The 55,865-nt window shown below is 58.7% G+C and carries 54 protein-coding genes and 1 tRNA gene (1 of these 55 running past the window's edge); 27 read left to right on the forward strand and 28 right to left on the reverse strand.

All coding sequences use genetic code 11. The annotated features are described in order from the left end of the window. Window positions 1-239: 239 nt before the first annotated feature. On the reverse strand, window positions 240-2,753 hold the full coding sequence (locus KMP13_RS15295) for a hybrid sensor histidine kinase/response regulator (RefSeq protein ID WP_215266849.1): 2,514 nt from the start codon (window positions 2,751-2,753) through the stop codon (window positions 240-242). A gap of 15 nt (window positions 2,754-2,768) precedes the next feature. Further along, complete coding sequence (locus KMP13_RS15300) at window positions 2,769-3,266, reverse strand: molybdopterin-dependent oxidoreductase (RefSeq protein ID WP_215266850.1); 498 nt, start codon at window positions 3,264-3,266, stop codon at window positions 2,769-2,771. 312 nt (window positions 3,267-3,578) lie between these two features. Here KMP13_RS15300 and KMP13_RS15305 point away from each other — a divergent pair, with 312 nt between their 5' ends. Both KMP13_RS15305 and KMP13_RS15310 read left to right on the forward strand, forming a co-directional pair. Continuing rightward, on the forward strand, window positions 3,579-4,193 hold the full coding sequence (locus tag KMP13_RS15305; protein WP_215266913.1) for a response regulator transcription factor: 615 nt from the start codon (window positions 3,579-3,581) through the stop codon (window positions 4,191-4,193). A gap of 124 nt (window positions 4,194-4,317) precedes the next feature. After that, entirely contained in the window at window positions 4,318-4,647 is a 330-nt protein-coding gene (locus KMP13_RS15310; RefSeq protein ID WP_215266851.1) for a TfoX/Sxy family DNA transformation protein, read from the forward strand. A 62-nt stretch (window positions 4,648-4,709) separates the two neighbouring features. On the opposite strand, the gene ndk is transcribed toward KMP13_RS15310, so the two are convergent. Then, window positions 4,710-5,132 carry a nucleoside-diphosphate kinase gene (ndk, locus tag KMP13_RS15315; RefSeq protein WP_215266852.1) on the reverse strand — a complete coding sequence of 141 codons (423 nt, stop codon included), beginning with the start codon at window positions 5,130-5,132 and terminating at the stop codon, window positions 4,710-4,712. A 192-nt stretch (window positions 5,133-5,324) separates the two neighbouring features. Between ndk and KMP13_RS15320 the strand changes: the two genes are divergently transcribed. Genes KMP13_RS15320 through KMP13_RS15330 form a run of 3 tightly spaced genes read left to right on the forward strand, consistent with a single transcriptional unit; the run spans window position 5,325 to window position 8,433 of the window. Further along, window positions 5,325-7,181 (forward strand): ABC-F family ATP-binding cassette domain-containing protein, encoded by a 1,857-nt coding sequence (locus KMP13_RS15320; RefSeq protein ID WP_215266914.1) that lies wholly within the window; start codon window positions 5,325-5,327, stop codon window positions 7,179-7,181. Further along, the gene (locus tag KMP13_RS15325) at window positions 7,178-7,810 is read left to right on the forward strand and encodes a MarC family protein (RefSeq protein WP_215266853.1); all 633 of its coding nucleotides are present in this window, start codon (window positions 7,178-7,180) and stop codon (window positions 7,808-7,810) included. The genes KMP13_RS15320 and KMP13_RS15325 overlap by 4 nt, the downstream gene beginning before the upstream one ends. A 41-nt stretch (window positions 7,811-7,851) precedes the next feature. Continuing rightward, a complete protein-coding gene (locus KMP13_RS15330; RefSeq protein WP_215266854.1) occupies window positions 7,852-8,433 on the forward strand; it encodes a retropepsin-like aspartic protease family protein in 582 nt (193 codons plus the stop codon). 12 nt (window positions 8,434-8,445) lie between these two features. Here the strand turns inward: KMP13_RS15330 and KMP13_RS15335 are convergent, their stop codons facing one another. Next, window positions 8,446-8,904: a DNA polymerase III subunit chi gene (locus KMP13_RS15335; RefSeq protein WP_215266855.1), complete on the reverse strand. Its 459-nt coding sequence runs from the start codon at window positions 8,902-8,904 to the stop codon at window positions 8,446-8,448. A gap of 4 nt (window positions 8,905-8,908) precedes the next feature. Then, window positions 8,909-10,381: a leucyl aminopeptidase gene (locus KMP13_RS15340; RefSeq protein WP_215266856.1), complete on the reverse strand. Its 1,473-nt coding sequence runs from the start codon at window positions 10,379-10,381 to the stop codon at window positions 8,909-8,911. A gap of 226 nt (window positions 10,382-10,607) precedes the next feature. Between KMP13_RS15340 and lptF the strand changes: the two genes are divergently transcribed. The 6 genes from lptF (at window position 10,608) to rsmA (ending at window position 18,162) form a co-directional block, all read left to right on the forward strand. Then, window positions 10,608-11,750, forward strand: a complete 1,143-nt coding sequence (lptF, locus tag KMP13_RS15345; protein ID WP_215266857.1) for an LPS export ABC transporter permease LptF — start codon at window positions 10,608-10,610, stop codon at window positions 11,748-11,750. Then, window positions 11,747-12,850 (forward strand): LPS export ABC transporter permease LptG, encoded by a 1,104-nt coding sequence (lptG, locus tag KMP13_RS15350; protein ID WP_215266858.1) that lies wholly within the window; start codon window positions 11,747-11,749, stop codon window positions 12,848-12,850. Before lptF ends, lptG begins: the two co-directional genes overlap by 4 nt. Window position 12,851: 1 nt before the next feature. Beyond that, complete coding sequence (locus tag KMP13_RS15355) at window positions 12,852-15,017, forward strand: LPS-assembly protein LptD (protein ID WP_215266859.1); 2,166 nt, start codon at window positions 12,852-12,854, stop codon at window positions 15,015-15,017. Next, window positions 15,002-16,264 (forward strand): peptidylprolyl isomerase, encoded by a 1,263-nt coding sequence (locus tag KMP13_RS15360; RefSeq protein ID WP_215266860.1) that lies wholly within the window; start codon window positions 15,002-15,004, stop codon window positions 16,262-16,264. Before KMP13_RS15355 ends, KMP13_RS15360 begins: the two co-directional genes overlap by 16 nt. After that, on the forward strand, window positions 16,261-17,235 hold the full coding sequence (pdxA, locus tag KMP13_RS15365) for a 4-hydroxythreonine-4-phosphate dehydrogenase PdxA (RefSeq protein ID WP_215266861.1): 975 nt from the start codon (window positions 16,261-16,263) through the stop codon (window positions 17,233-17,235). The genes KMP13_RS15360 and pdxA overlap by 4 nt, the downstream gene beginning before the upstream one ends. An 81-nt stretch (window positions 17,236-17,316) precedes the next feature. Continuing rightward, window positions 17,317-18,162, forward strand: coding sequence for a 16S rRNA (adenine(1518)-N(6)/adenine(1519)-N(6))-dimethyltransferase RsmA (gene rsmA / locus KMP13_RS15370; RefSeq protein WP_215266862.1), 846 nt, complete (start codon window positions 17,317-17,319; stop codon window positions 18,160-18,162). Window positions 18,163-18,261: 99 nt separating this feature from the next. Here rsmA and KMP13_RS15375 read toward each other — a convergent pair whose 3' ends face one another. From KMP13_RS15375 to prfA, 3 genes are all read right to left on the reverse strand, one after another. Further along, window positions 18,262-18,969: a DUF4167 domain-containing protein gene (locus KMP13_RS15375; protein ID WP_215266863.1), complete on the reverse strand. Its 708-nt coding sequence runs from the start codon at window positions 18,967-18,969 to the stop codon at window positions 18,262-18,264. A gap of 224 nt (window positions 18,970-19,193) precedes the next feature. Next, a complete protein-coding gene (gene prmC, locus KMP13_RS15380) occupies window positions 19,194-20,036 on the reverse strand; it encodes a peptide chain release factor N(5)-glutamine methyltransferase (protein ID WP_215266864.1) in 843 nt (280 codons plus the stop codon). Then, window positions 20,033-21,088, reverse strand: a complete 1,056-nt coding sequence (prfA, locus tag KMP13_RS15385; RefSeq protein WP_215266865.1) for a peptide chain release factor 1 — start codon at window positions 21,086-21,088, stop codon at window positions 20,033-20,035. The genes prmC and prfA overlap by 4 nt, the downstream gene beginning before the upstream one ends. A 60-nt stretch (window positions 21,089-21,148) precedes the next feature. Here prfA and KMP13_RS15390 point away from each other — a divergent pair, with 60 nt between their 5' ends. Beyond that, window positions 21,149-21,436, forward strand: a complete 288-nt coding sequence (locus tag KMP13_RS15390; RefSeq protein ID WP_215266866.1) for a hypothetical protein — start codon at window positions 21,149-21,151, stop codon at window positions 21,434-21,436. Between the two features lie 24 nt (window positions 21,437-21,460). Here the strand turns inward: KMP13_RS15390 and speB (KMP13_RS15395) are convergent, their stop codons facing one another. The 3 genes from speB (KMP13_RS15395) to KMP13_RS15405 are packed head-to-tail and all read right to left on the reverse strand — an operon-like array spanning window position 21,461 to window position 24,592. Beyond that, a complete protein-coding gene (gene speB, locus KMP13_RS15395) occupies window positions 21,461-22,408 on the reverse strand; it encodes an agmatinase (RefSeq protein WP_215266867.1) in 948 nt (315 codons plus the stop codon). After that, window positions 22,405-23,370 carry an agmatinase gene (gene speB / locus KMP13_RS15400; RefSeq protein WP_215266868.1) on the reverse strand — a complete coding sequence of 322 codons (966 nt, stop codon included), beginning with the start codon at window positions 23,368-23,370 and terminating at the stop codon, window positions 22,405-22,407. Before speB (KMP13_RS15400) ends, speB (KMP13_RS15395) begins: the two co-directional genes overlap by 4 nt. Before the next feature lie 58 nt (window positions 23,371-23,428). Next, entirely contained in the window at window positions 23,429-24,592 is a 1,164-nt protein-coding gene (locus KMP13_RS15405; protein WP_215266869.1) for a M20 aminoacylase family protein, read from the reverse strand. 64 nt (window positions 24,593-24,656) lie between these two features. On the opposite strand from KMP13_RS15405, the gene mazG reads away from it, so the two are divergent. The 3 genes from mazG to KMP13_RS15420 are packed head-to-tail and all read left to right on the forward strand — an operon-like array spanning window position 24,657 to window position 26,904. Further along, entirely contained in the window at window positions 24,657-25,478 is an 822-nt protein-coding gene (gene mazG, locus KMP13_RS15410; protein WP_215266870.1) for a nucleoside triphosphate pyrophosphohydrolase, read from the forward strand. A 23-nt stretch (window positions 25,479-25,501) separates the two neighbouring features. Further along, window positions 25,502-26,443: a nucleoside hydrolase gene (locus KMP13_RS15415; RefSeq protein WP_215266871.1), complete on the forward strand. Its 942-nt coding sequence runs from the start codon at window positions 25,502-25,504 to the stop codon at window positions 26,441-26,443. Beyond that, window positions 26,440-26,904 carry a GNAT family N-acetyltransferase gene (locus tag KMP13_RS15420; RefSeq protein ID WP_215266872.1) on the forward strand — a complete coding sequence of 155 codons (465 nt, stop codon included), beginning with the start codon at window positions 26,440-26,442 and terminating at the stop codon, window positions 26,902-26,904. Before KMP13_RS15415 ends, KMP13_RS15420 begins: the two co-directional genes overlap by 4 nt. Before the next feature lie 5 nt (window positions 26,905-26,909). On the opposite strand, the gene KMP13_RS15425 is transcribed toward KMP13_RS15420, so the two are convergent. The 6 genes from KMP13_RS15425 to KMP13_RS15450 all read right to left on the reverse strand — a co-directional run bounded on the left by KMP13_RS15425 (window position 26,910) and on the right by KMP13_RS15450 (window position 31,665). After that, window positions 26,910-27,479: a hypothetical protein gene (locus KMP13_RS15425; protein WP_215266873.1), complete on the reverse strand. Its 570-nt coding sequence runs from the start codon at window positions 27,477-27,479 to the stop codon at window positions 26,910-26,912. A gap of 143 nt (window positions 27,480-27,622) precedes the next feature. Then, window positions 27,623-28,216, reverse strand: a complete 594-nt coding sequence (locus tag KMP13_RS15430; protein WP_215266874.1) for a GNAT family N-acetyltransferase — start codon at window positions 28,214-28,216, stop codon at window positions 27,623-27,625. Window positions 28,217-28,249: 33 nt separating this feature from the next. Further along, complete coding sequence (locus KMP13_RS15435; RefSeq protein WP_215266875.1) at window positions 28,250-28,702, reverse strand: MEKHLA domain-containing protein; 453 nt, start codon at window positions 28,700-28,702, stop codon at window positions 28,250-28,252. Between the two features lie 69 nt (window positions 28,703-28,771). Continuing rightward, window positions 28,772-30,049 carry a phosphopyruvate hydratase gene (gene eno, locus KMP13_RS15440; protein WP_215266876.1) on the reverse strand — a complete coding sequence of 426 codons (1,278 nt, stop codon included), beginning with the start codon at window positions 30,047-30,049 and terminating at the stop codon, window positions 28,772-28,774. A gap of 161 nt (window positions 30,050-30,210) precedes the next feature. Continuing rightward, the gene (locus tag KMP13_RS15445; RefSeq protein ID WP_215266877.1) at window positions 30,211-31,095 is read right to left on the reverse strand and encodes a DMT family transporter; all 885 of its coding nucleotides are present in this window, start codon (window positions 31,093-31,095) and stop codon (window positions 30,211-30,213) included. A 147-nt stretch (window positions 31,096-31,242) separates the two neighbouring features. Beyond that, on the reverse strand, window positions 31,243-31,665 hold the full coding sequence (locus tag KMP13_RS15450; protein WP_215266878.1) for a Fur family transcriptional regulator: 423 nt from the start codon (window positions 31,663-31,665) through the stop codon (window positions 31,243-31,245). 205 nt (window positions 31,666-31,870) lie between these two features. On the opposite strand from KMP13_RS15450, the gene KMP13_RS15455 reads away from it, so the two are divergent. After that, complete coding sequence (locus KMP13_RS15455) at window positions 31,871-33,232, forward strand: DEAD/DEAH box helicase (RefSeq protein ID WP_251363889.1); 1,362 nt, start codon at window positions 31,871-31,873, stop codon at window positions 33,230-33,232. A gap of 54 nt (window positions 33,233-33,286) precedes the next feature. Here KMP13_RS15455 and KMP13_RS15460 read toward each other — a convergent pair whose 3' ends face one another. After that, window positions 33,287-34,705, reverse strand: a complete 1,419-nt coding sequence (locus KMP13_RS15460) for a protein adenylyltransferase SelO (protein WP_215266879.1) — start codon at window positions 34,703-34,705, stop codon at window positions 33,287-33,289. Between the two features lie 53 nt (window positions 34,706-34,758). On the opposite strand from KMP13_RS15460, the gene KMP13_RS15465 reads away from it, so the two are divergent. Beyond that, the gene (locus KMP13_RS15465) at window positions 34,759-35,175 is read left to right on the forward strand and encodes a cupin domain-containing protein (RefSeq protein WP_215266880.1); all 417 of its coding nucleotides are present in this window, start codon (window positions 34,759-34,761) and stop codon (window positions 35,173-35,175) included. A 154-nt stretch (window positions 35,176-35,329) separates the two neighbouring features. Here KMP13_RS15465 and KMP13_RS15470 read toward each other — a convergent pair whose 3' ends face one another. Beyond that, window positions 35,330-36,442 carry an anhydro-N-acetylmuramic acid kinase gene (locus tag KMP13_RS15470; RefSeq protein WP_215266881.1) on the reverse strand — a complete coding sequence of 371 codons (1,113 nt, stop codon included), beginning with the start codon at window positions 36,440-36,442 and terminating at the stop codon, window positions 35,330-35,332. A 161-nt stretch (window positions 36,443-36,603) separates the two neighbouring features. Here KMP13_RS15470 and tyrS point away from each other — a divergent pair, with 161 nt between their 5' ends. Together tyrS and KMP13_RS15480 are read left to right on the forward strand one after the other, a co-directional pair. Continuing rightward, window positions 36,604-37,860 carry a tyrosine--tRNA ligase gene (gene tyrS / locus KMP13_RS15475; RefSeq protein WP_215266882.1) on the forward strand — a complete coding sequence of 419 codons (1,257 nt, stop codon included), beginning with the start codon at window positions 36,604-36,606 and terminating at the stop codon, window positions 37,858-37,860. A 254-nt stretch (window positions 37,861-38,114) separates the two neighbouring features. Beyond that, complete coding sequence (locus KMP13_RS15480; RefSeq protein ID WP_215266883.1) at window positions 38,115-39,041, forward strand: GNAT family N-acetyltransferase; 927 nt, start codon at window positions 38,115-38,117, stop codon at window positions 39,039-39,041. A gap of 126 nt (window positions 39,042-39,167) precedes the next feature. On the opposite strand, the gene KMP13_RS15485 is transcribed toward KMP13_RS15480, so the two are convergent. The 3 genes from KMP13_RS15485 to KMP13_RS15495 form a co-directional block, all read right to left on the reverse strand. Further along, the gene (locus tag KMP13_RS15485; protein WP_251363890.1) at window positions 39,168-40,976 is read right to left on the reverse strand and encodes an ABC-F family ATP-binding cassette domain-containing protein; all 1,809 of its coding nucleotides are present in this window, start codon (window positions 40,974-40,976) and stop codon (window positions 39,168-39,170) included. 70 nt (window positions 40,977-41,046) lie between these two features. After that, window positions 41,047-41,787, reverse strand: coding sequence for a GNAT family N-acetyltransferase (locus tag KMP13_RS15490; protein WP_215266884.1), 741 nt, complete (start codon window positions 41,785-41,787; stop codon window positions 41,047-41,049). A 104-nt stretch (window positions 41,788-41,891) separates the two neighbouring features. Continuing rightward, on the reverse strand, window positions 41,892-42,380 hold the full coding sequence (locus tag KMP13_RS15495; RefSeq protein ID WP_215266885.1) for an outer membrane protein assembly factor BamE domain-containing protein: 489 nt from the start codon (window positions 42,378-42,380) through the stop codon (window positions 41,892-41,894). A gap of 87 nt (window positions 42,381-42,467) precedes the next feature. Between KMP13_RS15495 and KMP13_RS15500 the strand changes: the two genes are divergently transcribed. From KMP13_RS15500 to KMP13_RS15535, 8 genes are all read left to right on the forward strand, one after another. Next, complete coding sequence (locus KMP13_RS15500) at window positions 42,468-43,004, forward strand: YceD family protein (RefSeq protein ID WP_215266886.1); 537 nt, start codon at window positions 42,468-42,470, stop codon at window positions 43,002-43,004. Window positions 43,005-43,220: 216 nt separating this feature from the next. Further along, the gene (rpmF, locus tag KMP13_RS15505) at window positions 43,221-43,427 is read left to right on the forward strand and encodes a 50S ribosomal protein L32 (RefSeq protein ID WP_215266887.1); all 207 of its coding nucleotides are present in this window, start codon (window positions 43,221-43,223) and stop codon (window positions 43,425-43,427) included. 34 nt (window positions 43,428-43,461) lie between these two features. Next, window positions 43,462-44,565, forward strand: coding sequence for a phosphate acyltransferase PlsX (plsX, locus tag KMP13_RS15510; RefSeq protein ID WP_215266888.1), 1,104 nt, complete (start codon window positions 43,462-43,464; stop codon window positions 44,563-44,565). A gap of 23 nt (window positions 44,566-44,588) precedes the next feature. Then, window positions 44,589-45,560, forward strand: a complete 972-nt coding sequence (locus KMP13_RS15515; protein ID WP_215266889.1) for a beta-ketoacyl-ACP synthase III — start codon at window positions 44,589-44,591, stop codon at window positions 45,558-45,560. Between the two features lie 93 nt (window positions 45,561-45,653). Beyond that, window positions 45,654-45,956, forward strand: a complete 303-nt coding sequence (ihfA, locus tag KMP13_RS15520; protein ID WP_215266890.1) for an integration host factor subunit alpha — start codon at window positions 45,654-45,656, stop codon at window positions 45,954-45,956. A 17-nt stretch (window positions 45,957-45,973) separates the two neighbouring features. After that, the gene (locus tag KMP13_RS15525) at window positions 45,974-48,781 is read left to right on the forward strand and encodes a MerR family transcriptional regulator (RefSeq protein WP_215266891.1); all 2,808 of its coding nucleotides are present in this window, start codon (window positions 45,974-45,976) and stop codon (window positions 48,779-48,781) included. A 74-nt stretch (window positions 48,782-48,855) separates the two neighbouring features. Next, window positions 48,856-48,932, forward strand: a tRNA-Pro gene (locus KMP13_RS15530). A gap of 136 nt (window positions 48,933-49,068) precedes the next feature. Further along, the gene (locus tag KMP13_RS15535) at window positions 49,069-50,160 is read left to right on the forward strand and encodes a 2'-deoxycytidine 5'-triphosphate deaminase (RefSeq protein WP_215266892.1); all 1,092 of its coding nucleotides are present in this window, start codon (window positions 49,069-49,071) and stop codon (window positions 50,158-50,160) included. Between the two features lie 20 nt (window positions 50,161-50,180). On the opposite strand, the gene KMP13_RS15540 is transcribed toward KMP13_RS15535, so the two are convergent. From KMP13_RS15540 to argS, 6 genes are all read right to left on the reverse strand, one after another. Then, complete coding sequence (locus KMP13_RS15540; RefSeq protein WP_215266893.1) at window positions 50,181-50,387, reverse strand: hypothetical protein; 207 nt, start codon at window positions 50,385-50,387, stop codon at window positions 50,181-50,183. A gap of 51 nt (window positions 50,388-50,438) precedes the next feature. Then, window positions 50,439-51,158 (reverse strand): SMC-Scp complex subunit ScpB, encoded by a 720-nt coding sequence (gene scpB, locus KMP13_RS15545; RefSeq protein ID WP_251363892.1) that lies wholly within the window; start codon window positions 51,156-51,158, stop codon window positions 50,439-50,441. Next, complete coding sequence (locus KMP13_RS15550) at window positions 51,155-51,949, reverse strand: segregation and condensation protein A (RefSeq protein ID WP_215266894.1); 795 nt, start codon at window positions 51,947-51,949, stop codon at window positions 51,155-51,157. The genes scpB and KMP13_RS15550 overlap by 4 nt, the downstream gene beginning before the upstream one ends. Continuing rightward, window positions 51,942-52,949: a beta-N-acetylhexosaminidase gene (gene nagZ / locus KMP13_RS15555; RefSeq protein ID WP_215266895.1), complete on the reverse strand. Its 1,008-nt coding sequence runs from the start codon at window positions 52,947-52,949 to the stop codon at window positions 51,942-51,944. Before nagZ ends, KMP13_RS15550 begins: the two co-directional genes overlap by 8 nt. Continuing rightward, on the reverse strand, window positions 52,946-54,136 hold the full coding sequence (locus KMP13_RS15560) for an SPOR domain-containing protein (RefSeq protein WP_215266896.1): 1,191 nt from the start codon (window positions 54,134-54,136) through the stop codon (window positions 52,946-52,948). The genes nagZ and KMP13_RS15560 overlap by 4 nt, the downstream gene beginning before the upstream one ends. A 110-nt stretch (window positions 54,137-54,246) precedes the next feature. Beyond that, a protein-coding gene (gene argS, locus KMP13_RS15565) for an arginine--tRNA ligase (protein WP_215266897.1) crosses the window boundary here: on the reverse strand, window positions 54,247-55,865 show its 3' portion. It continues 127 nt past the right edge of the window; the window shows 1,619 of its 1,746 coding nt (coding positions 128-1,746); the start codon falls outside the window, past its right edge; its stop codon occupies window positions 54,247-54,249.

Raw genomic sequence — 55,865 nt, forward strand, 5'->3', positions numbered from 1 at the left:
GCTATCATGCTGGTTTCACAACTTGAATCCCCTCAACCGATTTGTGCGACAAAGCCCCTTCAAACAGAGGGCGAACTCTACCCTTTGGCCCGGGTCTGTGATCCTGCTCTTCTCTCATTAGACAAGTTCGGCCTGAAGCGAACGAGCCGAGGTCGGTGTTCTCCCCTTATCTGCCAACTTGCGTAGCTGGTCACACAGGGGGCACTAGGACACAGCGAAAAAGGACGATTTGGTGGTGGCTATTCCGCAGCGATTTGGTTGAGTTCCGCCATCAAGATGGCATCCGCTTCTTGCCAGACCTCACCGAATTGATCGCAAGCAGGTGGGCGGTCTTCGGCTCCGACCTCGATGTCCTGCAAACACTTCCTGAGGCTCGCAAGGCCAAGAACGGCTGCCGATCCGGCAAGGCGATGTGATTCCGCGCGCAAATCGCGCGAGATCCCGGTTCCTTTGGCCAATTCGCCCGCAAATGTTGCGATTTCATCTAGGAACCGCATCAGGAATTCATTTGCCTTCTCAGGTCCCAAGGCCTCGAAGAATTGGGCGATATCGGATCCGTTCTCTTCGTCCTCACCATCGGCTTCGTGGCGCAGGGCGCGTCGACCGATGACTTCGATCAGCTGGCGTTTGTTCACCGGTTTGGTCAGGATTTCTGCGAACCCCGCAGCCAAGACCCGTTTATGATCCTCGGCCGCCGCATGGGCAGTGAGCGCGACGATATCGGTATGTGGCGCCAGTTTTCGGGCGCGAATACGGCGGATGGCTTCGATGCCGTCCACTTCGGGCATGCTGATATCCATCAACACGAGGTCGAAGTGGTTCTTGGCCACCAAGGCAACAGCCTCGGCCCCGCCCGCAGCAGCGATAACGTTGTGGCCCATCAATTCCAGCATTTTCAGCAGAAGCTCGCGGTTCACGTCATTGTCTTCGACGATCAACAAACGGGCTGAGCGGCGGTCGACCTCGGACCGGCTCATGACGCCGGGCGCTGTATTGTCGACAACGGGAAGTGGTGCGTGGATGTAGAAGGTACTGCCCTCGCCCAGCACGCTTTCGCAGGTGATTTCACCGCCCATGCTGGCGACCATACGGCTGGTGATTGCTAGGCCAAGCCCGGTGCCTTCGCTCATCCGGCCATAGCTGGAATCCAAGGTTACAAAATCCTCGAAAATGCGTTCCAGATGTTCAGGTGCGATTCCTTTGCCGGTGTCGGCCACTTGGAAGTCAACAATGTCGCTGTTCTCCCGGCGGCTGATTTCCACCATCACGGCTCCGTTGCGGGTGAATTTCAACGCGTTGCCCACAAGGTTCAGCAATGTCTGTTGCACTGCGCGTGGGCTGCCATCGACGAAACGAGATCCACCGAGATTGCAATAGACTGAAAGGTCATTGCCGGTGGATTGCGCGGTCGCTTGCTGGCTTGCAACCAGTCCTTCGACCAAATCCACCAAGTCAAAATGGGTGGTTTCTTCTGGTAGGGCGTCCGCTTCGAGGCGGGACAGTTCCAGAACGTCGTTGACGTGTTGCAGCAACAATTCACCCGACACCCGCATGGCGCGTAGGTATTTGCGTTGTGTCTCGGTGGGTTGTTCGCTTTCCATAATTTCGATCGCGCCGAGCACGCCGGTCAGCGGCGTGCGCATCTCGTGGCTCATGACGGTCAGCAGATTGGCTTTGGCCCGTTCGCCTGCCAGCGCGTCATCGCGAGCGGCGCGCAGTTCGGCCTCGGCCTCATAACGGTCAGAGATGTCGCGCAGAAAACTGACAAAGACCGTGTCATCGCCAGAAGCGGTCGGCGTGATGGAGAGTTCAACCGGGAAAACCTCACCCGATTTGCGCATGGCTTCCAGCTCGATCCGGCCTTTGCCGGCTACTGTTGAAATCCCTGTCTTAAGGAAGCGTGCGAGCCCGCGTTTGTGCGCCTCTCGGTGGTGGGTTGGGACAATCAACTGGGCCATGTCAGACCCCAAAGCTTCCTCGCGGGAATAGCCAAATACGGTTTCTGCCGCACCGTTGTATTCGATCAACTGTCCGTCGCTGTTGACCACCAGGATCGCATCCAGGGAAGAGGCCACCATGGCCTGCATCCGGGCGGCGGTGCGCACACTGTTCGCCGCCATCGACCGCACGCGGCGATAGAGGACCGCCAGCAACAATGCGGTCAGACCCAGCGCCGTGACCAACACAAAGACAACTGCCGCCAGCTGGGACAGCAATCGGTGGAGGTCGAGGCGTTTGGCCTCATTCTGAGCGGCGTAAACCGAAAGGCCTGCGATGGCCAGCGCGCGCATATCGGCGCGGTTTTCTACCACCTGCTTTTTGAAGACCTCCATATTGGCCATGAATTGGCCGTCGGGCGCATCCACAAAGGACGCCAGCTCATCCAATCGGTCCTGAACATGCAGCAGATGTCGGTTGGCTTCGACATCATTGCGCAGAGGCGCAAAGACCGAGCTTTCGCGCACGGTAGTAATGCGGCTGTAGAACACGTCAAATGCGCGGCGTAGCGCGCGCAGGTCAGCCTCACTCTCAACCGCGAGGGCGCGGTTTTCGACCCTAAGGTATTCGACCTCAATCTGGGTGAGGTTCCATTGCAGATTGTCCGTCTGGGCGGTTGAGAGCCCCTCGAGACGCTGCAAGATTTTGCTGCCGAGCCAAATCGACTCGCCAGACAGCAAGAGCAGAATGATAAATCCGAAACCAGCGATGGCGCGACGGAAGCGTCGCAGTTTCCGCTCTTGCTTTTCATTCATGATCGTTACCCGAAATTATTGATTGATGACCAGTTTTTCCAACTGCCAAATGCTGCGGGAATAGACCGCTTCGGTGCGATAGGCGGGATCGCTGTCGTAAGGATAGACCACCCACAGCGGACCTTTGTCGCGGATGCTCATCTCGTCGCCATTGCGTTCAAAGGCGATGATCGGCCCGTTTGCCACGGCATCCGACACCGGGATTTGGACGGAATAGGCGTTGATGGCAACAGCCTCAATCTCACCGCCGTCCACACCCAGCGCCGCCACGATGGAGGCCAGGGTCACGCCGGTGAAGGTTTGCTCACCTTCGGTCCAGATCGTCTCGGTCTCGAAGGAGGCGGTCTGCATGGAGCGCAGATCCTCAAGTGAGTAGCTTTCGCTGCTGGTGACGTCCCCATTGGCGGCGACATGTTCAACTGTAAGAATAGTCTCCCCAGCGGCCAGCGCTGCGGTGCTCAGTGCAAATACGGTTAGAAGCGTTGTTGTAACCGTCTTGATTATACCCTTCATCAAAATACTCCTTCTCAGACAAAATCCATGAGTTGACCGAACTATCGCATAGGAAAACCCATACTGCATTGGCCCGTCAGGATACCGGAGTAGTCTTTCGTATATAACTTTCCATCTTCTGAATAAGAGACCTGACCAGAGTTGTTTCACCGTAAAAAGACAATTGAATCTAATCTAAAGTGCATAAATTTGAATATTTTGGAGGGCATGATGGATCAGCACGCAGTACAAGCATGGGATGAAGTTCAGGATTTAGAAACCAATTCAGCTTTATGCTTGGATACCCGGACAATGAGTAAGGTGTCGCCAGTTATGCGAATTTTGATTGCTGATGATCACGACATGGTGCGTGAGACGATTTCTGCCTACCTCTCATCCGAGGGTGGTGCGGATGTCACAACCGCGATCGATTTGCAGTCCGCCTTGCAAGAGGTGGAGACCAGCGGTCCGTTTGATCTGGTGCTCTTGGACTATAACATGCCCGGCATGATGGGGCTGGATGGCCTGACCCGCACATTGGCCGCCAATGGTGGCAAAGGGGTGGGCATTCTGTCAGGCACCGCCCCTGCCCGCACCGCGCAGGACGCGTTGGCGGCGGGTGCGATTGGGTTCATTCCTAAAACGATGGGTGCCAAGTCGCTGTTGAACGCGGTGCGGTTCATGAGCGCGGGTGAAATTTATATGCCGGTGGAGCTGATGCGCGAACAGGCCGCGGCCGAGACGCATCCATTGGCGCAAAAGCTCAGCCCGCGTGAGTTGGAAGTCCTCGGCGGGCTCAGCCGGGGTCTGTCGAACAAGGAAATCGCCCGCGAGCTGGACCTGCAGGAAGTGACGATCAAACTGCACGTGCGCACCCTGTGTCGCAAGCTGAAGGCCAAGAACCGCACTCAGGCGGCCCTGATTGCCAAGGAAGCCGGGCTGTTCTGATCACCTTCCTAAGGCGTTAGCGGCACGTTCAAAGGGGGATCAACGGTCCACCCGAAAGCTCTGAAAACGCGAGATCGGGAAATTACGTGGTGACAGGAGATGCGGCTGGGCTTATGTTCCCGTTATGTCCAGCCCTATTACATCTATCCGCAATCTTGGCCCCGCGTTTGAAGAAGCCTGCCATAAGGTGGGAATTCTGACGGCCGAAGAGCTGCGCGAAATTGGGGCGGATGCGGCCTATGCTATGATGCTGCGCGCGGGCACCAAACCCCATTTCATTGGCTATTATGTTCTTGTGATGGGGCTGCAGGGACGTCCCTGGAACGACTGCAAGGGCGAAGAGAAGAAAGCCCTGCGGGTAAAGTTTGACGCGATCAAGGCCGAAGCCTTTGACAAGGGGCTGTCCGAATTTGAACGGATCCTGGATACCATCGGCGTGATCGAGAAGCGTTAGACACAAAAAAGCCGCCCTGACTGAACAGAGCGGCCCTTTAAAATCAGTGCAGTCCCAGCGGCTTAGCCGACCAGTTCAAGACCTGCAAAGAAGTATGCGATCTCAACCGCTGCGGTTTCCGGTGCGTCGGAACCGTGTACGGAGTTTTCGCCGATGGATTCTGCGAATTCTGCGCGGATGGTGCCTGCGTCTGCTTCGGCAGGGTTGGTGGCGCCCATGACTTCGCGGTTTTTCGCGATGGCGTTTTCGCCTTCCAGAACCTGAACGATGACCGGCTCGGAGCACATGAAATCACACAGTTCGCCGTAGAAAGGACGCTCGGCGTGGACTTCGTAGAATTTGCCCGCTTGTGCCTTGGTCATGTGGATACGCTTTTGCGCAACGATACGCAGACCAGCTTCTTCGAACTTGGCGTTGATTTTGCCGGTCAGGTTGCGGCGGGTTGCATCGGGCTTGATGATCGAGAAGGTGCGTTCCAGTGCCATTGTGGCTCTCCTTGACTGTCGGGTGAGGCCATCCCCCACACCGTAAAACTTTGCGCGCCGGGTAACATGCCTGTGCTGTCTTGGGAAGAGGATTGTGTGCGCCTTGTGCGGGAAGTCGCAAGCCGGATGCAATTTGCACAGAATGGCGTGCATACAATTGACAGTTCCACCTGCCTGCGCCACACCGCAAACATGTTAAAGATCCAAGATATCACCTTCTCCATCGACGGGCGCACTTTGATTGAAGGCGCAACGGCGAATATTCCAACCGGCCACAAAGTGGGCGTTGTCGGCCGCAATGGCACCGGCAAATCCACCCTGTTTAAACTGATCCGGGGGGAGCTGTCGTTGGAAGGCGGCGAGATCGAATTGCCCAACCGGGCAAAGATCGGCGGCGTCGCACAAGAGGTGCCCTCAAACGAGGTGTCGCTGATCAACACGGTTTTGGCCGCCGACAAAGAACGCGCGGCTTTGCTGGCCGAAGAGACCGAGGATCCGGACCGGATTGCGGAAATCCAGACACGGCTTGCCGATATTGACGCCTGGTCTGCCGAGGGGCGCGCTGCATCGATCCTCAAAGGGTTGGGGTTTGACGACGCGGAGCAAAAACGCCCCTGTTCGGACTTCTCCGGTGGTTGGCGGATGCGGGTGGCGTTGGCGGCGGTGCTGTTTGCCGAGCCGGATCTGCTGCTGCTCGATGAACCGACCAACTATCTCGATTTGGAAGGCGCGCTGTGGCTTGAGGCTTACCTCGCGAAATACCCCCATACGGTGCTGATCGTCAGCCACGACCGCGGTCTGTTGAACCGCTCGGTGAATGCGATCCTGCATCTGGAAGACAAGAAGCTGACGCTCTATCAGGGCTCATACGATACATTTGCCGAAACCCGTGCGGCGCGCATTGCGGTGGCCCAATCCGAGTCCAAAAAGCAGGAAGCGCGACGCGCCCACCTGCAGAAATTTGTCGACCGGTTCCAGGCCAAGGCGTCCAAAGCCAAACAAGCCCAGGCACGGGTCAAGATGATCGCCAAGATGACGCCGATCAGCACCCCACAAGAAGCCGCGATGCGGGCGTTTTCCTTCCCCGAACCCGAAGAGCTGTCGCCGCCTATCATCAATATGGAAGGCGGTATTACCGGATATGGGGACACCGAAGTCCTGCGCAAAATGGACCTGCGTATCGACCAGGACGACCGGATCGCGCTGTTGGGTAAAAACGGTCAGGGTAAATCGACACTGTCGAAGCTTTTGGCGGATCGCCTGCCGCTGATGGCCGGAAAGATGACCAAATCCAACAAGCTGCGGGTTGGGTTCTTTGCCCAGCACCAGGTGGACGAGCTGTATGTGGACGAAACACCGGTGGAACACCTGCGCCGTCTGCGCCCCTCGGAAGGGCCTGCGAGATGGCGCACTCGTTTGGCCGGTTTTGGTCTGGGCGCGGAACAGGCCGAGGTTGTTGTTGGGCGGCTGTCCGGTGGGCAAAAGGCGCGGCTGTCGCTGTTGCTGGCCACTTTGGATGCGCCCCATATGCTGATCCTCGATGAGCCGACAAACCACTTGGACATCGAAAGCCGCGAGGCGCTGGTCGAGGCGCTGACCGCCTATTCCGGTGCGGTCATTCTGGTCAGCCACGACATGCATTTGTTGTCGCTGGTCGCGGACCGTCTGTGGCTGGTGTCGGATGGCACGGTAAAACCCTATGATGGCGATCTGGACAGCTATCGTGAATTTTTGCTGACGCAGAACAAGTCGGGGTCCAAGGCCGCTTCGTCCAAACCGGCCAAGCCGAAACCCAAACGCCCCAGCCGCGATGCTATGTTGACCCTGCGCGCCGAAGTGCGCAAATGTGAAGAACGTGTCGAAAAGCTGACGGCGATGCAAGATAAGCTGGACGCGAAACTGGCGGATCCTTCGATCTATGAGCCGGAACGTGCGGATGATCTGGGTGTCTGGCAGAAGAAACACGGCGAATGTATCGACGCGCTGGACCGGGCTGAGGCCATGTGGGAAAAAGCGCAGGAAAAACTGGAACGCGCGGAGGCGTTATGATCGAAAGCGGATTTCTGATTACATCTTTTGTATCGTTATTCGTGATTATCGACCCGATTGGGCTTGCTCCGATTTTCATTGCCCTAACCCAGGGTTTGGATGCCCGGCGGCGGCGCAAAATTGCGGTGCGGGCCATTCTGGTGGCCAGTGGCATTCTGGCGCTCTTTGCGGTTCTGGGCGAAGCGGTGTTGGAATTTGTCGGCATCTCTATGTCGGCCTTTCGGGTTGCCGGTGGCATTTTGCTGTTTCTGACCGCGCTGGACATGTTGTTTGAACGGCGCACCAAGCGGCGCGAAAACACCAGCCAGCCCGATGAAGAAGACGATTTCGACGACCCTTCGGTCTTTCCGCTGGCGATCCCGCTGATTGCGGGTCCCGGATCGATTGCGACCATGATCCTATTGACCGGGGAACATCCGGGCGCGTTGGGGTTTGTGTCTGTTATGGGCGTTGCGGCCTCTGTCCTATTGATCTTGTTTGCCTTTTTCCTGTCAGCGGGCCTGTTGGGACGCGCCTTGGGCAAGACCGGCATCACCGTGGTGACCCGCCTACTCGGCATGTTGCTGGCGGCATTGGCGGTGCAATTTGTGTTGGATGGTTTGCGCGACTTTGGCTTTGTGGGATCGTAATTGGCCCCGCGCCTTCCTATCTTAAACGACAGGAGGACCCGATGCCGTCGTTTGAAATTGCCCATGTGATCTATCTTGTCATCCTGCTGCTGGCCGTTGTGTCGTGGTTTGTCGCGCAAAATCGGCAGCCCCTGAACAAGACGCTGCAACAGGTTGTAATCTGGGTGTTTATCTTCATGGGCGCGGTGGCGGGTTATGGTCTGTGGGATGACATCCGTGGCGATCTGGTCCCGCAGCAAAGCCTGCATGCCGATGGGCACAGCATCACCGTGCCACGGGCGCGGGATGGGCATTACTACCTAACGGTTGAGATCGACGGCACGCCGGTGCAGTTTCTGGTCGATACCGGTGCGTCACAGGTCGTGCTGTCGATAAAGGACGCAGCCCGGATTGGGTTTGAGCCGGATGAGCTGGCTTTTCTCGGGCGCGCCATGACCGCCAATGGCGAGGTGCGCACAGCGATGGTGGAATTGGATGACGTCGATCTGGGCGGATTTCGCGACACCCAGGTGCGGGCCTGGGTCAATGAGGCCGAGCTGGAGAATTCCCTGTTGGGGATGAGCTATCTGCAGCGGTGGTCCAGCATCGAAATTCGCGACAATGCGCTGGTGCTGACGCGGTAAGTCTCCGCGCGATCAGGCCTCGGCCTTCTTCTCCCAACGACCGCTTTCTTCGGACCAATATTGCGCGCTACAGCCCTCATTCGTAAGTGTTTTCCATTGAATGCGGGCGCGTTGCACGGCTTCGGGGTCTGTGCCGTCAAACAGGATGCAGACCCGCTCCAACGTGTTGACCTCATCTGCGCTGATGTCGGCGCCGTGCACAGCCATCACGCAGACCGGATCATTGGCAGCCGCAGCCGATGTTGTCAAAAGGATCGGTTGCAAAGCATCATGGGGGCCGCCCGCCAGACCGTGCGCCAGAAAGCTGTCGTCCGCTCCCTGCCACAGGCGATCATCGAGCCACGCCATGCGGTCGGGCTCTGCCCCCCGCACGGCAATACGCCAGCCTGCCCCGCGGGCCTTGTCCAGAAGAACCGGCAAGGTCTGTTCCAGCGGGCGGCGGGTCAGATGATAGAAATAGGCGGCCCCCATTTTATCATTCAGCCTCGTATTGGTCCTGGACCAGACGGCTGAGGGCAAGCACGCCCCATCCGGTGGACCCTTTGGGGGCAAAGGGCGTGCCAGAGGCAACCGAGGCGACGCCGGCGATGTCCAGATGGATCCACGGCACGCCGTCCTTGATAAAGCGCTGCAGGAACTGCGCCGCAGTAATGGACCCCGCCGGACGGCCACCGATGTTTTTCATATCAGCAATCGGCGACTTCAGCTTTTTGTCATAGGCCGCGCCGAGGGGCATGCGCCATGCGCCCTCCCCTTCGGCAGCGGCCGCCGCCAGGAAGTGGTTGCAGATCGTGTCATCATTGGAGAAGACGCCTGCGTTTTCATGGCCAAGACCAATGATGATCGCACCGGTCAGGGTCGCAAGGTCAATAACGCCTGCGGGTTCAAACCGTTCCTGCGCGTACCACAGCACGTCACACAGAACCAAACGCCCCTCGGCGTCGGTATTGATGATCTCAACTGTATCGCCCTTCATGGATTTCACCACGTCACCGGGGCGGATTGCATTGCCCGATGGCATGTTTTCCACAATGCCCACCAGACCCACGACATTTGCCTTGGCCTTGCGCAGCGCAAGCGTGCGCATGGTGCCCGCAACGGTGCCGGCGCCGCCCATGTCCATGGTCATGTCTTCCATGCCACCTGCCGGTTTCAAAGAGATACCGCCGGTGTCAAACACCACGCCCTTGCCGACCAGCGCCAGTGGTGCGTCACCTTTGGTGCCGCCGTTCCACTGCATCACAACCACTTTGGAAGGGCTGTCAGAGCCTTGTCCAACCGACAGAAGCGTGCGCATGCCCAGCTCTTCCAGCTGATCTTCGTCCAGAACTTCGACCTCAAGCCCGAGGTCCTGCATCTCAACCAGACGGTTGGCAAATTCGGTGGTGGTCAAAACATTTGCAGGCTCGCTCACCAGATCGCGGGTCATATGGACCCCTTCGGCGAGGGCGAGCGTGGTGGCAATCGCAGCCTCCAGCGTTTCGGGTTTCTTATGGGCAATCACCAAATCCGGCAGCGTGGCTGCGTCGGCGGATTTGTGGTCGTCAAAAGAATAAGAGCGCAGCGCAAAGCCAAGCGCCAGATCTTCGACGTTGGGCAGAGAGCCGGCCATAAAGGTCACGGTCTCTTCACCCGCACACGCTGCCAGTCTAGCACCAGCGCTGCGCAGCTGTTCCTGGGTCGCTTTCTTGGGCAGAACCACTACATCTAGCGCTTTGGCCGCCAGACCGGCTGGCCAAGACAAGGACACAACGTCGCCGGCTTTGGCTTTTTTCAGCCCCTCACCTTCGACCATCCGCGCTAGCGCGCCTTTGCACAAACGGTTGGCAGAGCGCGCGCCGGGGTCCAGATCGCCCTCGGGACTAACGATGACCGCCAGGCGACCGGTTACGTCGCCCATGGTTTTGACGTCAAATTCAACGACGCTGACTTTGGGTGATTGGCTCATGAAACTCCCCTTTTTGTTCAATTCTTTCTCCACTGGTACCTTGGACGGCCAGCGGTGACTAGGTAAAACGCAACCGACATAATTTCGGATGGGCTGACAAGGGAAATTTGGGCAAACTCGACCAAGGCAGCGGCAATTTTCCGACGAATGGAAATTGCAGTTTTCACCACGCATTGAATGCACTAAGGTCGCCGCAATAAGACAAAAGCCGATCTGGGGGGATTGCTTGTCACGTTTCGACAGATATGTCCTGTCTCAATATCTGCTGTTCTTTGGCTTTTTCGCCCTAGTTCTGGTAGCAGTGTTTTGGGTAAACCGCGCGGTTGTGCTGTTTGATCGCCTTATTGGCGACGGACAATCGGTGCTGGTTTTCCTTGAATTTTCAGCGCTGACGCTGCCGAACTTGATCCGGATGATCCTGCCGATTGCGGCCTTTGCGGCGACCGTTTGGGTGACCAATCGGCTGAACAGCGAAAGCGAGCTGACGGTGCTGCGGTCCACCGGGTCAAGCCCCTGGCAATTGGCGCGCCCTGCACTGACATTCGGCCTGCTCTGTGCGGCGATGATGTTGGTGCTGACCCATTTCCTGTTGCCGCTGTCGATCAGCAAGTTGGATCAACGCCAATCCGAAGTGGCCCGCAATGTCACCGCCCGCATCCTGAACGAGGGTGATTTCCTGCACCCTGCGCGGGGTGTGACATTCTACATTCGCAAGATTGAGGACGACGGGACATTGAACGACGTCTTCCTGTCAGACCGCCGCGATCCCGATGTGACCGTGACCTATACCGGTGCGCGGGCGTTTCTTGTGCGCGACGAAGATCGCACCCATCTGATCATGGTCGACGGGATGGCACAACGGCTGCACCGCGAAAGTCGGCGTCTGTCGTCCACCGCGTTTGAAGATTTTTCCTATGATATCAGCCTGCTCACCAACAAGGTAGAGAACCCAACCCGCAATATTCGTGCCGTGCCAAGTGTTGAGTTGATGTATAATCGCGACGCAGTGAAAGCTCAGGAAGGCCACAGCATTGGCGTTCAAACCGAAGAGCTGCACCTGCGATTTGCCCGTGCGCTGGTCTGTATCGCCGTGACGTTGATTGGGTTTTCGGCACTGATGCTGGGCAGCTTTTCACGCTTTGGGGTATGGCGGCAGGCGCTGTTGGCCTTTGTCCTGTTGATCATCGTCGAAGGGCTGCGCGGTGTGGTCTCGGAACCGGTTTTGGAAAACCCGCAGATGTGGCCGTTGATCTATGTGCCAACCGTGTTTGGCATCGGGGTTGCGCTGCTGTTCTTACAATTGTCCGCCCGCCCTGTTGGGGTGCGGCTGAAACAGCTGCGTCATGCGCGTCAGGAGGCGGCGTCGTGAAGCTGGATCTTTATTATGCGCGCCGGTTCTTCCAATGGTTCTGTGTGATCAGCGGTGTTTTGATGACATTGGTAGCGCTGATTGACCTCAATGAGCAAATCCGCAAATTTGAAAGCGTGGATCTGAATTTTGCGGAATTGCTGAACCTCACCCTGCTGAACACGCCGGCTGCGTTGAATGAGTTTCTGCCGTTGATCATGATTCTGACCACAATTGTTCTGTTTGTAGGGCTGGCGCGCAGCAGTGAATTGGTGGTGACACGGGCAGCCGGGCGATCAGGGATTCGCGCGCTCTTGCCGCCTTTGTTGGTGGCGCTGCTGATCGGCCTGGTCGCGTTAAGCACGTTGAACCCGATCGCGGCGGCCACGGCAAACCGGTACAAAGAGCTGGCGGATGAATATCGCAACGGCAGCAATGCCACCCTGTCGCTGAGCGGCGAAGGTCTGTGGCTGCGCCAAGGCACGCCAGAGGGGCAATCGGTGATCCATGCGCAGGGGTATCTGGGTCTGGGCGATGAAATTGCCCTGCGCGGCGTGAGCATTTTGGAATACACAGGAAGCTCGGGGCCAAAGACGCGCATTCTGGCCGATAGTGCGGTTTTGGTCGGGGACGCCTGGGTGCTCACAAACGCCAAGGTTTGGCCATTGACCGTGGGCTTTGTGCCGGAAAGCGCGTCCAAAACGCATGAAAGCCTGCGGATTGCCACAACGCTGACCTCGGAACGTATTCGCGACACGATCGGCGCAACCGAAGGCATCTCGATTTACGACCTGCCGCAAACGATCCGTGATCTGGCCAACGCCGGATTTTCCACCAAACGCTATGAAGTGCTGTTGCAGATTGAACTGGCACGGCCGGTGTTTTTGATGTCGATGGTGCTGGTCGGCGCGGCTTTTACCATGCGTCATGCGCGGTTTGGTGGCACGGGGATTGCGGTTCTGGCGGCGGTGCTGCTCGGATTTGGCCTTTACTTCATTCGAAATTTTGCACAGATCCTGGGCGAGAACGGACAGATCCCGATCGCACTGTCTGCCTGGGCGCCGCCGGTGGCGTCCATAATGTTGACCCTGGGGCTCTTGCTCCATGCCGAGGACGGATAATATGCGCCGCGCTCTCTTAATGACCGTCTTCCTGCCCTGGGTCAGCATTGCCACGCCGGGCATGACGCAGCAATTGACGGATACCGCACCGGTGTCGCAGCAGGCGATTCTGGTTGCGGACAGCGTGTTTATCACCCCGGAACGCCAGCTGGTGGCCACGGGTGGGGTGGAAGTGTTTCAGGGCAGCGTGCGTCTGCAGGCCGAAAAGATCACCTTTGACGATGCCAATGGCACCCTGAGGATCGAAGGTCCGATCCGCATCGATCAGGATGGCGATGTCTCCATTTTGGCCGATGCTGCAGAGCTGGACAGCGATTTGCAAAACGGCATCCTGTCATCGGCGCGGTTGGTGTTTGATCAGCAGGTTCAACTGGCGTCCTTGCAGATGACGCGCGTCAACGGGCGCTACACGCAGCTGTATAAAACTGCCGTAACCTCTTGTGATGTTTGCAATGATGGGCGTCCGCCGCTGTGGCAGATTCGGGCGGAACGGGTCACACACGACCAGCAGGAACAACAGCTGTATCTCGAAAACGCTCAGCTGCGTGTGCGCAATGTGCCGATCTTTTACTTTCCTGCCTTGCGTCTGCCGGATCCGACGTTGGACAGGGCCACAGGGTTTTTGGTGCCCACGATCCGCTCCACCTCGAGCCTCGCAACCGGAATCAAGGTTCCGTATTTCTTTAAGATCGGTGATCACAAGGACCTGACGCTGGCGCCGTATATCTCTTCCAAGACACGCACGTTGGATTGGAGATACCGCCAAGCCTTCCGTCGGGGGAGCATCACCTTTGAGGGCGCGTTTACCCGTGATGATCTGCAAAGCGGGGATGACCGAGGATATGGATCGCTTCAGGGCCAATTTGCGCTGAAACAGGGCTATAAGCTGGCCTTTGACCTCAACGTTGTCTCGGACGATGCTTATTTCGCGGACTACGGCCTGGCCGATGTGGACCGTCTGCGATCGGACATCACTGTCAGCCGCATCAAGAGAGACGAGTTTCTGCGCGGCAGCATCCTGCACTACAAATCGCTGCGCGACAGTGAGGAGCAAGACGAAGTTCCGTCGATCATTGCGGATGTTGGCTATGAAAAACGCATCCATCCCGCGTGGTCGCAGAACGGCGAGCTTCGCCTTGGTCTTGAGGCGCACAACCACCGCCGCACATCCAATGAATTGGCAACAGCCACGGATGCCGCCGGACGTGATGTCGCGCGCGTGTCGACAGATTTCAGCTGGCATCAGGATTGGCGGTTTTCCAGTGGCCTTGTCACTGAATGGGAAGTTGGTGCGACATTTGACCAGTTTTCGATCAATGACGATGCCGTCTTTGCAAACAGCAGTTCTCGTGCTGTGCCGCGTAGCGCATTGACCTTCCGTCTGCCGATGACGCGGGTCACCGTTGGTGGCGCGTCGCAGTATCTGGAGCCCATTGCCCAGCTCGGCTGGTCCAATGTGACCGGCGACGACGTGCCCAATGACGAGAGTAACTTTGTAGAATTTGACGAGGGCAATCTGTTGTCCCTGTCGCGGTTCCCGGCCTCGGACCAACGTGAAGATGGGCTACAGCTGGCGTACGGTGTGAACTGGGCGCATTTTGATCCCAGTGGCTGGCAAGCCACCGCGACCATTGGTCAGGTCTTCCGGCAAGACGCTGAGGACAGTTTCACCAAGACCTCGGGCCTGAGCGACACCTCGTCTGACCTGTTGTTGGCAGGCCAGTTGAAACTGAACCAAGGCGTTGCCCTGACCGCGCGGGGGCTGTTGAACGGCTCGCTCAATGTCTCAAAGGCTGAGTTCCGCGGCGATGTGAGATACAAGAAAGCCAACGTGCGCGGCAGCTATCTGTGGCTTGGCAGCGATGCCGAAGAAAACCGCGATGATCCGACCTCGGAACTGTGGTTTGACGGAAATTACGAGGTCAACGCTAATTGGCTGGCCAGCGCCAACCTGCGTTATGACGTCTCGGACGGGCGGGCAACACGCGCGGGCCTTGGCGTGGCCTACCAAAACGAATGTGTAACGGTCGACCTCTCGGTAAATCGGCGCTATACCTCCACAACAAGTGTTGAGCCGTCGACCGATTTCGGCTTTACCATTTCGCTAAACGGGTTTTCCGTGAACAGCGGCACCAATAAGTACAGGCGATCATGCAGCAATACTTGATTTCTCCGCATTTCCTTTCCGCAAAAGCGGGTCAATTCGCACGGCGTGCATTGGCCACGTTGGCGGTTGCAGCCCTTGTGGGCACAACGGTTCCCGCAGCCTCGGCGCAGGGGTTGTTTTCACCGGTCATCCGGGTGAACGATCAGGCGATCACCGAATATGAGCTGCAACAGCGCGCGCGTTTCCTGACGGTCACCGGCACCCCTGGCAATCCGCTGGAGCAGGCCCGCGAGGTGTTGATCGAAGACAAGCTGAAATTGCAACTGATGAACGAGGTTGGTCTTCTTCCTACCGAAGAAGAGGTGATCGAGGGCATGACAACGCTGGCGCAGCGCACCAATCTGTCGCTGGACGAATTCCTCGCGACGCTGGGCCAAGCCGGTGTTGACCCGCAGACCCTGCGCGATTTCACCCGTGTCGGCATCGGCTGGCGCGAATATATCGGGGCGCGCTTCCTGGGGCGGGCTCGCCCGTCGGATGCGGAAATTGACCAGGCCATGGGCAGCGCAGGCACCGGTGGCGTTCAGGTTCTGTTGTCCGAGATCATCATCCCGCTGACCCGTGAAAATGCCCCTCAGGTCGAGGATTTCATTGAGGAGGTTCGCGCGCGCGGCGGTGTGGATACCTTCTCAGCCGCGGCCTCGCAGGTCTCTGCCGCGGACAGTCGCGAAAATGGCGGTCGTTTGCCGTGGATGGATCTGACCAACCTGCCGCCGCAGTTGCGTGATGTGGTGTTAAACCTGAAGAACGGCGAAATTTCCGAACCGATCAGCTTGCAAGGTGCCGTTGCCCTGTTCCAAATGCGCGGTATTCGTGAGATCGAGGGGAGCGCGCCTCGGTTTGCAGCAATTGAATATGCGACCTATTTGATCCCCGGTGGTCGCAGCCCCGAAGGCCTGGCGACCGCACAGGATGTGATCAACCGCGTCGACACCTGCGATGATTTCTACGGCGTGGCCCAGGATCAAGCCCCCGAAGTTCTGACCATCGATAGCCTGCCCCCGACCGATATCCCCCGCGATATCGCGCTGGAGCTGGCCAAACTGGATCCGGGCGAGACCTCGACCGCTGTTACCCGCAACAACGGCCAGACCCTGGCGCTTGTTATGTTGTGTGGCCGCACCAGTGAATTGGCCGGTGAAGCGGACCGTCAGTCGATTGCCAATGCGTTGACACAACAACGGCTCGAGACTTTCTCTAACAGCCTGTTGTCGCAGCTGAAATCCGAAGCGCGCATTATCGAATGACCCCCTCTGCGCGCCCGATTGCATTAAGCTGTGGAGAGCCCGCAGGCATCGGGCCAGAGATCGCTGTCAAAGCCTGGACAGAGCTGCGTGGGCGCTGTCCCTTTGTCTGGCTGGGCGATCCGCGTCATCTGCCCGCGGGCACGCCGATCTCTGTCGTTCGTGATCTGGATGCGGTTGGCGATGTGGTGGACACCGCCCTGCCCGTCTGGAAAATCCCGTTTCACGGGCGCGCCACCAAAGGCACCGCAGATCCGCGCAATGCATCGGGTGTGATCCAAGCGATTGAGACCGGGGTTGAGCTGGTGCAATCCGGTCAGGCCTCGGCGCTGTGCACCGCGCCCATTCACAAGAAGGCGCTGATTGACGGTGCCCAGTTCGCCTATCCCGGCCATACCGAGTTTTTGGCCCATCTGGGCGGGCGCAGCCGTGTGGTGATGATGCTGGCAAGTCCCGCCCTGCGCGTGGTGCCGGCAACCATTCATATCGCCCTGTCCAAGGTGCCAAAGGTTCTGACACAGGATCTGTTGGAAGAGGTAATCGCCATTACCGCCGCGGGCCTGCGGGATCAATTTGGCATCGCACATCCGCGTATTGCAGTCGCCGGGTTGAACCCCCATGCGGGCGAAGGTGGCGCGATGGGACGCGAGGAGCTGGATTGGATCGCGGATTGTCTGACGCAGCTTGATCTGGGGGCGACAACGATCACTGGCCCCCATCCGGCAGACACGTTGTTTCACGCAACCGCGCGCAAGACCTATGATGCCGCCGTCTGCATGTATCATGATCAGGCCCTGATCCCGATCAAGACGCTGGACTTTGACCGGGGTGTGAATGTGACGCTGGGGCTGCCATTTATCCGCACCTCGCCCGATCATGGCACCGCGTTTGACATTGCAGGACAAGGCATTGCCACGCCCACCAGCCTGATCGAAGCGCTGCTACTGGCACAGCGGATGGCGGCCAGCACTTGACGCCTGCCGGGCACGCTCCTAAGCACGCAGAACAATTTGGCGCAGCCTCGCGCCCCAGTATTCGGTCAGAACAGAGATAGTATGAGCGCCATTGATTCCCTGCCCCCTCTGCGTGAGGTCATCGCCGAACATCAGCTGTCGGCGCGCAAGTCCCTTGGGCAGAACTTCTTGTTGGATCTGAACCTGACAGCCAAAATCGCCCGCCAGGCTGGTGATCTAAGTGAGTGTGACGTGCTGGAAATCGGCCCCGGTCCGGGTGGTTTGACCCGTGGGTTGCTGTCCGAAGGCGCGCGCCGGGTGCTGGCAATTGAAAAGGACCAACGCTGCTTGCCCGCCCTTGCAGAAATTGCGCAGGCCTATCCTGGCCAGTTGGAAGTGATCAACGGCGACGCGCTGGAGATTGATCCGCTGTCGCATCTGACACCGCCGATCCGCGTGGCGGCCAACCTGCCCTATAACGTGGGCACCGAATTATTGGTGCGCTGGCTCACCCCCAAGGAATGGCCGCCGTTCTGGCAAAGCTTGACGTTGATGTTCCAGCGCGAAGTGGCCGAGCGGATTGTGGCGCAGCCCGGCAGCAAGGTCTATGGCCGTTTGGCGATCCTGGCCCAGTGGCGTGCTGAGGCCAAGATCGTGCTGTCGCTGCCACCCGGTGCCTTTACCCCGCCGCCCAAAGTCAGCAGCGCCGTGGTGCATCTGAACGCCCTGCCCGAACCGCGCTTCCCAGCGGATGCCAAGACCCTGTCCCATGTTGTGGCTGCTGCGTTCAACCAACGGCGCAAAATGCTGCGCGCTGCGTTGAAATCTGTGAGCCCCGATATCGAAGATCATCTGAAGGCCGCAGGCATCCCGCCCACCGAACGGGCTGAACAGGTCAGCCTGGAGGCGTTCTGCGCCCTCGCGCGTAGTCTGAAGCCGCTAGACTAACGCCGCAGGCTCTCCTGCGCATACACAGCCCCATCAATACAAAAAAGCCCCGCGTACCAGAACGGCCGCAGGGCTTTTTCATGTCATGTCGAAAGATGCTTATTCCGCAGCTTCTGCGGGACCGCCCGTGTCAGCGGGGGTCTCGGCCTTGGGCGCGTCTGCGGATGCAGTGTCGCCTTCGGGCTTTGGCTTGGGCTTGCGCGCGCGGCTTTTGGGCTTGGGCGCATCGTCGCCATCGGCGGCAGGCTTGCGTCCACGTGGTTTGCGGGCCGGTTTGCGTGGCTTGTCGGCGACGGGTGCCTCTTCGGACGCCACAGGTGCGCCTGGGACAGCGGCGCTGTCCTCGGGTGTTTCCACCAGACCGCTGCTGTCCTCGGACGCAGGCTGGGCCTCGCGGGGGTCGATCACCTCGGGACTGCTGTCAGGAATGGCCGCCGCCGCTTCGGCCTTGGCCGCAGCTTCGCGTTCCTGACGTTCAAGACGCTCGATGCGTTCACGATCGCGCTCGGCTTGGCGTTCGCGGTTTTGACGCTCCTGCTCTTCCCGGCGCGCGTCGATCTCACGCTGAGCTTCGTTGAGCAGGCGCAGGTAATGCTCGGCGTGTTGCTGAAAGTTTTCAGCCGCCACGCGGTCATTCCCCAACTGCGCATCACGAGCCAGTTGATTGTATTTGTCGATGATTTGCTGCGGCGTACCGCGCACTTTGCCCTCGGGACCAGAGCTGTCAAACACGCGGTTGACAACATTTGCACCGTTGGGACGGTTCCGGTTCGATTTCGACCGGGAACGGGATTTAGACGATCTCATAAGCCTAACGTCAGCCTTAGTTCATTATGTCTGAGACCCAAAAGATGCGCGCCTCTGCGCAGGGTCGTCGACGATTTTGGGCTTGATGTCCCCGCAGAGGAAATTTGATCCTCACTCTCTGGCGACAACCCTGAGTAACCATGTAATGGGTCGTGACACAAGGGGTCGCAGCCAAATTTATACAATTTTCCGAGCCTAAACGCGATTTTTTGAAGTTGTGTGGGTCAATTCGGCTCGAAACCGCAGATCACCCGGTCGCGCCCGTCCAGATCCTGGATCGTGCGCACATTGTCCAATCCGGCAGACAGAAAGAGATCGGTCACCGCCAAAGCCTGTGTTGGCCCGATCTCAACCATCACCCGCCCGTTTGGGGCCAGATGTTTGCGCAAACCCTTGCTGATCGCGCGGTAAGCCTCCAACCCGTCGGCCCCATCGGTCAGGGCCATTTCGGGTTCGTACTTACGTACCTCAGTGCTGAGGTCATCCATCTCGGACTTTGCGATGTAAGGCGGGTTTGAGACGATCAGATCGAATTCTCCCTCAACATGTGCAAACCAGTCAGAGGCTCTGATCTCAACCCGGTCCTGAACCCGGTGCATGATCGCATTGGCGCTGGCCTGCAAACAGGCGGCCTCGCTCAGATCCACGCCAAGGCCACGGGCGCCAACCTGTTCCGCCAACAAGGTCACCAGAATACAGCCCGACCCAACTCCAAGGTCCAAAACCCGCTCAAACCGTTGACCGAGCGCGGTTTCGACCAGGATCTCAGTCTCGGGACGTGGGTCCAACACATCGCCGGAGACCTTAAAACGCCGGCCATAGAACGCACGCTCTCCGACCAGATGTGAGACAGGCACCCGAATGGCCCGCAGGGAGATCAGCTGTTCATAGCGGTCCGCGACCTCATCCGACAATTCTTCGGGCGCGATCAGGGTCACGCGACTGGCCTCGATCCGAGCGGCATGGGCCAACAGGACACGGGCGTCGCGTGCGGGATCTGTTACGCCTGCCGCGCGCAAGCGGTGGGTAGCGTCCACCATGGCTTGCGCTGCGGTTCCCGCGCTCATTGATCCATCTCAGCCATCATGCGGGATTGGGCATCCGCAGTCAGTGCGTCGATGGTTTCATCCAGATCGCCCTGCAAAATCTGATCCAGCTTATAAAGCGTCAGGTTGATGCGGTGATCGGTCATCCGCCCTTGGGGGAAGTTATAGGTGCGGATGCGTTCGGAACGGTCGCCAGAGCCCACTTGGCTCGCACGATCTGCCGAGCGTTCATTGTCGATACGCTGGCGTTCCAGATCATAGAGCCGGGTTTTCAGAACCTGCATCGCGATCTCGCGGTTGCGGTGCTGGGATTTTTCGGAACTGGTGACGATGATGCCAGTGGGCAAGTGGGTGATCCGCACCGCCGAATCCGTGGTGTTCACGTGCTGCCCACCTGCGCCAGAGGCGCGCATCGTATCAATCCGCAGATCGCCGGGGTTGATGTCGATGTCCACGTCTTCGGCTTCGGGCAGAACAGCGACGGTAGCGGCCGAGGTATGAATGCGCCCGCCGCTTTCGGTTGACGGCACCCGCTGGACCCGGTGCACGCCGCTTTCGTATTTCATCCGGGCAAAGACGTTTTCACCTTTGATATGGGCGACGACTTCTTTGATCCCGCCCAGCTCGGTCGCCTGTTCCTCGATAATCTCAACCCGCCAACCGCGTGCCTCAGCAAAACGCATATACATGCGCAGCAGGTCACCTGCGAACAACGCCGCCTCATCGCCGCCGGTGCCGGGGCGGATTTCCAGGATTGCGGGGCGCGCATCGGCGGCGTCCTTGGGCAAAAGCGCCAGTTGCAGCGCGTGTTCTGCCGCGGGCAAAGCCTCTTTGAGAGCCGGAATTTCCTCCTCGGCCAGGGCCCGCATGTCGGGGTCGCTCATCATCTCTTCGGCGTCGGCCAGATCGGCGACAAGCTGCTGGTAGCTGGTGATTTGCCCCGCTACGGGACGCAGATCCGAGTATTCTTTGGCCAGGGTCGCAATATCCTCACCGCTACTGCCGTCAGCCATCGCGGCTTCAAGATATTGAAACCGTTGCAAGATTTGATGCAGGCGTTCTTCGGGGATCATTGGCGTTCATCCGTAGTCATGCGCATGGGCGAAGTCTGGCTTATGTGATATGCTAGACCCATGCAACATACCAGTCTTCTTGTTTCTTTGGCCCTTTTGGTCGGTGGTCTTCCCGCTCTTGCCGATGTGACCCGACCGGGCGGCAAGGTTATTGAGTGCTTTTGCACCGATACCTCGGGGGCGCGCGTGGAATTGGGCCAGACCATCTGCCTGTTTGTGGATGGCAATATGTTCATGGCCCAATGTCAGATGTCGTTGAATGTGCCCATGTGGCGCAAGGTCGAGGATGGCTGCCTCTCGGCGCAGGTTATACAGTCCCCTGCGCCAAGCGAGTTGCCCCGGCTTTAGCCGCATGATTTGCCTTTAGTCGCGTTATTTGCGCGCAACCCCTGGCAGGATGCACAGCATCTCATACATCAGGTTCGCCGCCGTCAGCGCGGTGTTGCCATTGGTGTCATAAGGCGGTGAGACTTCAACCATATCTGCCCCAACAACGCTGACCCCTGTGAGGGAGCGGATCAGCTCCAAGGCTTGCATCGTGGTTAGACCGCCGATTTCCGGCGTGCCGGTGCCCGGTGCAAAGGAAGGATCCAACCCGTCGATATCAAAGGAAATATAGGTCGGCCGGGTGCCAATATCGCGCCGGATCTCAGCGCCCATACCAGACAATGACCGCCCCCAGAGTTCCGCCGCAGGGAAATGTTGGAACCCCCAGCCGGTGGCCTCGGCAAAGTCTTCTGCGGAATAGCCCGTGCCGCGCAGACCAATCTGATAGGTCTTGTCGGGGACAATCAACCCTTCCTCATAGGCACGACGAAAGACGGTGCCGTGGGTCTCTTTCTCACCGAACATCTCATTATTGGTGTCGGCGTGGGCGTCGATGTGGATCAGTGCAAGCGGGCCATATTTGCGCGCCATTGCTCGCAAGATCGGCAAAGTGATCGAGTGATCGCCCCCCATCGCAATCGGTGTGCAGCCGGTTGAGACAATGGCATCGTAGCTGTCTTCGACAATGCGCATCGAGTCTTTGAGCGAGAAGGTATTGATCGCCAGATCCCCGATATCCGCGACATTGAGGTAATCAAACGGCGCGGCCTTGGTGGTCATATTATAGGGGCGCAGCATTGCGCTTTCGGCGCGGATCTCTTTGGGACCAAACCGTGTGCCCGACCGCCAAGAGGTGCCAATATCCATCGGAACACCCAGAAAGGCCACATCGAGCCCATCCAGAGACGTGGCCTGTGGCAGACGCATAAAGGTGTTCGGACCCGAGAAACGTGCGAGATCGTTGCCGCTGATCGGTTGGTTGAGTTGTGTCATTTGTTCAAGATGTTCCAGCCCAGTAGGCAGATGATTTCAGTTGCGACATGGGCGCCAGCGATCGCCGTGGCCCCCGAGGTGTCATACGGAGGAGAGACTTCTACAATATCGCCGCCCTTGATGTTGATACCAGCAATTTCGCGCAAAATGCGCGCCGCCTGTGCCGAAGAAAGCCCACCCCACACAGGGGTTCCGGTTCCGGGGGCAAATGCGGGGTCTAGACAGTCGATATCAAAGGTCAAATAGGCCGGGCGATCGCCGAGAATGGCCTTGATCCGGCGCGCGGTTTCGGCCGCGCCAATTTCATGAACGGTTGCGGCGTCAATGATATTGACCCCCAAAGTATCCGCATTGGTGGTGCGGATCCCCACCTGGACCGAGGTTTTCGGATCAATCAGCCCCAGTTTGACCGCCTTGTAGAACATGGTGCCGTGATCGACCCGGTCGAAATCATCATCCGGCCAAGTGTCGCTGTGGGCATCAAACTGCAGCAAAGAGATCGGCCCGTAGCGTTCCGCATAGGCCTTGAGGATCGGGAAAGAGATATAGTGATCGCCGCCAATGGCCACCGATGCGGTGTCACTGTCCAGAATACCCCGGATATGATCAGTCAGCGCCTTTGGGAAGGCGGCGACATTGGCATAGTCAAAAGCCAGATCGCCGTAATCGACAATCGCCAGCTCGCTCAGGGCGTCAAAGGACCAGCCATAGGGGGCGTCCGGGCTTTGCAGGGCGCTGGCCTCACGCACCGCGCGCGGGCCAAGGCGCGTGCCGGGTCGGTTGGTCACCGCTTGATCAAAAGGCACGCCTGTGACGGCAATATCCGCCTTTCGCAGATCCTTGGTGTAACGGCGTCGCAGGAAGGATGTCGCCCCCGCAAAGGTGTTCTCAAAGCTTGCACCCTTGAGGTCTTCGCGGGTGAATGCCTCATCCACCTGATTTTTTGCATCTTCCAACGCCATAACGTGATCCTTTTCTCACCCTGGACATTTGATCAAATAACCGAGTGAGACGTTCATGTCATCCCACAGGCTGCAGACGTTCGACGAGCCGCGCAAAGAAGGAGGCGCCAACGGGGGAAATCTCATCGTTGAAATTGAACTTGGGGTGGTGAACGCTGGGCCCTTCGCCCTGCCCCACAAAGAGATAGCAGCCGGGGCGTTTTTCAAGGAAGAAGCTGAAATCCTCGCCGCCCATCTGACGCTCGTAATCATCGATGACCATCGCATCCCCCACAACTTCGCGCGCAACATCCGCCGCAAAGGCGGCTTTGTCGTGGTTGTTGATGGTGGGCGGGTAGCCGACCTCGTAATTCAGAACCGCGTCCACGTTGTATGAGACCGAGTGGCCTTTGACGATCTCTTCCAGACGGCGGATCACCATGGCCTGCACTTCTTTGTCAAAGGTGCGCACGGTGCCGTTGATATAGGCGGTGTCGGGGATCACATTGTCAGCGCTGCCGGTGTGTATCTGGGTGACCGAAACCACCAGATCATCCAGCGCGAAATGGTTGCGGCTGACGATGGTTTGGATGGCCTGGGCGATGCCACAGGCAGCGACAACGGGATCTTGGGTCTCATGCGGCAATGCGCCATGACCGCCGAGCCCTTGGATATTGATATGAAACTCATCCACCGCCGCCATGATCGGGCCGGGCGTCGTCACGATCTGGCCTTCGGGAAAGCCGGGCGCGGTATGCAAGGCATAGACCTGCGAGATGTCGAACGTCTCCAGCACGCCTTCGTTGATCATGATTTCTGCGCCGCCAATCGCCTCTTCGGCGGGCTGAAAGATCAGGGCCACGCGGCCTTTGAAATTGCGGGTCTCAGTCAGGTATTTGGCCGCCCCCAGCAGCATCGTGGTGTGCCCGTCGTGCCCGCAGGCGTGCATATTGCCCGCATGGGTCGAGGAGTAATCGACGCCGGTTTCCTCAGGAATGGGCAGCGCATCCATATCAGCGCGCAGGCCGATCGTCTCCCCTGCGCCCTGGCCGTTGATGATCGCAATCATGCCGCAGGTGGCAAAGCCCTCGTGCAGCTCATCCACGCCGATGGCTTGCAGCTGTTCCTTCACATAGGCCGATGTTTTGGGCAAATCGAGCGCAAGTTCCGGGATCGTGTGCAAATGCTGTCGCCACGTGCGCATCTCACCGGCATAATCCGCGATACGGTTCACAATTGGCATGGGGTGGACTCCTGCATTCGACTCGGTGATTGATGCATGTGACACTGGAACAAGGGCGACTGCAATGTCAGATAATTCAATCATCTACGATGAAAGCGCGGGAATTGAACGGCTGCTCGAAATCATGCGCCACTTGCGTAACCCCGAGACAGGTTGCCCCTGGGATATCGAACAGAATTTCGCCAGCATCGCGCCCTATACCATTGAAGAAGCCTATGAAGTTGCCGATGCGATCGAGCGTGAGGCCTTTGATGAATTAAAGGGCGAGCTGGGCGATTTGCTGTTCCAATCGGTCTTTCACGCGCAGATGGCGGCCGAGGCCGGGCATTTCACCTTTCAGGATGTGGTGACCGCCATGTCCAACAAGATGGTAAGCCGCCACCCGCATGTGTTTGGCGATGAGAGCCGCGAGAAATCCGCAGAACAGCAAACCGCCGATTGGGAAGCGATCAAGGCGGCGGAACGTGCCGGACAAAACCAACAAGGCACGCTGGATGGTGTGGCCGTTGGCCTGCCGGCCCTGTTGCGGGCCTATAAGCTGCAAAAACGTGCAGCGCGGGTTGGGTTTGACTGGCCATCCGCAAGCAATGTGATCGAAAAAATCGCCGAAGAATCCGCAGAACTGGTCGAGGCCCGCGATGAGCTGACCCAGGATGAGGTGGAAGAAGAGTTCGGCGATCTGATGTTTGTCATGGCCAATCTGGGCCGTCATCTGGGGGTCGAACCCGAGGCGGCACTGCGCAAGGCCAATGCAAAATTCACCCGCCGCTTTCACGGGGTCGAGGCAAAGCTGGCCGAACGTGGCAAAACCCCAAGCAACAGTGATCTGGCCGAGATGGACGCCCTGTGGGACGCGGTGAAGGTTGACGAGCGGGCAAAGAGTTAAGGGTTTCAGGATAAAAGCAGCACATGAGCCGACGTAAGATCATAATCGACACTGACCCTGGCCAGGATGATGCGGTGGCCATCCTTCTGGCGCTGGCCTCACCGGATGAACTGGACATTATAGGGATCACCTGTGTTGCCGGCAATGTCCCCCTGCCCCTGACACAAAAGAACGCGCGGATTGTCTGCGACGTTGCGCAGAAGACCGATGTGGCGATCCATGCGGGTTGCGACGCGCCGATGCGGCGCCCGCTGGGGACGGCGGAACATGTTCATGGAAAGACGGGCCTGGATGGGCCGGACCTGTTTGAGCCGACGATGCCCCTGGCCGAACTCCATGCGGTGGATTTCATTATTGAGACCCTGCGCCGTGAACCCGCAGGCAGTGTGACCTTGTGCACACTGGGGCCGTTGACCAATGTCGCCACCGCCTTTGAGCGCGCGCCGGATATCATTCCCAAACTGCGCGAACTGGTGATGATGGGTGGGGCGTATTTTGAAGTGGGCAACATCACGCCAGCTGCCGAATTCAACATCTACGTCGACCCGGAAGCCGCTGAGATTGTGTTTAAATCCAACGTCCCACTGGTTGTCATGCCCCTGGATGTCACCCACAAAGTTCTGGCCACCAAAGAGCGCGTAAACGCATTGCGCGCGCTTGGCAGCCGGGTCGGTATTTTCACCGCCGAGATGCTCGATTTCTTTGAACGGTTTGACGTGGCAAAATATGGCTCTGATGGCGGTCCGCTTCATGATCCTTGTGTGATCGCTTACCTGCTTAAACCCGAGTTGTTTCAGGGCCGCCATATCAATGTGGAAATCGAGACAGAGTCCAAATTGACACTTGGCATGACCGTTGCGGATTGGTGGCGGGTGACAGATCGCGCGCCCAATGCCATGTTCATGGGAGACGTGGACACTGATGGGTTCTTCACCCTTCTCACCGAAAGGATCGCGCGACTATGAGCGCTCAATTGCACCTCGCCAAACCCGCGAACCTGGAGAAAATCGTTGAATTGGTTGAGGCCTTCCATACCGAGACAGGAATACCCAGCGATGACGCCCATCGCCGCGCCGCTGTTGAACCCTTGCTGCACGGTCACCCTTATGGCGCGGTATATCTGATTGGCCCGCCGCGCGCGCCGGTTGGCTATATTGTTTTGACCTTTGGCTGGTCGATCGAATTGGGCGGCATGGATGGATTCGTAGATGAGCTTTACATCCGCCCGCCCGTACGTGGCCGAGGGATCGCCACAGAAGTGTTGCAAACCCTGCCCAAGACATTGGCAGGTGTGGGTCTAAAAGCGCTGCATCTTGAGGTGGATTACGAGAATGAAACCGCACTGCGCCTTTATGGGCGGGCCCGATTTGAACCGCGCGAGCGGTATTTTCTGATGACCAAAGTGCTGAGCAAACCGGGCGGTTAGTGGCGTTAGCGCAGGCGGCGGGTGAACTGAGGGAAATCTGTCGCCAGCTCGGTCCCAGACAGGGCCTGACGATCCGCGTCCTGCGAGAGCACAGCGGCTGCAAACTGGGCGTCCGCCTCCGCCAGGATCGACACCAGCGGTCCGGTCATCAATTCGGGATTTTCCTTGAGCTGGGCGGCAAGATCGATGCGAATGCGCGCGCCGTCCTCCACATAGCGTTCCTGCCCCAGGGCAAAGATCACCAGACAGGGCAGATCACAATGGCCATTGCCCGCAACCAAAGTCGCAATGCGGGTCCCGTCGGCCTGAAGGTCGCGAATGACCTGACCGACGCGCAAGGCCTCGTCCAATGTGCCACCCGAACTGTTGAGCCAGATACCAATGGGTTGCCCGCGTTTTTCGCTAAGGGCCGCAGACCAGAAGGAATGGAGGAAGGCGCCGTGAAAAGCCTCATCCAGGGGTCCGTCCAGCCTGAGCCCGCCTTGAACCCTGCGCCAATCTGCAGCCGCCGGATCCCCCAGCACAACCAAAAAGCCCAACATCCCAAGCCCGAACACGCGGCGCAACAAAACCATGACCAATCGCAATCCTCATCCGTTCACATAACGTCAAGGAATAGAATGTCATAAAAGGTTTACAAAACAACCCTGAGGACCAGCTGAAAGCACGAATTCATGATGTCTTGTCTATTTTGACGTCACGCTTTCAACAAATCGGCTTAGATCAGCGGGATTTGCGGCGCTTTGTCCGTGCCAATTGTACCGGTGAGGCGGGGATCCTCCATCAGCTCGATAGCGCGGCGATAGGGCTCAAACCCCGAGCGGACATAGAAATCCAACGCCTGCGCACTGTCGAGCGAGCAGGTATGGACGTAAAACCGTGAAACGGGCCGCGCAAAGGCGCGATTGATGGCGTGGTTCATCAGCCAGCGGCCAATGCCACCGCCGATCAGCGCGGGCGAGAGGCCAAAGAACGACAATTCACAATCGCCGCCCGCCTGCCATTCCAGCTCCAACAGGCCGAGGTCCGCGCCGTCTTTTTGCACCGACCAGACCTCTACACTGTCCTTGGCCAGATGCGCCGCCAGCTCTGCGCCGTCACGTTCGAGCCGCGAAAACCACAGGTAGTCCTCTCCGATCAGGCGAAAGAGTGTGCGATACCATTCCGCATCCGGCGCTGCATGAGGCTGCAGCGTGACGCCCGCGGGCGCGGTCACTGCACGTGTTTCTGGGCGGTCAAACATCTGCAAATATGTCACCACCGCAGCCAGCTTACCTGCGGGGAGTTCGGTGATACCGTCGGTAATGGTCATATGAGCCCTCTCGTGTCCGTGCCAGAGTCCATGTCAGAGGAAGTCATACTCACTAAATGTCGCGGCTTCACCCTGCTTTTCGCCCGAGGCGTCGCGCAGGGTCCAGATCACCGCATTGCGGATTTCAAAACGCTTGCCCGTCGCGGTCACCCGGATGCCAGAGTAATCATCAACAAAGCCCTGCTGGCGCATTCGGTCAAACATCGCAGCACGCGCGTCACGGTGTTGCGGCTCGGCGGTCAGGCGCGAGGGCATCTGGGTCAGCTCGTCCCATCCCAATTGCCACAACTTCTGTGCGGCCAGATTGGCGTAGGTCAGGATCGGATCCGCATCCGTGCTGTGGGACAGGATTGGAAAGGGCGCATGATAGAGCGCTTGCGGTTGCCCATAGCGATAGAGCGCGCGTCCCATCAGCTGGATATAGCTGGTGGTCAGTAGCTGCGTATGGGCGCTTTGGTAATCGTTGTCGGGTCCGGGTTCCTGCATCTTGGCTCCTGCGCAAGACAAAAAGGCCCCACCATCCGGCAGGGCCTTTTGTCGTCAATTGATCAGAGATCAGGCTTTCAGGATCGAACGGCCTGCGTATTCGGCAACTTCACCCAGCATTTCTTCGATACGGATCAGCTGGTTGTATTTCGCGAGCCGGTCAGAACGTGCCAGCGAGCCGGTTTTGATCTGACCACAATTGGTGGCCACTGCGAGGTCTGCGATGGTTGCATCCTCGGTCTCACCGGAGCGGTGCGACATCACGTTGGTGTAGCCCGCGCGGTGCGCCATATCGACAGCTTTCAGCGTCTCGGTCAGGGAGCCGATTTGGTTCACTTTCACCAGCATGGAGTTCGCACAGCCGCGTGCGATACCGTCGGACAGACGCGCCGGGTTGGTCACGAACAGATCGTCGCCTACCAGCTGCACCTTGTCGCCGATCATGTCGGTCAGGGATTTCCAGCCGTCCCAGTCGTCTTCGGACATGCCGTCTTCGATGGAGATGATCGGGTAGTCGTTGACCAGCGCCGCCAGATAGGCCGCGTTTTCATCGGACGTCAGGGTCTTGCCTTCGCCGGACAGAACGTATTTGCCGTCCTTGTAATATTCGGTCGCCGCGCAATCGAGTGCGAGATAGATCTCTTCGCCGGGCTTGTAGCCTGCTTTTTCGATCGCTTTCAGGATGAAATCCAGCGCGTCGCGGGTAGAACCCAGCTCGGGCGCGAAGCCACCTTCGTCGCCCAGACCGGTGGACATGCCCGCGGCGGACAGATCTTTTTTCAGCGTGTGGAAGACTTCGGAGCCCATTCGAACCGCGTCGCGGATGTTTTCCGCAGCAACCGGCATGATCATGAATTCTTGGATGTCGATTGGGTTGTCTGCGTGCTCACCACCGTTGATGATGTTCATCATCGGAACCGGCAGGATGCGCGCGGAGGTGCCACCAACGTAGCGATAGAGCGGCTGGGTGGTGAAATCGGCGGCGGCTTTTGCAGCAGCCATAGAGACGCCGAGGATCGCGTTTGCGCCCAGGCGGCCTTTGTTCTCGGTGCCGTCCAGATCGATCATGGCTTGGTCGACAGCAACCTGATCGGTCGCATCAAAGCCCACCAGCTCTTCGGCGATTTCGCCGTTGACAGCGGCAACCGCTTCCAGAACGCCTTTGCCCATGTAGCGGGATTTGTCGCCATCGCGTTTTTCGACGGCCTCATAGGCACCTGTCGATGCGCCCGATGGTACGGCGGCGCGGCCCATGGTGCCGTCTTCCAACAGCACGTCAACCTCAACGGTTGGGTTGCCGCGGCTGTCCAGAATTTCACGGGCGTGAATGTCGATAATGGTGCTCATCACTGATGGTCCCTAAGCTGTGACTAACGGTTGCAGACGTCATACCAGCCGGTTTGTAAAAGTAAACCGGGTTCGTTACCGCTAACGCCCATTAAAAGGGCGGTTTAGGGCTAACAATTGAATTGTTTGCGCCAACAGATTGAAATTAAACTGCAAAGCCGTCAGGCCGCGAGTCTCGCTGTTGCACGTTGGATGCGGCGCTCGCGCAAAAACGTGTAAAGACCGGAGCCGATGACCAGCGTGGATCCTGCCAAAGTCCACAGGTCAGGACGTTCGGCAAAGACAATCGCACCGACCAGAATGGAGAACAAAAGCCGCGTGTAGCGAAACGGTGTCACCACCGCCGCGTCGCCAATTCGCATAGCGATAACAATGGCGTAGTAACCGCAGACACCGAACATCACCGCGCCTGCAATCATCGACCAATCGGTGGCAACCGGTGTCACCCAGCCTGCCCCCTTCCACCACATCAACAACAACCCGGACGGCACCACCGTTGCAAAAGCTTGAAAGCTGATGACCGCTGTAGGGACTTCGATATTCAACTTGCGGGTCATCAGATCGCGTGCCGCAACCCCTAGCACCGCAAGCAGAACCAACAAGGACGAGGGCTGAAACCCGCTCACACCGGGCCGAATGATCATGATGACACCGATAAACCCTACCATGATCGCAGTCCAACGACGCCACCCCACCTGCTCTCCCAAGAACAGCGCCGCGCCCATGGTGATCACCAGAGGCGTCGCCTGAAACACTGCAGCCACCGTTGAGATTTCAACCAAAGACAATGCTGTGCCGTAGGATATCGCCGACAGGGCCTCGGTCGCGGCACGCATGATAAACAGCGGGGTCCAAGCCTGCGTCATGAACAGGTTGTGCTTTTGAAACCGTGAGATCAGGAGGAAGATCGAGCTACCACCCAGGCCAATCAAAAACAGGATCTGGCCGACCTCAAGCCCGCCCGACAGCGCTTTGATAAACATATCTTCCAACGTGAAGCACACCATCGCGAGCAACACAAAAAGGATACCATGAATATTCGTCATCAAAGGGCCCTCACACTGCAGGATATGCACCTCGCGTCCCACATCCATGACATCGGATTGACCTATCTCGGCAATCCCAATTGCGACATTCTGTCATGAAATGACGTGGGCGGTGGCATCACCAATTGTGATGAAAGCGCGCGGGCTTCAGTCTTGGCGGTCCTTGCGTTTGGGCACACCGTAGAGTTCCAGCTTGTGGCCGCGCAGCTCATATCCCAGCTTGCGGGCGATCTTTTCCTGCAGGGCCTCAATATCGGGATCGCAGAATTCGATGACTTCACCGCTATTGAGATCGATCAGATGGTCATGGTGGTCGCGTTCGGCATCTTCATAGCGCGCACGCCCGTCACCGAATTCCAGACGCTCCAGAATCCCTGCCTCTTCAAAGAGTTTCACAGTGCGATATACGGTGGCGATCGAAATACCGTCATCCATCGAGCTGGCGCGTTTGTACAATTCTTCCACATCAGGATGGTCCGCGCTGTCTTGCAGGACTTGGGCAATCACACGACGCTGGCCCGTCATCCGCAACCCTTTGGCCTCACAACGGGCGATAATCGACGTTATCATCGCAGTCCTCTCTTCTCACTGCAAAACTCATTGAGCGTACCGTCTCTAACGGATAAGTTTGGGGCCGCAAACAGGCTTTTATTCATCTTAGCCGGTTGACAAGTGTGTTATCCACAGTCATTTGCGCAGCAACCGAATTTCTTTGGATGCGGCCTTGCCCATAATGGGAGCGCCGCGCACGACAGCAGCCCCGCCGCACCGGCGCATGCGGCTGCGAAAGGACCACCGCGTGAGCGATTTTACTGAAATGGAGCTGCCTCAGCAGCTTTTGAACCGCCTTGAAGCCATGGAGCTGACTACACCGACGCCAATCCAGGCGCGTGCGATCCCCCATGCCTTGCAGGGGCGTGATGTCCTGGGCCTGGCGCAAACCGGAACCGGTAAGACCGCCGCCTTTGGCATTCCGCTGGTTGCGCAGATGCTGGAGTATGGCCGCAAGCCTGCCGCCGGAACCGCGCGCGCGCTGATCCTGGCCCCCACCCGTGAGCTGGTGAACCAGATTTCGGAGGCGTTGAAAGCGCTGACCGATGGCACGCCTGTACGGGTGACCGTGATTGTGGGCGGTGTTTCGATCAACCCGCAGATCACCCGCCTGTCACGCGGCACTGACATTGTCGTCGCCACCCCCGGTCGTCTGCTGGATATCATGGATCGCAATGCGATTGATCTGGGCTCCTGCGACTTCCTGGTCTTGGACGAAGCCGACCAGATGCTGGACATGGGTTTTATCCACGCGCTGCGCAAAATCGCACCGATGTTGCCCGAGAAACGCCAAACCATGCTGTTCTCGGCCACCATGCCGAAACAGATGAACGAGCTGGCCTCGACCTATCTGGATCGACCGACTCGGATCGAAGTGACACCACCCGGCAAACCCGCCGCGAAAGTCACCCAGTCTATCCATTTTATCGCCAAGGCGGAAAAGCTGTCGTTGCTCAAAGAGCTACTGGCCGAGCACAAAGAAGAGCGCACGCTGATCTTTGGCCGCACAAAACACGGGATGGAGCGTCTGATGAAGACGCTGGACAAGGCGGGTTTCTCTGCGGCGGCCATCCACGGCAACAAAAGCCAAGGCCAGCGCGAACGTGCCTTGGCCGCGTTTAAATCCGGTCAGGTGAAATTCCTGGTGGCCACCGATGTGGCGGCGCGGGGTCTGGACATTCCGGACGTCAAATACGTCTATAACTACGAGCTGCCGAATGTGCCGGACGCCTATGTGCACCGGATCGGCCGGACCGCACGTGCGGGCAAAGACGGCCAGGCCGTTGCCTTTTGTGCTCCCGATGAGATGGACGAGCTGAAGGCAATTCAGAAGACAATGAAAATCACCATCCCCGTGGCTTCTGGCAGCCCGTGGGAGCCGATGCCCGGTGCCAAACCCGCCTCCAAAGGACGGCGCGGTGGTGGCGGAGGCGGCGGTGGTGGCCCCCGTCGCGGTGGTCGCCCCGGTGGCGGCAAACCAGAGGCAGCCGGTGCCGCAGATGGCAAACCCGGTGGGTTCCGTCGTAACAAAGGGCGCAAACCTGCCAAGCACAACGCCCCCTCGCCCGGCCGTCATACCAGCTAAGCGCGCGCAGCGCTCCGCACAATGACCACCTAAAACATGTTCTGCCGCACCGGATTAGGTGCCGCAGAACGTCGCGTTCACCACTTCGCTGTCTGCAGGTGGGCGCGCCAGATCCATGTCCGCGTCCTGACGATCATATGGCGTGGCTAAGACGCGGTTCATCCGCTCAAACAAGCTGAAATCACCCGCCACAGCCGCCGCGATCATCTCTTCCACGCGGTGATTGCGCGGAATGAACACAGGGTTTGCGGCTCTCATCGTGGCGTCTGGATCCTCTTCGCGGGCGAGACGCGCGCGCCAGTCCATCTCCCATGTGTCAAAGGCTTCGGGGTCGGTGAATTGGTCTCGCGCCGCGCCGTCGGACAAAGCCCTAAAGCTGTTGGTGAAATCCGCCTGTCCTTGCGCCATGCGATCCAACAGCGATGTGATCAGCGCCTCATCCCCGTCTTCTTTGGTCGCAAGGCCGATCTTGGCGCGGAATGTCTCACGCCAGGCTGCGTGCAACAGATCGGGCATCGCATGCACGATCTCGGTCGCTTCCTCCACTGCGTCTTCCGGCGCGTCCATCTGTTGCAACAGTGCGGTTGCCAGTTGCGCCAGGTTCCAGACGATGATCTGCGGCTGGTTGCCATAGGCGTAGCGGCCCATCCGGTCGATCGAGGAAAAGACCTGGTTCGGGTGGAACTCATCCATAAAGGCACAAGGTCCATAATCAATGGTCTCGCCCGAGATCGTGCAATTGTCCGTATTCATGACGCCGTGGATGAAGCCCACCCCCATCCAGGCGGCAATCAGCGCGACCTGCCGGTCTCGGACCGCTTTCAGCAGGCCCATCGGCCCCTGCGCGTCCGGATAGTGACGGTCGATCGCATATTGGGTCAGGGATTTGAGCGCCTCCGTTTCACCGCGTACGGCAAAGATCTGGAAGCTTCCGACCCGCAGGTGGCTTTGAGCGACCCGCGTCAGGACCGCGCCGGGAAAACCACGCTCGCGCCACACCGTCTCTCCGGTCTCGACCACGGCGAGGGCGCGGGTGGTTGGGACCCCCAAGGCATGCATCGCCTCGGACACCACATATTCGCGCAACACGGGGCCCAGCCAGGCGCGCCCGTCCCCTTGACGGGAATAGGGTGTGCGCCCCGATCCCTTCAGCTGGATGTCGCGGCGTATCCCGTCGGTACCGACCACCTCCCCCATCAAGATCGCGCGCCCATCACCAAGCTGCGGATTATAGGTGCCAAATTGATGGCCACTGTAAAGCTGCGCCAATGGGTCGGCCCCTGTGGGCAGTTGGTTGCCGCCAAAGGCCTGTGCCATCTCGGCGCTGTCCCCTTCGCTGATGTTCAACAGGTGTGCGAGGTCGCGATTGAACGCCCGCAGTTTCGGCGCGTCTACCGGTTCGGGCGCAAGCTTGGTGTAAAACAGCGGATCAAGCTGGGCGAATGTGTTGTCAAAGGGGATACTGAATGTCATGGGGCCAAGATATGCAAAGCCTGTGAGAATACCAGTGGCATTGGAGGGCCCAGATGACTGCAGATGAGATTATCGCAAAACTAGAGCTGCTGCCGCATCCCGAAGGGGGCTGGTACCGCCAGACCTGGGTGGCCGAAAACGCGGGCCGCCCCAGCGGGACCTGCATTTATTTCCTGCTGAAGGCCGGTGAAAACAGCCATTGGCACCGGGTGGATGCGGTCGAAATCTGGCTCTTCCATGCGGGTGCGCCGCTGATGTTGTCACTGGCAGCAGATGAAAGCGGCCCGGCGACGGATCATCTGTTGTCGCCAGATCTATCCGCAGGTGCCCCACAGGTGATTGTGCCCAAAGACCATTGGCAAGCGGCCCGCACAACTGGGGATTGGACCTTGGTCAGCTGCACCGTAAGCCCGGGATTTCAATTCGAAGGGTTCGAGCTTGCTGAACCTGGGCTTGACATCCCACGCTAAGCGAATTGTCTCTGACGTGGGAGACTTAGGTGTTTCGCTTCGGGCTCTGCCCGAAGCGACCGGCGCGCCGACGCCCAAAGGGCGTCGGCGCGCTTGGCCCAACTGGACACGGGGTTTCTTTGAAACACCTATGGATAGGCGGGAGCGGTTGGTTTCAGATCTCACTGGGGCGGCTGACGATCCCGCCGCCCACGCAGGCACTCACCCCGGTGGTGCCGGGGGCAGAGGTCGCCATGCCTCGCGCAACGCGTACTGCCAGGAAGCCAAAGGCCTGGGCCTCCAGCATGTCACCGTCCAAACCTACCGCCTCAACCGGCTCGACCGCGCAGTCCAACGACACGCGCAGCATCTCCATCAACACCGGATTGTGCCGCCCGCCGCCAGTGACCAGAATCCGACGTGGTGCCTGGGGGCAATGGGCCATGCCTTCGGCAACCGAGGCCGCGCACATGGCGGTCAGCGTCGCAGCTGCATCCGCATCAGACAGCTCCCGCACAAGACCCACCATTTCCGCAAAATCGTTCCTGTCCAAAGATTTGGGCGGCACACGTGAGAAGTAGGGTTCGGCCAGGAACAGCTCCAACGCGCCATTTTCCACGGTTCCGGACATCGCGATCTGCCCCCCTTGATCCATCGCCAACCCCAGACGTTCCATCATCAAATCATTCACCGGCGCATTGGCAGGCCCGGTGTCAAAAGCCAGCAATGCACCCGGATCCTCCGGGCGATCAAACCGTGGATCCACATAGGTCAGATTGCCCACACCGCCGAGGTTCAAGAAACAGACCGGCTCGCGCGCATCAATGTATTTGGCGCAAGCAAAGTGAAAGAACGGCGCCAACGGCGCGCCCTCACCACCCATCGCCACATCATCAGAGCGGAAATCCCAGACCACCGGTTTTTGCAACGCCTCGGCCAGCTTGGCGCCATCCCCAACCTGCAAGGTGCCCTGCAATCGTGGCGCATGAGCCAGGGTCTGCCCGTGAAACCCCAACAGATCTGCGTCACCAAACTGGGCAAGGATGTCCAGATGCGCGGCGTCCACGACCTGGCCCGCGGCTGCAACCTCAGCTCCGTTCCATTTGCCCAATGCAGCACGCAGGGTGGATTGTTCCTCGGCACTATAGGCGCGGTAGTCATGGCGGCCAAACTGCGCGATGCGTTGACCGTCGGTCACCACTTCGGCCGCATCCACCCCATCCAGAGAGGTTCCGCTCATCGCGCCCACGGCGCGGATCATGGCTGTTTTTGAAACTTGCTGCCTCATACCCACCTCATTTGCGCCAGTTCACCTGGCGACTTTGGTGCAGTTCTATCACGTCGCTCTTGCCCCTTAACCTACAGCGGTAATTTTCGCAGGAAAATAGGTTCCCCCCAAAACAAATGCGCTTTATACACCGGTTCGCAATTCCATAGCCGAGGCATAGTATGACCTACCATCCAAAATCGGATTTCGTCGCAGTCATGATGGAACGTGGTTTCCTGTCTGATTGCACCGATTATCAGGGCCTTGATGAGGCGCTCCTGAAGGGTGTGCGTCCGGCCTATATCGGCTTTGATGCCACGGCGAAATCGCTGCACGTAGGCTCGCTGATCCAGATCATGATGCTGCGCTGGTTCCAGAAATGTGGCCACCAGCCGATCACCCTGATGGGCGGCGGCACCACCAAGGTCGGCGATCCCTCATTTCGCGCGGATGAGCGCCCCTTGCTGGATGAGGCGGCGATCAACGACAATATCGCGGGCATCAAAAAAGTTTTCTCGGCCTATATCGATTATGATTCGGACGCGCCCAACAAGGCGCTGATGCTGAACAATGCCGAATGGCTTGATGATCTGAACTACCTGGAGTTTCTGCGCGACATCGGGCGTCACTTCTCGGTCAACCGGATGCTGGCGTTTGAGAGCGTGAAATCGCGTCTGGACCGCGAGCAATCGCTGTCCTTCCTCGAGTTCAACTACATGATCCTGCAGGCCTATGACTTCCTGGAGCTGAACCGTCGCTATGGCTGTATCCTGCAGATGGGCGGCTCGGATCAATGGGGTAACATCGTCAACGGGATCGACCTGACACGCCGCGTGTTGGACAATGGCATCTACGGGCTGACCTCACCGCTTCTGACCACATCCGACGGCAAGAAGATGGGCAAATCCCAGGACGGTGCTGTCTGGCTCAATGCTGAGATGCGCAGCCCGTATGAATTCTGGCAGTTCTGGCGCAACACCACCGACGCCGATGTGGGCCGCTTCCTGAAGCTTTATACCGAGCTGCCGGTGGATGAATGCGACCGTCTGGGTGCCCTGTCAGGGTCTGAGATCAACGCCGCCAAAGTGATCCTCGCCAATGAGGTCACCGGCTTGTTGCACGGGGCCGACTCCGCCGCCGCTGCCGAAGCCACCGCACGCGAAGTTTTTGAAAAAGGCGGCGTCGGTGACGACCTGCCAACCTTGTCGCTGACGGCCGCGGATCTGGGCGATGGCATCTCTATCGTGCAGCTGATCGTGAAATCGGGCCTTGCGAAATCCGGCAAAGAAGCAAAACGCCTGATCTCGGAAAACGGCGCAAAATTGGATGATCAACCGCTGACCGATGCCGGCATGATGATCGATGCGGGCGCGCTGGCCTCGCCCATCAAATTGAGCGCGGGCAAGAAACGCCACGCCCTGGTGCAGCTGGACGGCTAGTCACTGTTTACCAAGTTTAGCACAGATCTGGGGGCGCATGTTTTGCGTCCCTTTTTTTTCATGCGCAGGCGTCACAACAGGACAAGCTCGATAACCGTCAACACGACAAACACTGGTACCGACAAACCTGCTGCGATCAAAAAAGCAGCTGTTTTGGTCATCCGCGAACAAGGTGCCTCGACACCATAGACTTTATTTCGATTTCTCATGGGACCATTAACCATCAATTAGGTTTCGCTGGAGTTAATGACGCCATGTTTGATCTCAGCTCTGCCGCTCACATGCCACATGATCTTCTTGCCGACGCGCGCGATCGCGCGTTGCCGCAGTCACAGGAATTTGCCGCCGCTCTTCGCTTCACCGGCCTGTCGCCGCTTCAATTGGAGCGGATGCAGGATATGGTGGTGCTGCGACGAAAATTCTTTGGCCGCATTCCGGTGGCGATGATCAACCGCGCTCGGATGGACAAGCCCGAACGCCTGCTGGAAATCCTGCAGGAAGAGGGCATGCCGCGCACGCCAGTGCTGCTGTCGCCGGAACAGCCTTCCCCGGAGCTGGCGCGTCTGGGCGCGCTGCCGCTGATGACGCCGGCCTCGGTTGCGATGCTGGATCTGTCCGGCAATACAGACACGCGACGCGCCCGGCTGCAACAGAAATGGCGTAACCGGTTGAACATGGCAGAACAGGGTGATCTGCGGATCACCCGGCAGAACATGCCAGTGGACGCAGGACATTGGTTGTTGCAAGCGGATGCATCCCTGCAAAAAGCACGCGGATATCGCAGCTGGCCCATCGGCCTCACCCTCGCGTATGCCAAAGCGAACCCCGGACAGGCCAAACTGTTCCAAGCCTTTCAGGGAAAAGACATTGTGGCAGGTATCCTCGTCTTCACCCACGGGGACCGCGCGACCTATCACATCGCCCACAGCACGGACGCGGGCAAAGCCTGCAACGCTCATAACCTGTTGATGTGGTCGGCGATGGAATGGCTCGCCGCCAAAGGTATGCACAGCCTCGACCTTGGGGTGGTCAACACAGAAGACGCCGAAGGTCTGGCCCGTTTCAAACTTGGCACTGGCGCGCGGGTCAAGGCTTTGGGCGGCACCTGGATCTACTGGCCGCCCCTGGGGCGCAAACTGGCCCCACTTGCTGCAATTGACCTGCGGCTGATGCGCGCCTGATATTGTCCCACTCGATTGGCGTTAGAGCGCCAAAGCGCCGCGCCCAAAGGGCGCGGCGCTGGTCGTTTCGGGCAAAGCCCGAAGCGAAATCCCTCTGGATCCTTTCGCATCACGCACGGGGCATGATCAAGATCCGGCTTTTTCTTCCAAAATCAGCCACTCTTCTTCAAAATCCGCCAGTTTCTCCTGACGCTCCACCAGGGCCTCAGTCGCTTTTTGGAACTTAACTGGCTCTCGCATAAACAGCTGCGGATCGGCCATCAGCTCTTCCAGCTTGGCGATTTCCTTCTCCAACCGCTCAATCTCCCCCGGCAGCGCTTCAAGGCGGTGTTTCTCCTTAAAACTCAACCCTTCGTTGGGCTTAGCTTCCGCCTTGGCTTTGGGTTTTGCGGCTTTCGACTTAACCTGCGCATCGTCCACCTCATCCGGTTGACGTTGCGCCAGATAATCGCTCCACCCGCCCGCATAGACCGTGGCCTGCCCGTCACCTTCCATTGCAATGGTGGTCGTGGCAATCCGGTCCAGAAAGTCACGGTCGTGGCTTACCAACAAAACCGTGCCGTCATAGGCATCCAGCAATTCCTGCAACAGATCCAGCGTTTCTACATCCAGATCGTTGGTCGGCTCATCAAGTACCAATAGGTTCGAACTGCGCGCCATCAATCGCGCCAACAACAGCCGTGCTTTCTCGCCACCCGACAGCGACCGCACCGGCGCGCGGACTTGGCGTTCGTCGAACAGAAACTCCTTGAGGTAGCCGACCACATGTTTTGGCTGCCCACGCACCATGACCTGATCCGCCTTGCCCGAGATGCGCATCGACGGGTCTGAGGTCAGGTTTTCCCACAGGCTCATATCACCGTCCAACTGATCGCGTGCCTGGTCAAAAACTGCGATTTCCAGATTGGTGCCCTGTTTGACGTGACCCTCATCCGGAGCCTCCTGGCCCAAAAGCATTTTCAACAGAGTGGTCTTGCCAACACCGTTAGGTCCGACAAAAGCCACCCGGTCACTGCGCTGCACCTTGAGGTCAAAGCCGGACAGAATCACCTTGTCGCCAAAGGATTTGGACAGGCCTTCCGCCTCGATCACCTTGCGACCTGATTTGAGCCCGCTGTCCAACGCCAGTTCTGCCGCCCCCTGTCGTTTGATCTGCGATGAGCGTTCGGCCTTTAGATCCTGCAACGCCCGCACACGTCCCATGTTGCGCTTGCGCCGGGCACTGATGCCTTCCACCGCCCAACGGCTTTCGGATTTGATCAGCCGGTTCAATTTGTGGCGGGCCTGGTCTTCTTCATCCCACACCTTGTCGCGCCAGGCTTCAAAGGCCGCGAACCCTTTTTCCTGACGACGGACCTGCCCGCGATCCACCCAAAGGGTGGCACGGGTCAATGCGTTCAAAAACGCCCGGTCGTGCGAGATCAAAACAAAGCCCGCGCGGGTGCTTGAAAGTTCAGCCTCAAGCCATTGAATTGCTGAGATATCCATGTGGTTGGTCGGCTCATCCAGCAGCATCAGATCGGGCGCTTCGGCCATCAGTTTGGCCAGTGACGCGCGACGCCGTTCGCCCCCGGACGCCGTCTCAACCGCGCGGGAGGGGTCGAATTGCAATCCCTCGCCCGCGCGCTCCACCTTGTACATCTCACCCGGCTCCAGAGCGCTGGCGGCAAAATCACCAAGCGTCGCAAAGCCTTCCATCTTGGGATCCTGCTCCATATAGCCGACCGATTTGCCCGGCGGCACCACGATGGAACCAATGTCGGCCTCCACCAGGCCCGCCATGACTTTCATCAGCGTCGATTTGCCGGAGCCATTGCGCCCAACCAGCGCCACCCGGTCGCCGGGTTGAACCACCAAATCAAGGTCGGAAAAGATGGGATCACCGCCAAAGGTCAGTGAAATCCCGCTCATCTGGAGAAGAGGAATACGTGCCATAACCAGCCAGCTAAACCGCCGGCTGCATCAGGTCAACGCTCCCGCTTTCATCTTTTTCCAAATACTTAAATCACCCGGCCACAGCACGCAGCAAACGCTTGCGAGAGGCCGGAATGGCGCCAATTTCAAGCCCGGTAAAGACGTGCAGCGTGTTCAGATGGGTGTCGACCACCGCATGATCGCTAACCCAGCCCCCCATCATCAGATAGGTCCGCAGCAGGGGTGGCATCCGCAACATCGCCTTTTTTGCATCCGGCTTGCGCCGCAGCCGCGCGGCAAAGCGGAACACATTGGGGGCCTTTACACGGGGCAACCAGCGTTTGGGCGCCAGATGACGGTGTTTCAACATGGCAAAAGCGTCCAGATAATCCTCGGTCTCGGTGCCCGCAAAGGACGAACAGCCAAACAACATCTGGATATCGTTTTGATCCACAAAGGCGGTCATCGCGCCCCAGGCGACGCGCAGGATATCGGCGTCGTTATAGGCCTGGTGAATGCAGAACCGGCCCATTTCGACCATGCGGCCTTCGAATTCATTCAAGGCCGCCAGATCGTAAAACTGCGCCGAATAGCTGGTGTCCACGTGGGTGCCGCCGTCCAGAACCAACATGCGAAAGCAACACACCAGCGCGCCACTGCGGCTGTCTTCGACCAGCACATGGGCGCAATTGGGGTCAAAATCGTCTTGGTCCGGATTGGACGTACGAAAGCACAGCGTCCTGAGCGCTTGGGCGGCGGCGATATCGGCATCGCTGGATGCCAATCGCGCCACATACCGGCCTTTGCTCAGCAACAGTTCACCATCAGCCATGCTATCGCTCCACCTGATCCGGGTTGGTGTCTTCACCATATTCCGCCCGATTTACATAGGCTCCGTGACAGGCAAATGAAGGTCAGTGTCGCAGCGTCGCTAAATTAATTATCCGCGTCGATAAAGTTTCCGGGACCAAAGTTGCCAAGGTTGCCAAGCAACTGACGCAGGAACGTCTTATCCTCGATGCTTGAACTTGTGACACGGCGTTGCAAGGGAATCACCTTTCCGTCTTCAAGACCAAAGCGCTGAATACCGGTCACGGTGCCTGCGTCGCTAAAGTTGATCGCCACCAATTCGCGTGAGATCGTCTTGGGCTCCAACCCGCCGCGGTGACGGATGACAGAGGACACATAGTAAAAGCCGCTGTCGTTCAGCACGCCAGAAGCAGATGGGATACCAACGGTTTGCGCCACCGAATCCTTGTCGTCGACGCCTGGCACGATATCGGCCAGCTCGTCTTCTTTGGGGACATAGCCATGTTTGCGATCAACCGCGCTACAAGCGGTGACGGCTGTGAGAACCAACGCAAGCGTTGCCCCTTTCAGAGCTGTATTCAATCTGTTGCTCTGCTTTAAAAGACCTGCTCGCATTTACCGATAACCCTCTCTGGCTTGAACCCGGCTCTGAACCCGATTACCTAAACCGAAGGCCCGGTTCAAGAAATGAAAGAGTTCACAATGTCACAAAGCGCTATATTCCGCGTGTCCGACCTGGATCAGAACGCACCGACGCCCTTTGATTTGCGTCCCGATGCAGAGGTTTTGAAGCCTTTGATCGCCGAATTCGGCGTCGAAGACCTGCGCAAAGTACGCTTTGCCGGGGAAATCCGCTCTCGTGGCAAACGTGACTGGGAGCTGAAAGCCACCCTTGGCGCTACCATTGGTCAAATCTGCGTTGTCACGCTGGATCCTATGAACACCCGCATCGACGAGCCGGTGGTGCGGACCTTTGTGGCCAATATCTCCACCCCGGATGAGACAGAGGTGGAAATGACCGAAGATGACAGCATCGAGCAACTGGGCACAGAGATCGATGTCTCTGCTGTCATGAGCGAGGCGCTGGCCTTGTTTATCCCCGAATTCCCCCGCAAAGAGGGCGCGGCCCTGGGTGAGGCGGTTTATGCAGAACCCGGTGTAGAGCCCATGCGCGACGAAGACACCCGCCCCTTTGCTGGTTTGGCCGCTTTGAAAGACGCGCTGGAGAAAGACACATAATTTTGCGCAACCGTGCATTTTTGAGTGGAACAGAATGTGCCCCTGCCCTAAAAACCGCTTGCGCTATTGAAGATTCTGAGTATTTTCGCGCGCTCATCGGATTTATCGTTGGACATCGGACAGGCCGCGGCCTAAACGCACGTCACACCGATTGAAAACGGAACACGAAACGCGCCGCGGGGATGCCCCAAGGCCCTTATGAACAAAGGTTGAGACATGGCCGTCCAACAGAACAAAGTATCCAAATCACGCCGCAACAACCGCCGCGCGCACGATGCTCTGGTTGCTGCAAACCCGAACGAATGCTCCAACTGTGGCGAACTGAAGCGCCCGCACCACGTCTGCCCGTCGTGCGGTCACTACGACAGCAAAGAAGTCGTTGCACAAGCCAACGAAATCGATCTGGACGAAGACGCAGCATAAGCACTCTTCCAATTGACGTCAGGCAGGCCTTCGGATGACCGGTACTACCGCTTCCCGTCAGGATAAGTCTGACCGCATAACCATTTCGGTTGACGCCATGGGCGGAGATGCCGGTCCCGCTGTTGTGGTGGCCGGCATTGCTAAATCCGCCAAGAAGAACCCGAAGATCGGGTTCATTCTACATGGTCCTGAAGAACAGCTCGCACCTCTTGTCGCACGGCGTAAATCGCTGCGTGGATGTGTAGAGATTCGTGACTGCCGAGGTGTGGTCACGATGGAAGATAAGCCCAGCCAGGTGATGCGCAATGGCAAGGGGACCTCGATGTGGTCCACTGTCGATTGCGTGCGCAATGGTGAGGCTGACGGCGCAGTGTCCTGTGGCAACACGGGCGCGCTGATGGCGATCAGCATGCTGCGCCTGCGCAAGATGCCCGGCATCAACCGTCCCGCCATTGCGATTCTATGGCCGTCGCGCAATCCACAAGGCTTCAACGTGATGCTGGATGTTGGTGCGGATGTGCGGGCAGATGCAGGCGATCTGCTGCAATTTGCCTTGATGGGTGTGTCCTATACGCGCAATTCCATGGATATTGTCCTGCCGCGCGTTGGCCTGTTGAATGTCGGCACCGAAGAGCACAAAGGGCGCGCAGAGCTGAAAGAAGCCTACAGTCTGATCGAAGAAAAGGCAGATGGTGCGAATTTCGAATTCGTGGGCTTTGTTGAAGGCAGCGATATTCCCGGTGATATCGCAGATGTGATCGTCACCGATGGGTTCACCGGCAATGTTGCAATTAAGACCGGCGAAGGCACCGCAAGCCTGATCCGTACCGCAATGCGCGACGCGTTTGAATATTCGCTGCTGTCGCGGATTGCTGCCGTCTTGGCCTATACCTCGCTCAAACGTCTGTCCAAACGCATTGACCCACGCCGGGTAAATGGCGGTGTTTTCCTGGGGCTGAACGGAACCGTGGTGAAATCCCATGGCGGGGCCGACGCAACCAGCGTGTCGGCCGCAGTCAAGCTGGCCTTCCGTCTGGCCGAGCAAGGATTCGCACAAAAACTAGCCGCGCGGGTTGCATCCGCCGGGGAGCTTACCCAAGATGGTGCCGCTACGGTCAAAGCCGCTGCACCCAAATAGAAGACATAAAAAGGCAGGCACAGATGACGCGACGCGCAGTGGTTATCGGAACCGGACACTACCTACCCGAACGCGTGGTCGAGAACGCCGAATTCGAAGACAAGCTGGACACAAGCGACGAATGGATTCGCTCTCGCTCTGGGATCGAACGTCGCCATATTGCCGCTGATGATGAAACAACATCCGATATGGCCACCCAAGCCGCGCTTGCTGCGTTAACCGACGCAGGCCTCGAGGGATCTGACGTGGATGCCATCGTCTTGGCAACCTCAACCGCTGACCTCACCTTTCCGTCTGCTGCAACCATGGTTCAAGCCGCGATTGGCATGACCAAAGGCTTTGCCTTTGACGTGCAGGCGGTTTGCGCAGGATTCGTTTACGCCCTGAGCAATGCCAATGCTTTGATCGCATCCGGCCAGGCAAACCGTGTTTTGGTGATTGGTGCAGAAACGTTCAGCCGCATCATGGATTGGACCGATCGCTCCACATGCGTCCTGTTTGGCGATGGCGCGGGCGCTGTGCTTTTGGAAGCGCAGGACCAGCCCGGCACCACCGATGATCGCGGCATCCTGGCCACCGATCTGAACTCGGACGGGCGCTACAAGGATCTGCTTTATGTGGACGGCGGCGTTGGCACCCGCAGTACCGGACATCTGCGCATGCAAGGCAATCAGGTTTTCCGCCACGCGGTGGAAAAACTCGCCCAAACCGCCCATACAGCCTTAGAAAGCGCGGGTCTTGGCGCTGATGACGTGGATTGGATCGTGCCGCATCAGGCAAATATCCGCATTATTCAGGGGACGGCCAAAAAGATGGGTCTGCCGATGGAAAAGGTCGTGGTAACGGTACAAGATCATGGTAACACGTCGGCTGCGTCCATTCCTTTGGCCCTGTCCGTCGGAAAGAAACGTGGTCAAATAAAAGAGGGTGATTTGGTCGTAACCGAGGCCATAGGTGGCGGTCTGGCCTGGGGTTCAGTGGTGTTGCGCTGGTAAAGCGGTCTTACGAGTAAGATTTTGTAAGCAATTCATTGATATTGACAGGTAAAATCTCTGCACCCTATGTTTTTCAAAACAACGGGGACTGGAATGAGCGAAAAAACACTTACACGTATGGATTTGAGCGAGGCTGTCTTTCGCGAGGTTGGCCTTTCACGAAATGAAAGCGCGCAGTTGGTTGAAAGCATGTTGCTTCACATGTCGGATGCTTTGGTGCGCGGGGAACAAGTCAAAATCTCCTCCTTTGGTACGTTCAGCGTTCGGGATAAAACCGCACGCGTCGGGCGAAACCCGAAAACAGGTGAAGAAGTGCCGATCCAACCGCGACGTGTTCTAACGTTCCGGCCGTCTCACCTGATGAAGGACCGCGTAGCAGAGGGCAACCGTAAGTAACAACGGGACCCGAACGAATGTCGAAATCACCAGATGCCTTCCGCACCATCAGCGAAGTTGCGGAATGGCTGGCGGTCCAAGCGCACGTCTTGCGCTTTTGGGAAAGCAAGTTTCCCCAGTTGAAACCAGTCAAACGGGCAGGTGGTCGTCGTTACTACCGCCCGGCTGATATGCTGTTGCTGGGCGGCATTCGCTATTTGCTCCACGATAAGGGCCTATCCATCAAAGAAGCGCAGGCCTTGTTGCGCGACAAAGGTGCGGCTTTCATGTCGGACTTGTCGCACCCGTTGGAAGAGGCCTATACGCCGGGATCCGCCGGGCCCAGCAGTGGCACGTTTGAATACGATGGCGGCACTTCCACTGCCGAGGCCGCACCCGAATCTCCCAGCCCTGTGCCGGAAATCGCCTCTGTGGAACCTCCGGTCGTAGAAACCGTGGCCGCGCCAGAAGCTCTGCAACCCGTGCCTGAGGTTCAACCCGCTGCACCCGAACTGGTGCCCGAACAGCCGCCAGTATCCGCGCCAGTCGCGCCCGAGCCCATGGCCACCCAGGCTGTCGAGGTCGCGACTGCGACACCGCAATCGCCTGCGGATCCGGCCCCGGTTGGTGCACCCGTCGCAGCACCTGCTCCTGCGGCAGAAACCTCATCTGCGGCTGCTCCAGTGGCTGCGTCTTCAGCACCTGCGCCAGCGGCAACGCCTGTGGCGCCATCAACGCCACCTGCAGGTCCGACTTCGGTTGCGTCACCGGCAACTCCCGTTGCATCCGCGCCGGCATCCGCCGCACCGGTCACCGCAGCCCCCGATACGACGCCTGTTCCCGCAGCGCCAACACCCGCGCAATCTGTAGCGAGCCCTTCTGCGCCTATGGCAGCGCCCGCTGTTGAACAGACCTCGCTTGACTTGGGTCCAGCAGCAGCGGCACCGCAGGAAAGCTCAACACAAAAAGCAGAGCGTTTGCAAACCGCACTGACGGGCAACCCCTCTGCCGCTCCGGCGGCGACACCAGCAACAACTGCGCAACCCAGCCTGTGGGATGACACCGCGCCTGCTGAAACGCCAACGCCCGTCGCGGCGCAGCCAATCGCGGTCGCCAGCGCGCCTCAAACGGTTCCTACCGGTGCCCCTACGATAGCACCAAGCGCTGCGCAAACTCCTGCACCAGTTGAAATGGCGACCACAGCTGATGCCAGCACAGATCAGGTACAGCCCGCGCCTGTTCCGCCAGTAGCGGCAGCATCGCCGGTGCAAACAACATCAGAGGTCGTCGAACCAGCGCCAAACCAAGTTGCTGCGCCCCCCGTGACGCCCCCCTCAACTCCGGCGGCGAGCCCGGTGCACGATGGTGATGTGCCCACCGATACAGGCACCCTGCAGCCACAGACGGACACGCCCTCGCCTGCCCCAGCCGCTTTTGCTGAGGCTGCGGAAACAGTTGAACACGTGGCTCCGGCGCCGGCACAGTCTCAAAGCGCTCCGTTCACAGACCCTGCGCCACAAGCCGCGCCGGGTTCGGTGCCAACACAGGTTGAACCGCAAAACACGGTCGCACACGCCGCAGCACCCGAACCTCAGGCTGAGGCTCCCGTCGCCCAGCCTGTCGTTGCGCAATCCGTGACTGCCCAGTCAGCAGTGTCGCAACCCACTGCAACACAGCTGCAGCCTGTAGGCGTGGTAACTGCGCCGGCACCTGTTGAACCACTCGCTTCATCTCCTCAAGTCAGTGCACCAACGGAACAAGTCGCAGAGAGCGCAGCAGCCCAGCCGGTACTTGCCGAACATGAGAGTGACAACGTCCCAGTGACATTTGCAGCCGCGGCTCCAAACACAGAGGCACCGCAAAACGTAACTCCGTCCCCACCAATGCCGACTCAGGCTCAGCCAACTGAAGTATCGGCAGCACCTGTTGAGCCTGCAGTGGCACGAGCCCAGCCCGCGCCTGTAGCGTTCGAAGCCGCGCCAACACCACCACCTGCAGAGCCCACCATGGCGGCCCCTGAACCGGTCGCGCCTCATCCAGAGTTGCCAACGGCTGAGGTTACCGCTCCGCCTGCACCGTCTGCCCCAATGACCGACCCGACCCCAATTGCGCCAGCAGCTGTTGAACCTGCGATTGTGGCCACGCCAGAAGCGCCGCAAGAGGCCTCTGGTTGGGTCACCGAAGACAGCGATCCAACCCCTGAACCGGCTGCAACCAGCGTAGACACGGTTGACGCAGCCCCCGTCGTGGCGGCGGTTGAAACGCTTAGTCCTGAGTTCAGTGAGGCTGTTGTCGCCGAGGCTCAGGTTGTTAACCAACCGGACGTGGCCACTGCACCAGTCGAACACAGTGCCGAGGCCCCTGCCGAAATAGTGGATGCATCGCCAATGGTCCCGGCCGCAGAGCTAAGGGTAGAGGCAGATCCAGCGGACAACGTTGAAGCGGTTGCAAGCTTGCCTCCAGTTGCGGAAGACACGGACGTCGCCCCCGAGCTGGAACCGGCACCGGAGGTCGAGCCTGCACCAGAGTTAAGCGTTGAAGCGCTCGCTGATGAGGTCGACACGCCCGTCGCTGAATTGGACGTCGCGCCCGAGATTGAAGAGCCCGCGGCGGAAAAACCCGTAGCCGATGCGGAACTGGAACCCGCGAAACCAACAGCGGAACCAGCGCCAGAGGCACCGCGCGCACGGGTGATCGAGGTCGCAGACTTTGATCCAAATACGCTTTTGTCCGATCGCGTGGGCGCTTTGGGACTTTTGGCACGGCTGGCGCAAATTCCTTCGCAAAATCAAAAACCTATCGCGCAATCTCTGGGCGAGCTGCGCGCATTGGTTGAGCGCGTATAAATTTGGGTCAAGATGGAAAAAAATCAGTTTTCCCTCTTGCCCCTGCCGTCAGAACAAGTAGAAACCTCCCTCAGCGGGCTATGGCGCAGCCTGGTAGCGCGTCCGTCTGGGGGACGGAAGGTCGCAGGTTCGAGTCCTGCTAGCCCGACCAAACAAACCCTCAAAAACGCCTGGGTGTCTTTCACCCGGGCGTTTTGTGTATCTTGCGTCTGGATTTTATTCGACCAACCAGACATTGCGAAACGCAGGAGCAACGCTGTAAATTGCTCACTCGGGAGGACAGGATCATGACCACGCAGACCACAGGCGTTTTGCCCAGCCAAGACATCCAAACCATGTTGGACAGCGGCGAGATTCGTGTCGACCGCCCCACGGTGGACGGGCAGATCCAACCCGCGAGCCTGGACCTGCGTTTGGGTACAGTTGCTTACCGGGTGCGAGCGTCGTTTTTGGCGGGGCAGTCCACATCTGTTCTGGACCGTCTAGAAGAGTTCGAGATGCACCAGATTGCCCTTGAAGGCGGTGCCGTTCTGGAAAAAGGCTGCGTTTATGTTGTGCCTTTGATGGAAAACCTTGCGCTGCCTGACGATATTTCCGCCGTGGCCAATGCGAAATCCTCCACCGGGCGGCTTGACCTTTTGACACGTACGATCACCGACGGCGGGGAAGAGTTCGACCGGATCAAACCGGGCTATCAGGGACCGCTTTATGCGGAGATTTGCCCGCGCTCTTTCTCGGTTCTGGTGCGTCCGGGCATGCGGTTGAATCAGATCCGCTTCCGTCGCGGTCAGGCCGTCCTGCCCGATACCGAGCTGCGCGCACTGCATGCGGATGCGCCGCTGGTGGATGGCACGGCCGTTATCGAAGACGGGTTGGGATTCTCGGTGGATCTGAAACTGCCGGGCACCGACCTGGTGGGATACCGCGCAAAACCCCATACCAGCGTGATCGATCTGGACCGGATCGGGGCCTATGATCCCAAGGACTACTGGGAAGAGGTGCGCAGCGACAATGGTCGTATCATCCTGGATCCCGGCGCATTCTATATTCTGGTCAGCCGCGAGGCGGTGCATATCCCGCCGGCTTATGCCGCAGAAATGGCCCCCTATCTGGCTATGGTGGGTGAATTCCGGGTGCATTACGCGGGCTTTTTTGACCCGGGCTTTGGTCATGCCGCCGCAGGTGGCGCAGGCTCACGCGGTGTGTTGGAAGTGCGCTGCCATGAAGCTCCGTTTGTGTTGGAGCACGGGCAGATCGTTGGCCGACTGGTCTATGAGAAAATGGCGGCGATCCCGGATCAGCTGTATGGCGCAGGGATTGCGTCAAACTACCAAGGTCAGGGGCTGAAACTGTCCAAACATTTCCGCGCGCCCGCATAACGGGCCGCATTTGCCAGGGGTCAGGAGTTGGAATTGCGTTTGGCGCGGCGGGCCTGGCGCATAGCGCGGATACGTTCCCGCTCGGCACGCTCTTCGTCGGTCTCAACCCGTTTGCCAGCCGATTGCGGCTTGTCGCTCATCGCGCGGAACCCTGCATCAACGCCGCGATTGACCAAACGCCCGATGACACGGCGCAACACCATATTGATCAGCCAATTTGCGTTCATGGGCGCGTCTCCTTGCTGTTGCCAATCTGCTTACACAGGATTGCGGTTTTTTCAGGGCGTCTCACCCGGGCTGTCGGACGCCGCTGGCGCACTGTCGCCTTCTGGGAACAGCTCTGCCTGTTCTTCATCCGGCTCATCCTCGTCACGTCCCCCCATCGGCAAGGCACCGGGCGGTGGCCTGCTTTCGAGTAGACCTGCAGATCGCAACTCTTTCAAGCCTGGCAGATCACGGGCGCTTTCGAGGCCAAAATGATCCAGAAAACCCGGCGTCACGACAAATGTCACCGGACGGCCCGGCGCCATTTTGCGTCGTCCCAGTCGGATCCATTCCATTTCCAACAGTTGATCGATGGTGCCGCGCGCGACAGAGACGCCACGAATCTCTTCGATCTCGGCCCGCGTGATCGGCTGGTGATAGGCGATGATCGCCAAAGTCTCGATCGCAGCGCGGGACAGTTTGCGCTGTTCGACAGTTTCACGCTCCATCAGGAAGCCAAGGTCCGGCGCGGTGCGCATGGCCCAGGCCTCACCCACGTTTACAACGCGGACCCCGCGCCCTTCATAGCGGCTGCGCACATGTTCTATCGCTTGTGCCGGGTTACAGCCATGGGGCATGCGGGCGGCAAGATCGCGCAGGGTCACAGGTTCGGCGCTGGCGAATAAAACCGCTTCGACCATACGTTCCTGTTCGGCAATTGGTGGCGCGTCAAACAACGTATCGGTATCAAGTTGTTTCGGGTCGGTGGTCTGGTTCGTCTGAATATCCATCATTCACCTTCGTTGAGGCTGCGCAATTTGATCGGGGCAAAATTTTCACCCTGTCGCAATTCCAGCTTGCCTTCCTTGGCCAATTGCAGCGCCGCCGCAAAGGTGGCCGCCGTGGCAGAGCGCCGTTTCACCGGGTCGCTGTGCCAGCCATCGGGCAGATAGCTGATCATATCAGTCCAGTCGCCGGTAAAACCGATCAGGCTGCGCATACGTTCCAAAGCCTCCTCCATGGTGTAGACCGACTCGCGGTCCATCACGAAGGGGCGAAAATCATCCTTGGTGCGGATCCGGGCGTAGGCCTGCATCAGATCCAACAGGTTGGCGGAATAAGTCACGGATTTGACCCGTGTCACGCCCTCGCACATGCCACGTACAAAGAAGTCGCGACCGCGCTGGTCCCGCCCCAAAAGCCGGGCTGCCGCGTCTCGCATCGCCTGCAGACGTTCCAGTTGGAACGCCAGATGCGCGGCAAGCTCTTCACCAGACGGGCCGTCTTCGGTTGGATCGGGCGGCAACAGCAGACGTGATTTCAAAAAGGCCAGCCAAGCCGCCATCACCAGATAATCAGCGGCCAGTTCGATCCGCAGCTCTTTGGCGCGTTCCACAAAGGTCAGATATTGCCGCGCCAGCTCCAGCACGGAAATCTTGCGCAGGTCGACCTTTTGGGTGCGCGACAGCATCAGCAAAACGTCGAGCGGTCCTTCAAAACCGTCGACGTCCACAATCAGCGCTTCAGCCGCAAGCCGGTCTTCGACCGATTGCGTATTTTCGGGAAAAAGCGTGTCTTCAGCCATATACCTGTCCGCTCATGAGAGCGGATAGTTCGTCCTCTGCGGCGGAAATGTCAAGCGGTTGAGGTGGCTTTCGCAGGGCCAAGGCGGCGGATGCACGCCGCTGGGCGGCCTCCCCCATCTCTCCTGCGGCGCCTGCCACGGCGCTACGTTCGGCCAGATCCGCATTGCACAGCAGAACAACGTCACAGCCCGCCGCCAGCGATTTCCGGGAAATGTCGGCATAGGATCCGGACAAGGCTTTCATCGAGATATCGTCTGTCATCAACAGACCGTCAAACATCATCTCGGTCCGGATCAGGTCGACCACTTTCGGCGACAAAGTCGCGGGCTGTTCGTCAATTGCGTCAAAGACCACATGGGCCGTCATCGCCATGGGCAGATCATGCAGCACTTTGAATGCGGCGAAATCCTGGGCCGACAATTCATCTTGCGATGCGCTGACACGGGGCAGATCCAGATGGCTGTCAGAGACCGCGCGCCCATGACCGGGAATGTGTTTCAGAACCGGCAGAACGCCGCCATCCAGATGCCCGTCCGACACCGCGCGGGCAATGGACACCACATCTGGCGTCGCCTCCCCGTAGCAGCGGTTTTTCAAAAACGGGTGGGTGTCGGCCATGGCAACATCCGCAATTGGCGCGCAATTGCTGTCAATACCAAGGCTGCGCAGCTCATCCGCGATCAAACGATACCGCAGATACATGGCGCGCGCGGCGTTTTCGCCGGCTTGCGCTACGTGATCCAGCGGCGCTTTCCATTCGCGGGCGAGCGGTTTGCGCAAACGTTGCACACGGCCGCCTTCTTGATCGATGGTGATCAGACACTCATGGCCCGCAGCTTCGCGAAACTCATCACACAGCGCGCGCACCTGATCGGCGCTGTCGATATTGCGCGCAAACAGGATGAAGCCAAAAGGTTTGGTGTCGGCAAACAGGGCCTTTTCCTCGGCCGTCAGGCGTAGCCCTTCAGCATCCAGGATCGTGGCCCCGTAGCGTGTCATCGTGTGGTCACCGGAATACAATCGGCGCTGCCTGCCACCAATGCGGCGCAGAAGCGGCGTGCATCAGAGAGATCGTCAAACCCCATGGCGCGCAAACGGTAGAATGTCCGGCCACCGCTTTCGGCGCGTTGGATCACCCGTTGTTTGCCCGTCAGATAGTCGGAAAACCGAGCGGAAATCCGGGTCCATTCAGACCGTGCAACCTCTGCGCTTTCATATGCACCAAGCTGGGCCAATCGGGTGCCGGTTGGCAGGCTGGTTGGATCCACGTCGATGGCCTGGCTGGTGGCTTCGGCGGGGGCTGATGCTGACAGGCTCGCCGGGGTGAAACGCGCCGGACGAGCGGCGGGGCGCAGCGACACGCGAACGCCGGGAGCATCAAGCACAATAGATGCCACAACCGGTTCGATTTGTGTCAGCGGCTCTGGCGGGACGATCGCAGGTGCAAGCGCCGCAACCTGGGTCACATTTCCGGCTATGTCGGACACCCCAGCAATAGGCTCCACCCCTTCGGTTAGGCGGGCCACCAATGCGTCTATATCATTGCTTTGAACACCTTCGGGCCGGGCCGGAGTGGGCCGTGTTGGAGCAATATCCGCAACTGCCAGATCAAGGTTCACTGGCGTGTTCAACGTCTCAATCTCGCTCAGCTGAGCAAAGGTTTTGTCATCCGCGCTGAGATCCAGTTCTGCCGGTGCCAGCGTCAGTCGGTCAGCGGGAGCGGCGGCGGTTCCGGTGGCGGCCACCTCGTTCACGGCCAGACCCTGATTGTCTGCCGGGCGTCCGCCGGGCTCTTCGGGAGAAATCCGCAAAGGTCCTTCGGCGGCGCGCACAACCGGAATTCCGGTCACATCGCGGGTAATCAGATTGTAGCCCCAATAACCAACGCCGATCGCCAGCGCCAAGGAGGCAACGCCGCCCATGATGCCCAGGGTGCGGGTCCAGTCGCGTTTTTCCGCTGAGGGCGGTGCGTAGTCTTGCGCGCCTGCTGCGAACCCTTGTGACGGCGCCGCGTATAACGTGCTGTCATACGCGGATTGCGCATAAGTTTCGGTCCCCGGACCGCTGTAGCTGCTGTTCGGGGTGTCGGTGGACTGTTGAAAATTGTTATTTGACGAGGAATCCCGCTCTTGGAATCCCTCTTGGGAATAGGCCTGGTGCGCACCAGCCTGCGTAAAATACGCCATATCCGCCTCTCTGCCCACGCGCAGGCCTCGATTAAGCCATGCAACGGGTCTCGTTTGAACTCTGCCTCAGTCCAGCGGTAGCGTTTATTAGTTGCGAATTTGTTTTCGCGTTATCGCATTTCTTCCGCCGGTTTCACGCCAAGAATACCAAGACCTGCGGAAATGACAACGGAAACGGCACGCGCGAGCGCCAAATTTGCATGTGTTGCCGAATGGTCGCCCTCGTTAACAAAACGTAAACTCTGGTTAGATTTGCCAAGGTGATAAAGCCCGTGCAGCTCGGAGGCGAGGTCATACAGGTAAAACGCCACCCGATGCGGTTCATTGGTGCGCGCGGCGATCTCAACCAGACGGGGCCATTCAGCCAGCTTTTTGATCACGGCCAATTGCGTTGGATCAGACACCAAAGTCAGGTCCGCCGCAGACAGTGTCTCATCCGAGGCGGCAACGCCCTGCTCTGCCGCTTTGCGCAATGTCGAACAGATCCGCGCATTGGCGTATTGGACGTAGAACACCGGGTTGTCCTTGGACTGTTCCAGTGCTTTGTCGAGGTCAAAGTCCAGCCCTTGATCGTTTTTGCGTGTCAGCAGCATAAACCGGGTGACGTCTGCGCCGACGGCATCGACCACGTCGCGCAGGGTGACAAAGGTCCCTGCCCGTTTGGACATTTTGAATTCTGCGCCATCTTTGAACAGTTTCACAAGCTGGCACAATTTGACATCGAGCGGCACCCGACCGTCAGACAGCGCCGAAACGGCTGCCTTCATCCGTTTGACATAGCCGCCGTGATCCGCACCAAAGACATCGATCAGCTCGTCAAAGCCACGCGAGACTTTGTCATAGTGATAGGCAATGTCGGGCGCGAAATAGGTCCAAGAGCCGTCCGATTTCATCACCGCACGGTCCACGTCGTCGCCGTGATCTGTGGATTTGAACAATGTCTGTTCGCGCGCTTCCCAATCGTCCGGTTTCTTGCCCTTTGGCGGCTCCAACACGCCGCGGTAGACAAGGCCTTTGGCCTTCAACTCCTCCAACGCCGCTTCGATACGGCCGGTGCCATAGAGCGATTTTTCGGAGTAAAAGACGTCCATCTCGATCCCCAACAGGGCGAGATCTTCGCGGATCAGCTTCATCATTTCGTCGGTGGCAAACAGGCGGAACGTCTCTAGCCAGGCGTCTTCGGGCTGGTCGATATAGGCGTCGCCGTATGTCGCCTTGAGCGCCTCACCCACGGGTTTGAGATAATCCGCCGGATAGGTCCCATCAGGGAATTCAACGGTCTGACCGTGTGCTTCGAGATAGCGCAGATAGGCAGAGCGCGCCAGGACATCGACCTGTGCGCCGCCGTCGTTGATGTAATATTCGCGGGTCACGTCATAACCGGCATAGTCCAGCAGGCTCGCCAGCGCGTCGCCAAAGACCGCACCACGCGTGTGGCCCACATGCAGCGGGCCGGTCGGGTTGGCAGAGACGTATTCCACGTTCACGCGTTTGTTCTGGCCCATGGTTGAGCGGCCGTAAGCCTCACCTCCGGCCAAAACGGTGCCCAGCACAGACTGCCAAACCCCATCCGCAAGGCGCAGGTTCAAAAAGCCGGGGCCTGCAACCGATGCTTCGGTGATGCGCGCATCCTCGGCCAATTTGGCGGCAAGCGTGTCGGCAATGTCACGGGGTTTCATCTTGGCCGGTTTGGCCAGAACCATCGCCGCGTTGGTCGCCATGTCGCCAT

This window comes from Epibacterium ulvae (genome assembly GCF_018678075.1).
GTDB lineage: Bacteria > Pseudomonadota > Alphaproteobacteria > Rhodobacterales > Rhodobacteraceae > Epibacterium > Epibacterium ulvae_A.

Coding starts and splice junctions, on each gene's coding strand:
- KMP13_RS15295 (WP_215266849.1), bottom strand. CDS start 2,753: ATGAATGAAAAGCAAGAGCGGAAACTGCGACGCTTCCGTCGCGCCATC.
- KMP13_RS15300 (WP_215266850.1), bottom strand. CDS start 3,266: ATGAAGGGTATAATCAAGACGGTTACAACAACGCTTCTAACCGTATTT.
- KMP13_RS15305 (WP_215266913.1), top strand. CDS start 3,579: ATGCGAATTTTGATTGCTGATGATCACGACATGGTGCGTGAGACGATT.
- KMP13_RS15310 (WP_215266851.1), top strand. CDS start 4,318: ATGTCCAGCCCTATTACATCTATCCGCAATCTTGGCCCCGCGTTTGAA.
- ndk (WP_215266852.1), bottom strand. CDS start 5,132: ATGGCACTGGAACGCACCTTCTCGATCATCAAGCCCGATGCAACCCGC.
- KMP13_RS15320 (WP_215266914.1), top strand. CDS start 5,325: ATGTTAAAGATCCAAGATATCACCTTCTCCATCGACGGGCGCACTTTG.
- KMP13_RS15325 (WP_215266853.1), top strand. CDS start 7,178: ATGATCGAAAGCGGATTTCTGATTACATCTTTTGTATCGTTATTCGTG.
- KMP13_RS15330 (WP_215266854.1), top strand. CDS start 7,852: ATGCCGTCGTTTGAAATTGCCCATGTGATCTATCTTGTCATCCTGCTG.
- KMP13_RS15335 (WP_215266855.1), bottom strand. CDS start 8,904: ATGGGGGCCGCCTATTTCTATCATCTGACCCGCCGCCCGCTGGAACAG.
- KMP13_RS15340 (WP_215266856.1), bottom strand. CDS start 10,381: ATGAGCCAATCACCCAAAGTCAGCGTCGTTGAATTTGACGTCAAAACC.
- KMP13_RS15355 (WP_215266859.1), top strand. CDS start 12,852: ATGCGCCGCGCTCTCTTAATGACCGTCTTCCTGCCCTGGGTCAGCATT.
- KMP13_RS15360 (WP_215266860.1), top strand. CDS start 15,002: ATGCAGCAATACTTGATTTCTCCGCATTTCCTTTCCGCAAAAGCGGGT.
- pdxA (WP_215266861.1), top strand. CDS start 16,261: ATGACCCCCTCTGCGCGCCCGATTGCATTAAGCTGTGGAGAGCCCGCA.
- rsmA (WP_215266862.1), top strand. CDS start 17,317: ATGAGCGCCATTGATTCCCTGCCCCCTCTGCGTGAGGTCATCGCCGAA.
- KMP13_RS15375 (WP_215266863.1), bottom strand. CDS start 18,969: ATGAGATCGTCTAAATCCCGTTCCCGGTCGAAATCGAACCGGAACCGT.
- prmC (WP_215266864.1), bottom strand. CDS start 20,036: ATGAGCGCGGGAACCGCAGCGCAAGCCATGGTGGACGCTACCCACCGC.
- prfA (WP_215266865.1), bottom strand. CDS start 21,088: ATGATCCCCGAAGAACGCCTGCATCAAATCTTGCAACGGTTTCAATAT.
- KMP13_RS15390 (WP_215266866.1), top strand. CDS start 21,149: ATGCAACATACCAGTCTTCTTGTTTCTTTGGCCCTTTTGGTCGGTGGT.
- speB (WP_215266867.1), bottom strand. CDS start 22,408: ATGACACAACTCAACCAACCGATCAGCGGCAACGATCTCGCACGTTTC.
- speB (WP_215266868.1), bottom strand. CDS start 23,370: ATGGCGTTGGAAGATGCAAAAAATCAGGTGGATGAGGCATTCACCCGC.
- KMP13_RS15405 (WP_215266869.1), bottom strand. CDS start 24,592: ATGCCAATTGTGAACCGTATCGCGGATTATGCCGGTGAGATGCGCACG.
- mazG (WP_215266870.1), top strand. CDS start 24,657: ATGTCAGATAATTCAATCATCTACGATGAAAGCGCGGGAATTGAACGG.
- KMP13_RS15415 (WP_215266871.1), top strand. CDS start 25,502: ATGAGCCGACGTAAGATCATAATCGACACTGACCCTGGCCAGGATGAT.
- KMP13_RS15420 (WP_215266872.1), top strand. CDS start 26,440: ATGAGCGCTCAATTGCACCTCGCCAAACCCGCGAACCTGGAGAAAATC.
- KMP13_RS15425 (WP_215266873.1), bottom strand. CDS start 27,479: ATGGTTTTGTTGCGCCGCGTGTTCGGGCTTGGGATGTTGGGCTTTTTG.
- KMP13_RS15430 (WP_215266874.1), bottom strand. CDS start 28,216: ATGACCATTACCGACGGTATCACCGAACTCCCCGCAGGTAAGCTGGCT.
- KMP13_RS15435 (WP_215266875.1), bottom strand. CDS start 28,702: ATGCAGGAACCCGGACCCGACAACGATTACCAAAGCGCCCATACGCAG.
- eno (WP_215266876.1), bottom strand. CDS start 30,049: ATGAGCACCATTATCGACATTCACGCCCGTGAAATTCTGGACAGCCGC.
- KMP13_RS15445 (WP_215266877.1), bottom strand. CDS start 31,095: ATGACGAATATTCATGGTATCCTTTTTGTGTTGCTCGCGATGGTGTGC.
- KMP13_RS15450 (WP_215266878.1), bottom strand. CDS start 31,665: ATGATAACGTCGATTATCGCCCGTTGTGAGGCCAAAGGGTTGCGGATG.
- KMP13_RS15455 (WP_251363889.1), top strand. CDS start 31,871: ATGCGGCTGCGAAAGGACCACCGCGTGAGCGATTTTACTGAAATGGAG.
- KMP13_RS15460 (WP_215266879.1), bottom strand. CDS start 34,705: ATGACATTCAGTATCCCCTTTGACAACACATTCGCCCAGCTTGATCCG.
- KMP13_RS15465 (WP_215266880.1), top strand. CDS start 34,759: ATGACTGCAGATGAGATTATCGCAAAACTAGAGCTGCTGCCGCATCCC.
- KMP13_RS15470 (WP_215266881.1), bottom strand. CDS start 36,442: ATGAGGCAGCAAGTTTCAAAAACAGCCATGATCCGCGCCGTGGGCGCG.
- tyrS (WP_215266882.1), top strand. CDS start 36,604: ATGACCTACCATCCAAAATCGGATTTCGTCGCAGTCATGATGGAACGT.
- KMP13_RS15480 (WP_215266883.1), top strand. CDS start 38,115: ATGTTTGATCTCAGCTCTGCCGCTCACATGCCACATGATCTTCTTGCC.
- KMP13_RS15485 (WP_251363890.1), bottom strand. CDS start 40,976: ATGGCACGTATTCCTCTTCTCCAGATGAGCGGGATTTCACTGACCTTT.
- KMP13_RS15490 (WP_215266884.1), bottom strand. CDS start 41,787: ATGGCTGATGGTGAACTGTTGCTGAGCAAAGGCCGGTATGTGGCGCGA.
- KMP13_RS15495 (WP_215266885.1), bottom strand. CDS start 42,380: ATGCGAGCAGGTCTTTTAAAGCAGAGCAACAGATTGAATACAGCTCTG.
- KMP13_RS15500 (WP_215266886.1), top strand. CDS start 42,468: ATGTCACAAAGCGCTATATTCCGCGTGTCCGACCTGGATCAGAACGCA.
- rpmF (WP_215266887.1), top strand. CDS start 43,221: ATGGCCGTCCAACAGAACAAAGTATCCAAATCACGCCGCAACAACCGC.
- plsX (WP_215266888.1), top strand. CDS start 43,462: ATGACCGGTACTACCGCTTCCCGTCAGGATAAGTCTGACCGCATAACC.
- KMP13_RS15515 (WP_215266889.1), top strand. CDS start 44,589: ATGACGCGACGCGCAGTGGTTATCGGAACCGGACACTACCTACCCGAA.
- ihfA (WP_215266890.1), top strand. CDS start 45,654: ATGAGCGAAAAAACACTTACACGTATGGATTTGAGCGAGGCTGTCTTT.
- KMP13_RS15525 (WP_215266891.1), top strand. CDS start 45,974: ATGTCGAAATCACCAGATGCCTTCCGCACCATCAGCGAAGTTGCGGAA.
- KMP13_RS15535 (WP_215266892.1), top strand. CDS start 49,069: ATGACCACGCAGACCACAGGCGTTTTGCCCAGCCAAGACATCCAAACC.
- KMP13_RS15540 (WP_215266893.1), bottom strand. CDS start 50,387: ATGAACGCAAATTGGCTGATCAATATGGTGTTGCGCCGTGTCATCGGG.
- scpB (WP_251363892.1), bottom strand. CDS start 51,158: ATGATGGATATTCAGACGAACCAGACCACCGACCCGAAACAACTTGAT.
- KMP13_RS15550 (WP_215266894.1), bottom strand. CDS start 51,949: ATGGCTGAAGACACGCTTTTTCCCGAAAATACGCAATCGGTCGAAGAC.
- nagZ (WP_215266895.1), bottom strand. CDS start 52,949: ATGACACGCTACGGGGCCACGATCCTGGATGCTGAAGGGCTACGCCTG.
- KMP13_RS15560 (WP_215266896.1), bottom strand. CDS start 54,136: ATGGCGTATTTTACGCAGGCTGGTGCGCACCAGGCCTATTCCCAAGAG.